The 57,671-nt window shown below is 38.7% G+C and carries 58 protein-coding genes and 2 pseudogenes (2 of these 60 cut by a window edge); 9 read left to right on the top strand and 51 right to left on the bottom strand.

Translation table 11 applies throughout. The features are described 5' to 3' along the window. Window positions 1-593: the 5' portion of a 5-methyltetrahydropteroyltriglutamate--homocysteine S-methyltransferase gene (locus tag GZ996_RS01220; RefSeq protein ID WP_162011143.1), read on the bottom strand. Its footprint begins 541 nt before the window's first position; the window shows 593 of its 1,134 coding nt (coding positions 1-593); the start codon lies at window positions 591-593; its stop codon lies off the left edge, out of view. A 30-nt stretch (window positions 594-623) separates the two neighbouring features. Then, entirely contained in the window at window positions 624-1,739 is a 1,116-nt protein-coding gene (locus tag GZ996_RS01215; protein ID WP_162011142.1) for a 5-methyltetrahydropteroyltriglutamate--homocysteine S-methyltransferase, read from the bottom strand. 154 nt (window positions 1,740-1,893) lie between these two features. Here GZ996_RS01215 and GZ996_RS01210 point away from each other — a divergent pair, with 154 nt between their 5' ends. Beyond that, on the top strand, window positions 1,894-2,172 hold the full coding sequence (locus tag GZ996_RS01210; RefSeq protein ID WP_156805964.1) for an acylphosphatase: 279 nt from the start codon (window positions 1,894-1,896) through the stop codon (window positions 2,170-2,172). A gap of 131 nt (window positions 2,173-2,303) precedes the next feature. Next, complete coding sequence (gene yidC, locus GZ996_RS01205; RefSeq protein WP_202913581.1) at window positions 2,304-3,218, top strand: membrane protein insertase YidC; 915 nt, start codon at window positions 2,304-2,306, stop codon at window positions 3,216-3,218. Window positions 3,219-3,637: 419 nt separating this feature from the next. Here the strand turns inward: yidC and tuf are convergent, their stop codons facing one another. The 5 genes from tuf to ppc form a co-directional block, all read right to left on the bottom strand. Beyond that, complete coding sequence (tuf, locus tag GZ996_RS01200; protein WP_156805962.1) at window positions 3,638-4,834, bottom strand: elongation factor Tu; 1,197 nt, start codon at window positions 4,832-4,834, stop codon at window positions 3,638-3,640. Window positions 4,835-4,972: 138 nt separating this feature from the next. Then, entirely contained in the window at window positions 4,973-6,052 is a 1,080-nt protein-coding gene (locus tag GZ996_RS01195; RefSeq protein ID WP_156805961.1) for an anti sigma factor C-terminal domain-containing protein, read from the bottom strand. Beyond that, window positions 6,036-6,536, bottom strand: a complete 501-nt coding sequence (locus tag GZ996_RS01190) for an RNA polymerase sigma factor (RefSeq protein WP_156805960.1) — start codon at window positions 6,534-6,536, stop codon at window positions 6,036-6,038. Before GZ996_RS01190 ends, GZ996_RS01195 begins: the two co-directional genes overlap by 17 nt. Window positions 6,537-6,652: 116 nt before the next feature. After that, the gene (gene ftsW, locus GZ996_RS01185; protein ID WP_162011141.1) at window positions 6,653-7,885 is read right to left on the bottom strand and encodes a cell division peptidoglycan polymerase FtsW; all 1,233 of its coding nucleotides are present in this window, start codon (window positions 7,883-7,885) and stop codon (window positions 6,653-6,655) included. Window positions 7,886-8,110: 225 nt separating this feature from the next. Continuing rightward, a complete protein-coding gene (gene ppc / locus GZ996_RS01180; RefSeq protein ID WP_162011140.1) occupies window positions 8,111-10,801 on the bottom strand; it encodes a phosphoenolpyruvate carboxylase in 2,691 nt (896 codons plus the stop codon). A gap of 186 nt (window positions 10,802-10,987) precedes the next feature. Between ppc and pepF the strand changes: the two genes are divergently transcribed. Next, window positions 10,988-12,793, top strand: coding sequence for an oligoendopeptidase F (pepF, locus tag GZ996_RS01175; RefSeq protein WP_156805957.1), 1,806 nt, complete (start codon window positions 10,988-10,990; stop codon window positions 12,791-12,793). Window positions 12,794-12,913: 120 nt separating this feature from the next. Here pepF and GZ996_RS01170 read toward each other — a convergent pair whose 3' ends face one another. The 5 genes from GZ996_RS01170 to GZ996_RS01150 all read right to left on the bottom strand — a co-directional run bounded on the left by GZ996_RS01170 (window position 12,914) and on the right by GZ996_RS01150 (window position 19,198). Beyond that, window positions 12,914-14,269, bottom strand: a complete 1,356-nt coding sequence (locus tag GZ996_RS01170; RefSeq protein ID WP_238386373.1) for a family 43 glycosylhydrolase — start codon at window positions 14,267-14,269, stop codon at window positions 12,914-12,916. A gap of 36 nt (window positions 14,270-14,305) precedes the next feature. Continuing rightward, complete coding sequence (locus tag GZ996_RS01165; RefSeq protein ID WP_162011138.1) at window positions 14,306-16,105, bottom strand: glycoside hydrolase family 2 protein; 1,800 nt, start codon at window positions 16,103-16,105, stop codon at window positions 14,306-14,308. 11 nt (window positions 16,106-16,116) lie between these two features. Then, window positions 16,117-16,950 carry a carbohydrate ABC transporter permease gene (locus GZ996_RS01160; RefSeq protein ID WP_156805954.1) on the bottom strand — a complete coding sequence of 278 codons (834 nt, stop codon included), beginning with the start codon at window positions 16,948-16,950 and terminating at the stop codon, window positions 16,117-16,119. Between the two features lie 10 nt (window positions 16,951-16,960). Further along, window positions 16,961-17,848, bottom strand: a complete 888-nt coding sequence (locus GZ996_RS01155; RefSeq protein WP_156805953.1) for a carbohydrate ABC transporter permease — start codon at window positions 17,846-17,848, stop codon at window positions 16,961-16,963. 93 nt (window positions 17,849-17,941) lie between these two features. Further along, complete coding sequence (locus GZ996_RS01150; protein ID WP_162011137.1) at window positions 17,942-19,198, bottom strand: ABC transporter substrate-binding protein; 1,257 nt, start codon at window positions 19,196-19,198, stop codon at window positions 17,942-17,944. A 198-nt stretch (window positions 19,199-19,396) separates the two neighbouring features. Here GZ996_RS01150 and GZ996_RS12045 point away from each other — a divergent pair. The 4 genes and pseudogenes from GZ996_RS12045 to GZ996_RS01135 form a co-directional block, all read left to right on the top strand. Further along, window positions 19,397-19,579: pseudogene (locus GZ996_RS12045) on the top strand (ArsR/SmtB family transcription factor); the annotation flags it as partial. A gap of 120 nt (window positions 19,580-19,699) precedes the next feature. Next, window positions 19,700-20,311 (top strand): hypothetical protein, encoded by a 612-nt coding sequence (locus GZ996_RS01145; protein ID WP_238385941.1) that lies wholly within the window; start codon window positions 19,700-19,702, stop codon window positions 20,309-20,311. A 12-nt stretch (window positions 20,312-20,323) separates the two neighbouring features. Continuing rightward, the gene (locus GZ996_RS01140; RefSeq protein ID WP_202922596.1) at window positions 20,324-21,373 is read left to right on the top strand and encodes an aldose epimerase family protein; all 1,050 of its coding nucleotides are present in this window, start codon (window positions 20,324-20,326) and stop codon (window positions 21,371-21,373) included. A gap of 438 nt (window positions 21,374-21,811) precedes the next feature. Continuing rightward, window positions 21,812-22,288, top strand: a complete 477-nt coding sequence (locus tag GZ996_RS01135; protein WP_162011136.1) for a glutathione peroxidase — start codon at window positions 21,812-21,814, stop codon at window positions 22,286-22,288. 43 nt (window positions 22,289-22,331) lie between these two features. Here GZ996_RS01135 and GZ996_RS01130 read toward each other — a convergent pair whose 3' ends face one another. The 25 genes from GZ996_RS01130 to GZ996_RS01010 form a co-directional block, all read right to left on the bottom strand. Next, window positions 22,332-23,024: a methionine ABC transporter permease gene (locus GZ996_RS01130; RefSeq protein ID WP_156805948.1), complete on the bottom strand. Its 693-nt coding sequence runs from the start codon at window positions 23,022-23,024 to the stop codon at window positions 22,332-22,334. After that, window positions 23,024-24,091: a methionine ABC transporter ATP-binding protein gene (locus GZ996_RS01125; RefSeq protein ID WP_161980401.1), complete on the bottom strand. Its 1,068-nt coding sequence runs from the start codon at window positions 24,089-24,091 to the stop codon at window positions 23,024-23,026. Before GZ996_RS01125 ends, GZ996_RS01130 begins: the two co-directional genes overlap by 1 nt. After that, window positions 24,084-25,457 (bottom strand): M20/M25/M40 family metallo-hydrolase, encoded by a 1,374-nt coding sequence (locus GZ996_RS01120; protein ID WP_161980402.1) that lies wholly within the window; start codon window positions 25,455-25,457, stop codon window positions 24,084-24,086. Before GZ996_RS01120 ends, GZ996_RS01125 begins: the two co-directional genes overlap by 8 nt. 630 nt (window positions 25,458-26,087) lie before the next feature. Continuing rightward, window positions 26,088-26,972 (bottom strand): MetQ/NlpA family ABC transporter substrate-binding protein, encoded by an 885-nt coding sequence (locus GZ996_RS01115; RefSeq protein WP_156805945.1) that lies wholly within the window; start codon window positions 26,970-26,972, stop codon window positions 26,088-26,090. Window positions 26,973-27,079: 107 nt separating this feature from the next. Continuing rightward, a complete protein-coding gene (gene alr, locus GZ996_RS01110) occupies window positions 27,080-28,177 on the bottom strand; it encodes an alanine racemase (protein WP_156805944.1) in 1,098 nt (365 codons plus the stop codon). Window positions 28,178-28,285: 108 nt separating this feature from the next. After that, window positions 28,286-28,657, bottom strand: coding sequence for a holo-ACP synthase (gene acpS, locus GZ996_RS01105; protein ID WP_161980405.1), 372 nt, complete (start codon window positions 28,655-28,657; stop codon window positions 28,286-28,288). Window positions 28,658-28,716: 59 nt separating this feature from the next. Beyond that, window positions 28,717-29,748, bottom strand: a complete 1,032-nt coding sequence (locus tag GZ996_RS01100) for a 3-deoxy-7-phosphoheptulonate synthase (protein ID WP_161979560.1) — start codon at window positions 29,746-29,748, stop codon at window positions 28,717-28,719. A 25-nt stretch (window positions 29,749-29,773) separates the two neighbouring features. After that, the gene (locus GZ996_RS01095) at window positions 29,774-30,832 is read right to left on the bottom strand and encodes a 3-deoxy-7-phosphoheptulonate synthase (protein WP_161980406.1); all 1,059 of its coding nucleotides are present in this window, start codon (window positions 30,830-30,832) and stop codon (window positions 29,774-29,776) included. 108 nt (window positions 30,833-30,940) lie between these two features. After that, window positions 30,941-31,786 (bottom strand): patatin-like phospholipase family protein, encoded by an 846-nt coding sequence (locus tag GZ996_RS01090; protein WP_162011135.1) that lies wholly within the window; start codon window positions 31,784-31,786, stop codon window positions 30,941-30,943. 304 nt (window positions 31,787-32,090) lie between these two features. Next, the gene (gene aguB / locus GZ996_RS01085) at window positions 32,091-32,969 is read right to left on the bottom strand and encodes an N-carbamoylputrescine amidase (protein ID WP_162011160.1); all 879 of its coding nucleotides are present in this window, start codon (window positions 32,967-32,969) and stop codon (window positions 32,091-32,093) included. Between the two features lie 13 nt (window positions 32,970-32,982). Beyond that, window positions 32,983-34,065 (bottom strand): agmatine deiminase, encoded by a 1,083-nt coding sequence (gene aguA, locus GZ996_RS01080; RefSeq protein ID WP_162011134.1) that lies wholly within the window; start codon window positions 34,063-34,065, stop codon window positions 32,983-32,985. Further along, the gene (gene nspC / locus GZ996_RS01075; RefSeq protein WP_162011133.1) at window positions 34,065-35,192 is read right to left on the bottom strand and encodes a carboxynorspermidine decarboxylase; all 1,128 of its coding nucleotides are present in this window, start codon (window positions 35,190-35,192) and stop codon (window positions 34,065-34,067) included. Before nspC ends, aguA begins: the two co-directional genes overlap by 1 nt. Then, window positions 35,192-36,451, bottom strand: a complete 1,260-nt coding sequence (locus GZ996_RS01070; protein WP_162011132.1) for a saccharopine dehydrogenase family protein — start codon at window positions 36,449-36,451, stop codon at window positions 35,192-35,194. Before GZ996_RS01070 ends, nspC begins: the two co-directional genes overlap by 1 nt. Continuing rightward, on the bottom strand, window positions 36,448-37,308 hold the full coding sequence (gene speE / locus GZ996_RS01065) for a polyamine aminopropyltransferase (protein WP_162011131.1): 861 nt from the start codon (window positions 37,306-37,308) through the stop codon (window positions 36,448-36,450). The genes GZ996_RS01070 and speE overlap by 4 nt, the downstream gene beginning before the upstream one ends. Continuing rightward, on the bottom strand, window positions 37,309-38,766 hold the full coding sequence (locus tag GZ996_RS01060; RefSeq protein ID WP_156805935.1) for an aminotransferase class I/II-fold pyridoxal phosphate-dependent enzyme: 1,458 nt from the start codon (window positions 38,764-38,766) through the stop codon (window positions 37,309-37,311). 559 nt (window positions 38,767-39,325) lie between these two features. After that, complete coding sequence (nusG, locus tag GZ996_RS01055; RefSeq protein WP_121835513.1) at window positions 39,326-39,865, bottom strand: transcription termination/antitermination protein NusG; 540 nt, start codon at window positions 39,863-39,865, stop codon at window positions 39,326-39,328. Window positions 39,866-40,033: 168 nt separating this feature from the next. Next, complete coding sequence (gene secE, locus GZ996_RS01050) at window positions 40,034-40,207, bottom strand: preprotein translocase subunit SecE (protein WP_202913572.1); 174 nt, start codon at window positions 40,205-40,207, stop codon at window positions 40,034-40,036. A gap of 135 nt (window positions 40,208-40,342) precedes the next feature. After that, window positions 40,343-40,495 carry a 50S ribosomal protein L33 gene (rpmG, locus tag GZ996_RS01045; RefSeq protein WP_156805933.1) on the bottom strand — a complete coding sequence of 51 codons (153 nt, stop codon included), beginning with the start codon at window positions 40,493-40,495 and terminating at the stop codon, window positions 40,343-40,345. A 48-nt stretch (window positions 40,496-40,543) separates the two neighbouring features. Further along, on the bottom strand, window positions 40,544-42,850 hold the full coding sequence (gene pbp2a / locus GZ996_RS01040) for a penicillin-binding protein PBP2A (protein WP_162011130.1): 2,307 nt from the start codon (window positions 42,848-42,850) through the stop codon (window positions 40,544-40,546). Between the two features lie 115 nt (window positions 42,851-42,965). Next, window positions 42,966-43,985 carry an RNA-binding cell elongation regulator Jag/EloR gene (jag, locus tag GZ996_RS01035; protein WP_156805931.1) on the bottom strand — a complete coding sequence of 340 codons (1,020 nt, stop codon included), beginning with the start codon at window positions 43,983-43,985 and terminating at the stop codon, window positions 42,966-42,968. A gap of 9 nt (window positions 43,986-43,994) precedes the next feature. Further along, a complete protein-coding gene (locus GZ996_RS01030) occupies window positions 43,995-44,834 on the bottom strand; it encodes a membrane protein insertase YidC (RefSeq protein WP_269747723.1) in 840 nt (279 codons plus the stop codon). Window positions 44,835-44,855: 21 nt separating this feature from the next. Next, on the bottom strand, window positions 44,856-45,233 hold the full coding sequence (rnpA, locus tag GZ996_RS01025) for a ribonuclease P protein component (protein WP_162011129.1): 378 nt from the start codon (window positions 45,231-45,233) through the stop codon (window positions 44,856-44,858). A gap of 97 nt (window positions 45,234-45,330) precedes the next feature. Further along, window positions 45,331-45,957 (bottom strand): YtpR family tRNA-binding protein, encoded by a 627-nt coding sequence (gene ytpR, locus GZ996_RS01020; protein WP_162011128.1) that lies wholly within the window; start codon window positions 45,955-45,957, stop codon window positions 45,331-45,333. A gap of 386 nt (window positions 45,958-46,343) precedes the next feature. Next, complete coding sequence (locus GZ996_RS01015) at window positions 46,344-46,658, bottom strand: thioredoxin family protein (RefSeq protein ID WP_156805927.1); 315 nt, start codon at window positions 46,656-46,658, stop codon at window positions 46,344-46,346. Continuing rightward, on the bottom strand, window positions 46,655-46,948 hold the full coding sequence (locus GZ996_RS01010) for a DUF4651 domain-containing protein (protein ID WP_156805926.1): 294 nt from the start codon (window positions 46,946-46,948) through the stop codon (window positions 46,655-46,657). The genes GZ996_RS01015 and GZ996_RS01010 overlap by 4 nt, the downstream gene beginning before the upstream one ends. 138 nt (window positions 46,949-47,086) lie before the next feature. On the opposite strand from GZ996_RS01010, the gene pepA reads away from it, so the two are divergent. After that, the gene (gene pepA, locus GZ996_RS01005) at window positions 47,087-48,157 is read left to right on the top strand and encodes a glutamyl aminopeptidase (protein ID WP_162011127.1); all 1,071 of its coding nucleotides are present in this window, start codon (window positions 47,087-47,089) and stop codon (window positions 48,155-48,157) included. Continuing rightward, complete coding sequence (gene proC / locus GZ996_RS01000; protein ID WP_162011126.1) at window positions 48,154-48,924, top strand: pyrroline-5-carboxylate reductase; 771 nt, start codon at window positions 48,154-48,156, stop codon at window positions 48,922-48,924. Before pepA ends, proC begins: the two co-directional genes overlap by 4 nt. Before the next feature lie 75 nt (window positions 48,925-48,999). Here proC and GZ996_RS00995 read toward each other — a convergent pair whose 3' ends face one another. The 14 genes and pseudogenes from GZ996_RS00995 to GZ996_RS00930 all read right to left on the bottom strand — a co-directional run. Further along, on the bottom strand, window positions 49,000-49,677 hold the full coding sequence (locus tag GZ996_RS00995) for a CPBP family intramembrane glutamic endopeptidase (protein WP_162011125.1): 678 nt from the start codon (window positions 49,675-49,677) through the stop codon (window positions 49,000-49,002). 60 nt (window positions 49,678-49,737) lie between these two features. After that, window positions 49,738-50,433 carry an ABC transporter permease gene (locus GZ996_RS00990; protein WP_162011124.1) on the bottom strand — a complete coding sequence of 232 codons (696 nt, stop codon included), beginning with the start codon at window positions 50,431-50,433 and terminating at the stop codon, window positions 49,738-49,740. Further along, window positions 50,426-51,253, bottom strand: coding sequence for an ABC transporter ATP-binding protein (locus tag GZ996_RS00985; RefSeq protein ID WP_156805921.1), 828 nt, complete (start codon window positions 51,251-51,253; stop codon window positions 50,426-50,428). Before GZ996_RS00985 ends, GZ996_RS00990 begins: the two co-directional genes overlap by 8 nt. Window positions 51,254-51,375: 122 nt before the next feature. After that, window positions 51,376-51,837 carry a hypothetical protein gene (locus tag GZ996_RS00980; RefSeq protein ID WP_161979250.1) on the bottom strand — a complete coding sequence of 154 codons (462 nt, stop codon included), beginning with the start codon at window positions 51,835-51,837 and terminating at the stop codon, window positions 51,376-51,378. Between the two features lie 13 nt (window positions 51,838-51,850). After that, window positions 51,851-52,018, bottom strand: a complete 168-nt coding sequence (locus GZ996_RS00975; RefSeq protein WP_162011123.1) for a hypothetical protein — start codon at window positions 52,016-52,018, stop codon at window positions 51,851-51,853. Continuing rightward, complete coding sequence (locus GZ996_RS00970; protein WP_161979248.1) at window positions 52,002-52,184, bottom strand: hypothetical protein; 183 nt, start codon at window positions 52,182-52,184, stop codon at window positions 52,002-52,004. Before GZ996_RS00970 ends, GZ996_RS00975 begins: the two co-directional genes overlap by 17 nt. A 12-nt stretch (window positions 52,185-52,196) precedes the next feature. Then, window positions 52,197-52,391 (bottom strand): helix-turn-helix transcriptional regulator, encoded by a 195-nt coding sequence (locus tag GZ996_RS00965; RefSeq protein ID WP_156805917.1) that lies wholly within the window; start codon window positions 52,389-52,391, stop codon window positions 52,197-52,199. A gap of 326 nt (window positions 52,392-52,717) precedes the next feature. Continuing rightward, on the bottom strand, window positions 52,718-52,897 hold the full coding sequence (locus GZ996_RS00960; protein ID WP_162011122.1) for a hypothetical protein: 180 nt from the start codon (window positions 52,895-52,897) through the stop codon (window positions 52,718-52,720). A gap of 161 nt (window positions 52,898-53,058) precedes the next feature. Continuing rightward, window positions 53,059-53,871, bottom strand: a complete 813-nt coding sequence (locus GZ996_RS00955) for a metal ABC transporter permease (protein ID WP_161980423.1) — start codon at window positions 53,869-53,871, stop codon at window positions 53,059-53,061. After that, window positions 53,861-54,571, bottom strand: coding sequence for a metal ABC transporter ATP-binding protein (locus GZ996_RS00950; protein ID WP_156805914.1), 711 nt, complete (start codon window positions 54,569-54,571; stop codon window positions 53,861-53,863). The genes GZ996_RS00955 and GZ996_RS00950 overlap by 11 nt, the downstream gene beginning before the upstream one ends. Further along, window positions 54,572-55,015 carry a zinc-dependent MarR family transcriptional regulator gene (locus GZ996_RS00945; RefSeq protein ID WP_162011121.1) on the bottom strand — a complete coding sequence of 148 codons (444 nt, stop codon included), beginning with the start codon at window positions 55,013-55,015 and terminating at the stop codon, window positions 54,572-54,574. A gap of 108 nt (window positions 55,016-55,123) precedes the next feature. Further along, window positions 55,124-55,978 (bottom strand): 4-(cytidine 5'-diphospho)-2-C-methyl-D-erythritol kinase, encoded by an 855-nt coding sequence (ispE, locus tag GZ996_RS00940; protein WP_156805912.1) that lies wholly within the window; start codon window positions 55,976-55,978, stop codon window positions 55,124-55,126. 138 nt (window positions 55,979-56,116) lie between these two features. Then, window positions 56,117-56,959: an endonuclease/exonuclease/phosphatase family protein gene (locus GZ996_RS00935; protein WP_162011120.1), complete on the bottom strand. Its 843-nt coding sequence runs from the start codon at window positions 56,957-56,959 to the stop codon at window positions 56,117-56,119. 106 nt (window positions 56,960-57,065) lie between these two features. Further along, window positions 57,066-57,671, bottom strand: a pseudogene (locus GZ996_RS00930) (PTS transporter subunit IIBC); its annotated part runs 1,056 nt beyond the window's last position; the annotation flags it as partial.

Raw genomic sequence — 57,671 nt, 5'->3', positions numbered from 1 at the left:
CCCCAAGTACAGTCATCAACTTGTAAGGTTTTCAAACCAGCTTCTACTAAATCCGTAATAACTTGCAGGTAGGCAGATTTAATATCTGCACGTAATTCAGCAAAATCTGGATAAATTTCATTTAATTTTTCCACATGCTCTGCATCACGAATCAGCTCAAAGTAAAATTGAGATGGTGCTGGAATGGTTGTTTTTGCTTCTACATTTGTCCCTTTTTCATCTACATAAGCCTTGAGAAATTTGTAAGCTTCAACAAATGGGTGATTCTCACCTGTGATTTTTCCAGAAATAATAGCAGAGTCAGCCTTAGTTTCTTCATCATGGAACTGGTAACCTTGAGCAGCTTGGATATGGTCGATACCGTTAAATCCCCAGAAGAAGTCAAGGTGCCAGTAGGCACGACGAAACTCTCCATCAGTCACCTTTTCAAGTCCAACTGCGACTTGTTTATCAACCAATTCTGTAATCAGACGGTCTTCAACAGCTGTTAATTCTTCTTGTGAAATCTTACCAGCTGCAAAAGCCTCACGAGCCTCTACCAATTCAGCCGGTCGTAAAAATGATCCGACGTGTTCAAAATACTTCTTTGTCATAAGCCATCTCCTATAGTTATTCTTGGTTGCTTATCCCCAAACTTCGTCAAGCACTTCTTTGACAAGTTTTAATTTATTCCATTGATCTTCATCAGTGATAAGATTTCCTTCTGCTGTTGAGGCAAAACCACACTGCGTCGCCAACCAAAGTTGTTCTAACGGCACATATTGACTAGCTTCTTTGATACGAGCAATCAATTGTTCCTTGTCTTCAAGCTGACCATTTTTTGTCGTAATCAGACCAAGAACAGCCACCTTATCAGGATTTTTAAATTCAGCTAAGGGTTCAAAACCACCTGCACGCTCATTATCATACTCCAAGAAATATGATTTAGCATTTTCCTTACCAAATAAGGTTTCAGCCACTTTAGTATAAGGTCCTTCAGTCAAGTGAGTTGATTGATAATTACCACGGCAAATATGCGTATTAATTGTCAAATCTTCTGGAAGATTTTCAATCGCCTTGTTATTGATATAAAGGAAGTTGTCACGAATCACCTCTTGTGGTACAGCACCTTTGGTCATTTTTTGATAGAAGTCATCATCCATAACAATTCCCCAGCTACAGTCATCCAACTGGATTGTGCGTGCCCCTTCTTCATATAGGGCAAGAATAGCTTGACGGTAAGCAACTGCCAAATCTTCCACTAACTCAGCTTGGTTCGGATACACTTCAAGGGCTTTTTGAAGGTTGCTACCGCGTTGCAATTCAATCAAGCATTGCGATGGAGAAGGAATGGTAATTTTAGCTTCCACACCACGCTCATCAGCCAATTGTTTCAAAAATTGGAAATGTTTAATAAAGGGATGATTTTCCTTAGTGAATCCGATCTTTCCTGTTACAAGAGCGGAATCATCATTTGTCTCAACACCAACAAAGTGCAAACCCTCACCATAGTTTAGCTTCTCAATACCATCAAAGCCCCAGAAGAAATCCACATGCCAGTTAGCACGACGGAACTCACCATCTGTAACCTTTTCAAGACCAACTGCGACTTGCTTATCAACCAATTCTGTAATCAGACGGTCTTCAACAGCTGTTAATTCTTCTTGTGAAATCTTACCAGCCGCAAAGGCCTCACGAGCCTCTACCAATTCAGCCGGTCGTAAAAATGATCCGATATGTTCAAAATATTTTTTAGTCATTATAGTTCCCCTTTTGTTTCAGTAAGTCTAGTTTATCAGAGTATTATATAGCTGTAAAATATATATTTATTATGATTTAATATAGTTTTTAGCTATATATAAAGCAGTGCTCTGCCATGTTATAATAAAAGAAAAAGGAAAATGCACTCTAATCATGAAAAAATTACGAATTATTGTATCAGGACGTGTTCAAGGTGTTGGTTTTCGCTACTCAACCTATGCTCTAGCTTTGGAAATTGGTGATATCTATGGCAGAGTATGGAATAACGACGATGGAACGGTTGAAATATTAGCGCAATCAGATGATTCAGCTAAAATGGCTAAATTTATTCAGGAAATCAGAAAAGGACCTTCTCGTTTGGCAAAGGTAACCTATGTGGATGTTACCATGACGTGCTTTGACGATTTCACTGATTTTCGCATGGCTAATTAAAAAAGCTCCAAAATTGAAATTACAGCCTTAGAATGATTGAGAATTATTCTAAAAAAAGGTAAAATAGTAATGTTACGTCTTAAAAACAACTAAAAAGACATGATTATAAAACAAAGGAAATGATACAAACTGTGAAAAAAATTCAAAAACGCCTCGCTCTATCAGGCATGGCTCTATCAATGCTTCTGCTTCTAACAGGCTGTGTTAGCCGTGATAAGGCAGGTAACCCAACAGGGCTTATCTGGAACCTTCTAGGTAAACCAATGGCAAGTCTTATCAGCTTTTTCGCCGATAATATGGGACTCGGTTTTGGTCTCGGCATCATCCTCGTGACCATTATCGTTCGCTTTATCATCCTGCCTCTAGGACTTTATCAAAGCCGAAAAGCGGCTTATCAGTCTGAGAAAATGGCATATCTTAAACCTATTTTTGAGCCACTTCAAAAACGTATGCAGGATCCAAACCTCTCTCAAGAAGAAAAAATGGCTGCACAGGCTGATTATTTTGCAGCACAAAAAGCAAATGGGGTTAGTATGTTTGGTGGTATCGGCTGTCTTCCACTCCTCATTCAAATGCCTTTCTTCTCAGCAATGTTCTTTGCAGCACAACATACACCAGGAATTTCTGAAAGCAAGTTCCTCTGGATGAACCTTGGAAAACCTGATTTTATCTTAATCGCCACCATTGTTGCCCTATATTTTGTTCAATCTTGGTTATCTGTTCAAGCAATGCCGGAAGAGCAACGTCAACAATCTAAAACCATGATGTATTCAATGCCAATTACGATGGCAATCTTTACATTTGGTCTCCCATCAAGTGTGGGACTCTACTGGTTTGTCGGTGGTATCTTCTCTATCTTCCAACAACTGATTACAACTTATATCATCAAACCACGATTACGCAAGCAAGTTGAACAAGAATTCGAACTCAACCCACCTAAAAATATCAACACGTCATCAACACGTCGTGATGTGACACCACAGGCTTCTCAAGCCATTATAACAAAATCAAATCGCAACGCTGGTAAACAACGTAAACGTAAATAATCAAAAAGCCGTAATCTAGCGGCTTTTTCTTATACTCTCAAAAATCCATCCATCACTGTTGCCTCAGCTCAGCACATTTAATTCTATACACGTTTATTTTATCCATTTTTATGCTCATTTAAAATCAATGAATCTAGTAAAATTTAAACACTTCTACCACTATGAGCTATTCCTTATTAGAGAAATGTTAATGTTCCGTAGAGGGCTCCAGATTAAGCTTGGAAATTAGTCAGCCTAGGAAATCTTCTTGATAAGAACAGATTGTTTAAGAAAAATTCTAAACGCAATTTTTACTTTTTGACGAGTGTCAGATTTCAATTCTCACTTTTGACAATGCAAAAAAGCCCTAGCAAAACTAGGGCTTTTACAATTAAAAGTTGTCTGACTTAATAATTGTTATTCTGGGAACTTAAGATATCTTAAGCTTCGATTTCTGAAACAATACCTGAACCAACAGTACGTCCACCCTCACGGATAGAGAATGTAGTACCTTGTTCTACGGCGATTGGGTGGATCAACTCAACGTCGATAGTCACGTTATCACCTGGCATTACCATTTCTGTACCAGCTGGAAGTTCGATTGAACCTGTAACGTCAGTTGTACGGAAGTAGAATTGTGGACGGTAGTTGTTAAAGAATGGAGTGTGACGTCCACCTTCTTCTTTAGAAAGGATGTAGACTTCACCTTTAAATTTAGTGTGTGGGTTGATTGAACCTGGTTTAGCGATAACTTGACCGCGTTCGATTTCGTCACGTTGAACACCACGAAGAAGGATACCTACGTTGTCTCCTGCAAGACCTTCATCAAGTTGTTTACGGAACATTTCAACACCAGTAACAACTGCTTTTTTAGTTTCTTCTTTGATACCAACGATTTCGATTTCGTCGTTGACTTTAACAGTACCACGGTCGATACGTCCTGAAGCAACTGTACCACGTCCAGTGATTGAGAATACGTCCTCGACTGGAAGAAGAAGTGGTTTGTCAGTGTCACGAACTGGTTCTGGAATGTACTCATCAACAGTGTTCATCAATTCCATAACGATGTCTTCGTATTTAGCGTCACCTTCAAGGGCTTTAAGAGCTGAACCTTGGATAACAGGAAGATCATCACCTGGGAAATCGTATTCTGAAAGAAGGTCACGGATTTCCATTTCAACGAGTTCAAGAAGCTCTTCATCGTCAACAAGGTCGATTTTGTTCATGAACACGATAAGGTGTTTAACACCTACTTGGCGTGAAAGAAGGATGTGCTCACGAGTTTGTGGCATTGGTCCATCTGTAGAAGCTACTACAAGGATAGCTCCGTCCATTTGAGCAGCACCAGTGATCATGTTTTTAACGTAGTCCGCGTGTCCTGGAGCGTCGATGTGAGCGTAGTGACGTTTTTCAGTTTCGTACTCAACGTGTGCAGTATTGATTGTGATACCGCGTTCGCGTTCTTCTGGAGCAGCATCGATAGACGCATAGTCTTTTGGTTGGTTTACTGCTGATGGCAAGCGACGTGCCAAAACAGTAGTGATAGCTGCAGTAAGAGTAGTTTTACCGTGGTCAACGTGTCCAATTGTACCGACGTTAACGTGTGGTTTGCTACGATCGTATTTTTCTTTTGCCATTGTGGAAAAAGCCTCCAATAAAATATATTTTATAGATAGACAGTAGGCAATACGGTCTAACTTTACCTTACTATTCTATCAAATTACCAGATAATTGCAAGCTTTTTGTGCGTTTTCACAAAATCTCACTTTTACTTCTTACTTTTCTAAGTGGTGATAAGGTTGAATTTCAACACTTTGTCCGATATTTGAGGCAAAAATCCAGTCTACATCTTTTAACTGCGCAAAATTCTCAGAACGACCAGTTAAGATAACACCTGCGAATTTAGCGCTTTTTGGATCAGGATTAGCTACTAAATAATCTTTTAGAAATTGATCTGTCGAATACTCTTTACCATCCTCTCCAGTTCTTGATGTGGAACCATAGCCTTCGGATAGAAAATCTTGTACATTAGTTTGAAAGATACTATAACTATTTTCCATACCCTCTAGTGGAGTTACTTTTTTATCATACTTTGCATATATTTCTGAAATATTTGCATCGGGATTTTTTTTCATTGCAGTATCAATTTCTTTTTCAAGGGCTCTAGACTCTTTGGCGTTTAAACTAGCATCAAAGTAAGGTGTAAATCCAAATTGATTAGCAAGATCTCCATCTGAATATATTGGAGCATATGATCCTATCCAAATCCAATTTAGTTTGAGGTTTTCAGGAATTTTCTCTGCAATCTCTGCTAAAGAGTAAGGTTTGTCAAATGTAATTGCTACTTCTACCGCTTTTCCAGTCATTTCAGGAACAACATTCAAATCTTGAGTAACCTTATACTCTGTCTGTTTCTGCTGTGCTGTATCAAAGAAAAGAGGAATCTTATAGCTAGTTTCGTAAGTATAGGCTGATTGTCCATTATCACCAGATTTCAATCTCTCTCCTTGATTAAGGCTATCACTTAAAAAAAGAAAATAATCACCTTCGTACTTTTCAAACGGTACTGTGATACCATCAATATCCTTCGTACGATGAGAGTAAAACGTACCAGAGAAAGGGGACGTGGCTTGATATCCCCAAGTCGTGTAATCAATATTTGGATAGGCAATTTCAGATTGCTTGAGATAGCGCTTTTGAACATTTACTCCCGTACGGCTGGTCATTTTTTCCAGAGTTGTAACTAAACCTAGAACAGCCAACAGAGAAATGACTGTACTGATAACAATAATCTTAACCCAACTTTTCTGCTTATTTTTCTTTGCAATTTTTTCAAAGTTAGATAAAGTCTTCATAGGTATATCCTTCTTTCTCTAATTTTTGTCTGAGCACTTTTCGTCCTCTCATGAGGTCGATTTTGACTTTACTGACACTATGATGAAGTAGCTCTGCTATTTCTCTAACTGTCAGGTCTTGAAAATAGAAAAGGTCAAGTGGTAGGCGGTACTTTTGGTCCAAGCCGAGCAAGCACTGATAAAGAGGCTCATAGGTCTTATCATCGAACTTTATCAAAGTCTCCTCCGTAAAAAAAGCCTTTTGCAAAATCTCATGATAGCGTTTATCACGTCGATACTTGTCAATATAGGTTCGAATGGCTGTGCGGTAAAGCCAGGCTCGCATCTTGTCAGCAGGTAGTACGATGTCACTTTCAAGCATTTTGACTAAAATATCTTGTGCTATATCCTTTGCATCCTCTGATTTGGCTCCTGATTTTATCAAATAAAAACAAATTTCTTCTGCAACATCGACTAAATAGGTTTCATAACCTGAAAGTTTCACTTATTCACCTCCTAACTTTTTCTTTTTTCACTAGTATAACGAATGATGAGAAATTGGGTTACATATTTTTGCAAAAAATTATAAAAAGAACCCAGTTCATTCTGAGTTCTGTTTTATTATCGTGATAAGGTGTCTCCGAGTTCACGATAGATAGCTTCACGTTTTTCATTTGCATCTATATTTAATACAAAAGCAATCGCTACAGAGAGGACAAGAAGACTGTTCCCCCCTAATGATAAAAACGGAAAAGTTACACCAGTCGATGGAATCAATCCTGATATCCCCCCAATATTGACAAAAACTTGGACTAAAATCATACCACCAACACCTAGAGCCATCATACTATTGAATGGATTTTTGGCTTTGATACCAACCAATAAAATTCGTAAAATGAGGAAAAATACTAATGCTAAAATGAGCGCCCCACCGATATAACCTAATTCTTCAATAACGATAGAAAAGACAAAGTCCGTCTGTGATTCTGGTAAATAGCCCCGCTTTTCAATAGAATTACCAAGACCTCGGCCAAACCAGCCACCATTACTCATAGCATAATAGGAGTTTGCCAATTGGTGTCCTGCGCCTTGAACATCTTCAAAAGGATTAAAGAATGCTGAAAAACGCTTGGCCACATATCCAAAAACAGGAACCTTAGCTACCGTATTAACACCAACTACAGAGATAAAGCCCAGTAACAAGGTTGATCCTGCTACAATTAGAGATAGCAAACCAGAAAACCAACGAAAACCAATGCCACTAACAGAGAACATGATAATAGCTGTTAAAATAATAATTGTTGCATTTCCAAGATCTGGCTGAAAGGCTACTAGGAAAACCATCAAAGCTGAATAAAAACGCCAATCTTGAAACTGCCTTGGAAAAAGGGTTCCTCTAGTTAAAGCTTGATAATCATAAATACCAACTTCTTCTTGTCTTTTTGAAAAAGTTAGAGCCAAATACCAAATAATCAAGATTTTCAAGTATTCAGCAGGTTGGAAAGTAAAGAGACTTCGCTCACCTACTGTAATTGCAATCCAGCCGTGCGCCCCATTAACTGTCTCAGTAAAAAAACGTGAGTAGAGCAACATTCCAATCTCAATCCAGATAGCTAAAGAAACAATACTTGTTTTTTTCAAAAAATCAAGTTTTAGACGATAAATAAATGCAATCGCTATTAAACTCAAAAACCAAAATATAGTTTGATTCAAAACTGAACTAAATGGATTTGCACCCTTCTGCACCAGGCTAGCACTGGTAGTGGAGTAGATAATAATCAACCCTAAAATCGATAGTGCTAAGTAAGGCAAAAATATTGAATAATTCAATAGATGCCGCTTGTTTATTTTCATTAGAAGATACCTCAAGTATTCAAAATGTAAAATTTGTTCGACATATAAGAATAGCTAAATGCCCTATTTTTAAAGATCCCACTATGTCTAATTAACCTTAAGTTCCACCCTGTTTAGTTTCTCATACATGTCATCAACTGTTTTATTATAGCATGTTTCGAAGTCATTTGCGAACTTGAAAGAGTTTGAGACTTCTCCCAAATTCTTCATACCTATGCTCAGTTTTTAACCTGAATTTCGCAAACCTGTTGCAATTCCATTGATGGTGATGTGAACAAGTTTTTCTTCTTTATCACTGAGTTTTCCAGCTCTTAAGCGATTGATTAGTTCAATTTGAATATAATTTAGCACATTAAAGTACGGCAAACGATAATCTAAACTCGCTTTAAGATTCGGTAAATCTTCCAACAAATCATCATGCTGTTCAATTTGCAAAATGATATTTTTGGTTAATTGCCATTCATCAAGTATCGCATTGAAAACATCTCGTACGGCTTCGTCGTCACACATTTGGGCATAACGGAAGGCAATATTCATATTTGATTTAGACAAAACCATATCTACATTTGATAGGAGAGATTTAAAGAAAGGCCAATTTTGATACATGTCTTGAAGCTTAGCAAGATTACCTTCTTCTTGTTCAATAAAGTGTTTAAAGCTTGAACCGACACCATACCAGCCAGGGAACATGATCCGATTTTGAGACCATGAAAAGACCCAAGGAATGGCACGAAGTCCAGAAATTTCAGTAATGGTTTTACGTGCAGCAGGACGAGAACCAATGTTAAGGCTTGAAATTTCTTTAATCGGACTTGCTGTCATAAAATAGTCGTAAAAATGCGGATTGCCAAAGACGAGGTCACGATAGATAAGATTGCTGTCTGAAACAATCTTATCCATATCAGAACGGTACCCATCAATTTTATTGCTATCAACAATTTGACTCGTTACCATACGACCTAAAGTTGCAGACACTAACATTTCCAAATTATAATAGGCAGCATCTTTGTTACCATACTTATTGCCAATCACTTCCCCTTGTTCTGTTAAACGAATTCTGTCTTTGATGGTACCAAATGGCTGTGAAGTAATGGCATCATAAGATGGCCCGCCACCACGACCAACCGTACCACCACGACCATGGAAGAAGGTGATTTTAACTCCTTTATCTTGACCTATCTTAGTTAGTTCATTCTGAGCTTTGTAGAGGGTCCAGCCAGATGAGAGATAGCCACCGTCTTTATTAGAATCCGAATATCCCAACATGATTTCTTGATAGCCATCTTTACTAGCCACCCATTTTTGAACCAAATCAAGAGATAGGTAGTCTGTCATGGTCTGTGCTGCACCATCCAAATCTTCAATGGTTTCAAAGAGAGGGACAATCTGAACACGCGCCGATTCTGTCGATATCAAACCAACTTCCTTTAGCATAATGGCTAATTCTAACATATCTGAAACACTCTCAGTATGCGAAATAATATGTTGCTTGATAACTTCCTCGCCTAATTTATCTTTGAGATCACGAGCAGTCTGATAAATCGCAAGCTCCTTCTCTAGAAGTTCTGATTTTTCAACATGAGTAGCTGATAAAAGACGTGGGTCTTCTCTTAATTCTGTCAATAGCAGAGCTATTTTATCTTCTTCAGATAGAGATGAATAATCCGCTTCTATGTTAGCTGATTTCAGAAGCTCTGCAACACAGGCTTCTTGGATAGACGAATCTTGACGCAGATCAATAGAAGCAAGGTAAAAACCAAAGATACGAACAGCTTCTAAAACTTCTGCCAAATCACCCTTAACAAGATTTTCCCCTTTATTAGCAATAAGAGAGTCTTTAATCGTTAACAAATCAGCTTCAAATTCACTAGCCTTATCATAACGCGGACTAAGATTTTGATTATCAGTTAAATACAATTTCGTATTCGTTAATTTTTCTGTGATGTAATGAAAAGCTTTGCGATAAAGCTCTTTTTCACGATATATCGAAGCATCAGATGATAGTTCTGCTAATCTTTTCACCTGTTCTGAAGCATCACTCAAGCTAATAGATAAAGCAAAAGAATCATACAGCTCTGCTATTTTCCCTAAATAATAAGTAAGAATCACTTCTGCCTGTGTTTCTGCTGACAATCGTAACGTTTCGGCTGTTACAAATGGATTCCCGTCACGATCGCCACCAATCCACATGCCCATGGTAATTGGTTTTGGCGCTTCTAATCGGAGACCTTGTTCAGCAGCTAATCGTTGATATTCCGATGTCAAATTTGTAATGGCAGGAATGAGCGATTTTTGGTAATACTCCGTTACATTGGTGATTTCATTTTTGACCTTGAGTTTTTTCTCACGGATAATGTCTGACTGCATCATTAAATCAATCTGACGACGAAGGTCATCCATCCATTTATCTTTATTGAGTAATCCCATGCGAACATCACGGTACCGACGAAGTAAAACATGGATTTTTTGAGTGAAACCTAACATTGTTTTACGTTGCACTTGCGTTGGGTGTGCCGTCAATACAGGAACAACATTAGCATGTTGTAAAATAGAGAAAGCGTCTGCACTTTTTGAAACTTGGTCAATTGTGGTCGAAAGTTTTCCTAAATAATCCTGTTCGGTATTATTTTGGTAGTTAACTTCGTAAGCTAAATCAACGTCCTCTGAAATATTAATTAACAGCGGTAAAATAGCGAAATAGCGCGCAATCATCTCCATCTCATCATTAGAAATTGTCGCAATTTCTTTTTCTAATTCTTGATAATTTTTCTCCTTAGATAATTGCGTCAAGCGTTCAATTTTATTAAACACTTCCTGCCCTGCTATACGAATAGTCGTTTCAGCTAAAAAATGGGTTAAAATGGTCACTTCTTCCTGAATAACCGTACCTTGGCTACGTGTCTCTAACTTAACCATACTTGTGCTCCTTTTCACTTATTGCCTTTTCATTTTACTATTTTTCATGAAAAAAGAACACTAAAAAAACATCTTTTCTGGAAGAGGTTCACTTTTTAAGAAAATAGCAGATCTGAAAGAAACCGCTGACAAATGCCATCTTTTTTGCTATACTGAGTCATATTAACAATAGAAATGGAGCCTCTTATGGAACTCAAACCACGTTCAGAATTTCCTGAAACTGAACTATGGGACTTAACAGCCCTTTACAAAGACCGTGAAGATTTTTTATTAGCTATTGAAAAAGCCTTGGCAGATGTTGACCAATTCAAGAAAAACTACGAAGGCAACTTGAAATCCGCTGATGATTTCACCGCTGCGCTTTATGAACTGGAACAAATTTATATCCAACAAAGCCACATCATTAACTATTCCTTCATGCCTCAGACTACTGATTTTAGCAATGAAGAATTCGCAGAAATCGCTGCAAGCGGTGATGATTTCATGACAAAAGCTAGTGTAGCGCTCAGCTTTTTTGATACAGCTCTGGCACAGGCTGATGATGCTGTTCTTGATGAACTAGAAGAAAACCCTCATTTCAGCTCTGCTATTCGTCAGGCCAAACGCCAAAAGGCCCACTTGCTAGCTCCTGAAGTTGAGAAAGCCATCAGTAACCTCCGTGAAGTGCTTGGGGCACCTTATGACATCTATACGAAGATGCGTGCCGGTGACTTTGCTATGGACGATTTTGAGGTTGAGGGTAAGGTTTATAAAAACAGCTTTGTGACTTACGAAAACTTCTATCAAAATCACGAGGATGCTGCGGTCCGTGAAAAAGCCTTTCGTTCGTTCTCAAAAGGTTTACGCGCTCATCAAAATGCGGCAGCGGCAGCTTATCTTGCTAAAGTAAAATCAGAAAAATTACTAGCTGATATGCGTGGTTATGACTCTGTTTTCGATTACCTCTTGGACGAACAAGAAGTTGACCGTACCATGTTCGACCGTCAAATTGACCTTATCATGAATGAATTTGGCCCTGTGGCTCAACGCTACCTCAAACATGTGGCAGCTGTTAACGGTCTTGAAAAAATGACCTTCGCTGACTGGAAACTCGATATTGACAATGAACTCAATCCAGAAGTCTCTATTGATGATGCTTATGACCTTGTCATGAAATCAGTCGCTCCGCTTGGTCAAGAGTATTCTCAAGAGGTGGCTCGCTACCAATCTGAGCGCTGGGTGGACTTTGCAGCCAATAAAAACAAGGATTCTGGTGGTTATGCTGCTGATCCTTACCGCGTGCACCCTTACGTCCTCATGAGCTGGACTGGCCGCATGTCAGATGTTTATACTTTAATTCACGAAATCGGGCACTCTGGTCAATTTATCTTCTCAGATAACAACCAAAGTTTCTACAATGCCCATATGTCAACCTATTTCGTGGAAGCTCCGTCAACCTTGAACGAATTACTCCTTAGCGATTATCTCGAAAATCAATTTGACAACCCGCGTCAAAAACGTTTCGCACTTGCTCATCGTTTGACAGATACCTACTTCCACAACTTCATCACTCATTTGCTTGAGGCAGCTTTCCAACGTGAAGTCTATACCTTGATTGAAAATGGCGGAACCTTCGGTGCTGAAAAACTTAACAGCATTATGAAAGACGTCCTTAGCAAGTTCTGGGGAGATGCTGTCGAAATTGATGACGATGCCGCATTGACTTGGATGCGTCAAGCCCACTATTACATGGGGCTTTACAGCTACACCTACTCCGCTGGTCTCGTGATTTCAACCGCTGGCTACCTCAATATTAAAAACAATCCTGACGGCGCTAACCAATGGCTTGATTTCCTCAAATCAGGCGGTAGCAAGACACCACTTGATTCAGCCCTTATCATCGGCGCTGATATTTCAACCGAAAAGCCACTCCGCGATACTATCCAATTCCTCAGCGATACCGTTGATCAAATTGTTGCGTATAGTGCAGATCTGGAGAAGGAAATATCCTAAAAAAGACTGGACTCCCAGTCTTTTTTATATTTCACGATTGACACATCATATTATCTCAAAAAGTTTTAGCTATACAATTTTTACTAATCGTCTAAAATCAAGCGATGTCACTTAACAACCTCAATCTCCGATCACTTCTAATCGATTAATCGCTATTTCATCCACTCCAACTTCTGATGAAATCGTTACGATATGTTCACCTTTTTTTAGTGATACTTTTTGATATAAAGGAGAATAATCATCAGATGGCGGCAATAATGTACTATATGGTTCCCCATCTACTGTCATTAAAACTGGCACTAAATTGTCAGGGGTGTAATTATCTACTGTTTTAGCATATACAGCAAAAATATAATCACCAGATTTCTTTACATTCACATTAAATGTTAACTCATCTTCACGATTAGCAAAACCTACAATACTTTTCAAAGATTCTCCTTTAGAATCTTCAATCATTTTAAAATCACCTGATTGTTTTGCCTCTATCGCCGAATAGATTTGCCTCTTTAAATCCCCACTAGGCAACCTTTGATACTGTTCTGAAGCCAAAGGAAGCATGGTATCTATTTTTTCTCCTTTTAGAGAAAGTGGTTGTATTCTAATGGAACGCTCCCAGCCAGAATGAGACCATCTTGCCGAATGATATACAATCCAAGGCTTACCCTCTTTATCTCTCACAAATCCATTATGACCCGGTCCAAAAACAAAATCTGTTTTCGCCATAATAGGCTTTGATTCTTTAGACCATCTTTTCTCATCTAATGGATTATCCTTGACATTAAGAGTTAGCAACCCTAAACTGTAATCATCATCCCAACTTCCGCTAGCAGAATAGACAAGATTAATCGTGTCTCCAGCAATAAAAATTTCGGGTCCCTCATTGATTAAAGGAGTCTGCTTTTTTTCCCATTCAAATTCAGGTCGAGACAGCAACTGTCGCTCGCCAGATATCTGAGCAATCCCCTCCATTGGAGCGATGTATAAATTTTGAGCAACGTTCTCATAACCTTCCCAACCAGACCAGATAAAATACCTTCCTTGATTAGTTTCTAAAACAGTCCCATCAATAGCAAAGTGCTCAGTCATACCTGCTATAGCCTGAAGTTTCCACTCCCCTTGATAAGGATCCTTTGAGGAGTTGGTCAAAGCATACATCCGATGAGTTTCGCCACCTTTATTTAGCGCTACATAAACAATCCATTGATCATCTAGATAATGCAGCTCTGGAGCCCATGCACTCTCAAACTCACTAGGTAATTTCCATATCACCTTCCTTTCTCCAGCTACTACTGTACTGAGTTCTTCAGATCTCCACAAAGTGACATCATTACCTGTGGTTTTCGTATAATAATAGTAATTATCGTTTTTGAGCAGCCAAGGGTCTGCCCCATTATTATCAATTATAGGCGTAAACTGATCAGATATTTTTTCCTTATCCTTAAAATGTGTACAGCCAACTAAAATCAATATGAACACTCCTATAATGAGAAAACTCTTTTTCATGAGCATTACCTATTCTACATTTGGAATATGATACCCATCATTGATTTTTTTTATTTTTTCTAAATCACACTTAGGGTCTCGATTATAAGTCAATAAACCATTGATTTCTTGTTCAACATCTGTTAGTTGTGTATAACAATATCCCCAGAGTCCTTTTGAAGCATATATAGCTGACATAATACGTTTATAATCCTCTAAAAATTCTTCCTCTGAGCCAACTTTTGTATAACCCCAACCTTCTTGGTTAGAAACTTCATAAGCTATCCCGCCAAATTCAGTCAATAAAATAGGTTGTCCTTGGTAACCAAAACCATCTGCAAAAATAGGCCAAGCCGTCGAAGGATTATTAATTAAAGACTCCTTGCAAAATAGGCTTTCTCTATAATAGTTATACTTATCTTTTTCACTGTTTTGACCGTGCATATAATTATGGATAGCTACAATATCTGTTTCCGTAGCTGCCCAACCATCATTAGAAATGACTAAGCGAGAATTATCTAGAGAATGGATATAGTGATACATAGCTTGAGAAAAATGTTGTTGCATCCTGTCATGAGAAATATTAGGAACTCCCCAGCTTTCATTAATTGGAACCCAAGTGATGATAGATGGATGGTTAATATCACGATTTATAATTTCAGTCCATTCTACCATCAAACGAGCCACAGAGCGCTCACTGTAAATAGGAGGCGCCGCACATTCTCCCCAAACAACAAATCCTTTGACATCTGCCCAATACAGAAACCTAGGATCTTCCATTTTTTGATGTTTACGGCAGCCATTAAAGCCCATCGCTTTAGCTAAGTCAATATCTTTAATAAAATCGTCATCACTTGGAGCTGTTAACAAACCTTTTGACCAATAGCCTTGGTCTAACACTAATTTTTGATAAAATGGTTTGTTGTTTAAAAAGACCATACCGTTTTTCGTATGAATTTTCCTAAACCCAAAATAAGAGGTTACCCTATCTATAACTGTATCGTCAAGCATTAACTTTAATTCAACATCAAATAAATTAGGATTTTCTGGTGTCCAACTTCTGCCATCGTCATGAAAATTAGTTGAAAAAATATGGCCTTGTATCACATCAACGGCAATTGTTGTTACTTCCGACGTTATTAATTGCTCCCCCTGTGAAACTATCTCATCTTGATATGATATACGATAAACTAACTTCGACTCACCCTTTACACTTCCTAATGTCCTGACTGCAAGATTTACCATTCCTTCATCATAACGAATATGATAGCGTAAATCATCTATATGGCTTTGATTAACCTCTTCTAGCCAAACTGTTTGCCAAATACCCGTTGAATTAGTATACCAAATACCTCTTGATGTTTTTTCCCAAAACTGCTTTCCTCTAGGCATCTCTTCATCATCATGTCTGTCTGTTACTCTAACTATAACTTCTTGATTTCCTGAATCCTCTAGCAAGTTAGAAACATCAAACTTAAACGGAGTGTTTCCGCCAACATGAGTTCCCGCCAATTGACCATTGACGTATACCATCGCCTCATAGTCTACCGCACCAAAATGAAGATAGACTATTGCCCTTTCATTTTTGTGATAGAAAAACTGTTTTTTATACCAGACAACATCGTGTACACTACGATCGTTAATTCCACTTGCTTCAGACTGATAAACAAAAGGAACCTGTATGTGCTTAGTAAACTCAATCTCCTTTAAACCATTCCAATTATTAACTAGCCCTTCATTTTTGTCATCAAACTCAAATTGCCATTCCCCATTTAAGTTTAACCATTTTTCTCTGACAAATTGAGGACGTGGATATTCTGTACGTTTCATTTATTTCCCCCTTATTTCATCCCACTTTGTAACGACATTGATTGCATAAAATATTTTTGAGCAACCAAATAAAGTAAAAACGTAGGCAATAATGCTAGAATTGCCCCCGCAGTTGCAAGGCCAGGGAATGTTTGATATTGCCCCTGCAATAATTGCAATCCCGGAGTTATCGGCATCTGCGAAACATCACTCATCACAATAGATGGCCATAAAAAATCATTCCACGAATTTGTAAAACTAAATAACGCTACTACAAGCAACACTGGCTTAATTAATGGCAAAATAATATACCAAAAAATTTGAAACTCATTTGCACCATCAATCATAGCTGATTCATCCAATCCCAAAGGAATTGCCTTCATAAACTGTCTTACTAAAAATAGATTATAAACCCCTGCAACCCCAGGAATAATAACTGCTAAGAAAGTATTCGACCACCCTAAACTACTAATAATTTTGAAATTTGGAATTAGATTAATCACCGTCGGAAACATCATACTTCCTAGTAGAATTGAGAAAATAAAATCTCTTCCTGGCCATTCTAATCTCGTAAACCCATAAGCCGCAAAAGCCGTGACAAATACAGTTAAAACCATGAAAGTTGTAGAGATAATCAACGAATTCGTAAACCATTGAAATACTGGAGATGCCTCACTGTTATTTAACAAGGTAGTATAGTTAGACAAAGTCCACTCTTTTGGTAATAGATGAAATCCAGAAGATGCAATTTCATTTTGTGATTTAAATGAGGTGAACACTGCCCAGATTAGTGGTAAAATCCAAACAAGACACACAACTGCTAAAATAATAAATGATATTCTTTGGGCTGTTTTTGATTGCTTCATCTCATCACTCCTATTGATTCATTTTTCTAACTGCAATAAACTGAAATACTGAAACCAGCATAATTCCCAGACCTAATAAAATCGCCATTGCAGAAGCCATTCCTGCTTGTGGAATACCTGCCCCAAAAGCAGCTTGCTGAATATACATCAATAACACACTAGTGGAACCATTCGGACCACCATTAGTAAGCATCAAAGGCTGACCATATACATTTAATTGAGCAATTGTAGTCATAACAGTCGTGAATAACAATTGATCTCTAATACTAGGTAATTGAATACTAAAAAATGTTCTCAATCGACTTGCACCATCAATTTGAGCCGCTTCTATCATTTCGGAACTAACAGCATTAAGCGCTGCCACATAAATAATTAAATTTCCTCCCATCGTCCACCAAACAGTAACCAGAGCCAAAACAATCCAAGCCCAAGGTTGTTCTCCTGTAAAGAAGATTTCCAATCCCAGCAGACTTTGCGGACCGTAGGAAATACTCAACAGAAAAGCCCAAATAATCATAACCGCCGATATAGCAAAAAGACTTGGCATATAAAGAACAGCTTGAAAAAATCCCATTAATTTTGGCTTGTTCATTAATAATGTTGCTAACAACAAAGGAACTACAATACACAAAGGTACAGTAATCACCGCAAATAAGAAAGTATGTACAAAACCTTCTGTAAATTGAATATGCCAAATAGATTCTGTATCAAACAACAACGTTTTAAAATTTTCTAGCCCCACCCATTGAGGAGTTGAGTAAATATCCCACTCTGTAAAAGACACATACAAGCCTAAAATGGCTGGTGCTAAGAAAAACAGACTGAAAATAATTAAAAAAGGAGCAATAAATACTAACGTTTTCCACGTAAATTGCTTTTTAGAAGAATGTTTGCGCATTAGTTTCTCCATTTCTTATAACAATAAAAACAAGTGGCACTTAAAGACTTCAGCCACTTGCTTACAGATTATAAATAAGATATTTAAGCAATCTTATTCATTGATTTGAGCTGCAACTGTCTGTTGAATTTGATTAAATGTTGCATCAAGTTCCGCCTTACCAGAAATCATATCCATTCCCTTAGGATCAAAGGCAGTCATAAATGGTGACATTCCTGGATCAGTGTTAATGGTAATAGCATTTTGAGCTTTTTCATCTGTCACTAAGAATGATTGTGGTAATTTGGTATAATTTTCATCTTCAAGCATTGCCAATGCTGTTGGATTGGCACCTGATTTCACAATGTCTCCTTGATTAGTTTGTAACCAAGCTAAGAAATCAACCATACCCTTTTCAAGATTTTTAGACCTGCTCTCTTTGGTTTTAAAAATAGCAAATTGTCCTGCTCCAGATGCTTGAATAAGATTTTTCTCATCCCATTGAAGAGTTAACATCTCTCCCCATTTAAAGTCTTTAATCCCTTGGTATTGACTCAACATCCATGTTCCCTCAGGATTAAAAATCACTTTACCATTCATGAAGGCTTTGACGGCATCCTCACCATTTGGAACAACATAACCTTTGGAATAAAGTTTTTCCCACTCTCCCCAAGCCTTCTTAGCAATATCATTATCAATATTAAATTTTCCGGAAGAATCACGCCATTCTCCACCCATTTGAAGATAAATATTCATGAAATTCTGAGACGACCAGTCATTACTTGTTGCATAAATACCATCAGCTTTAGCTGCTTCTCCCGCTTTCTCAACTTCTGCATAAGTAACAATGCCATCATCAAGAGAACCTGGCGCATACTTATCTACTAAGTCTTGATTATAGTACATCACCCATGTGTCCATTTTATCTGGAACCCCATATTGTTTACCATCAAGCGTCCCAATTTCCCATGTCGCAGGAACATAATGTTCAGCGCTAACATCGGAGCCTTTTATCAGCGAATCCCAACTATCTAGCAATCCTAAATCTTTATAGTATGGCAATTGTTCTGAAGCTAATTCTGCAATATCAGGAAGTCCCGTTCCTGATTTACCAGCTGTTGTCAATTTTTGTTTAAGTGTATCTGCTTTCATCGGAACCATCTTAACTTTGTAAGCTGGATTAGTAGCATTATAAGCATCTATTGTTTTTTGATAATTTTCAAGATCCGGTCCAGAAAATGCCGACCACACCGTAATTGTGCCACTCTTGTCACCTTCTTTAGATTTAGTATCAGATGCTTTTGGTCCACATGCCACTAATAACGCAGCTCCACATAACGTTACCGCCAACAATTTCCATGATTTTTTCATAATAGCCTCACTTTATCATTTTCCTTAACAAGAAAACGATGTTTTATTTTTTAGTAAAGAAACAATTGTTTTATTTACAAGTTTATTTTAATAACAAAAGAAAGCGTTGTCAATATTTTTTGACTTTCTTTTTTTGTAAATTGACAATTTTAGTTTTTAGTATTAAAATTAAGAAAAGAATATAAGGAGGCGAGCACTATAGATATAGAGCTTAATAGTTCAGATGAGCATTCTTTAGCAATTTTTCATGCACTTTCTAACATCGACAGAGTAAAACTTCTAGAACTTTTAGAAATCCAAAATAGGCCTATCACAGAACTCCGTGAAAAATTACAATTAAGCCCTTCTAGCATCAGTAAACATCTTAAGATTTTAGAAACCGCTCAACTAATCAGCATTGAACAAGGAAAAGACAATAGATGGAAAGAAAAATTTGTCAGCTTAAAAACAGATACCTTAACCGTTCATCTTCCCAATAAAATTTTCCCTGATCTATCAAAAATGCGTGAAAAGGTTAAAATAGGTCATTTTGTAAATTTCTATTCTTCACCATCTTGCGGTTTAGCAACCCAAGAGCAGATTATCGGAAAAATTGACGACCCTAAATCTTTTCTCAACCATAACAGGGTAAATGCTGATATTATTTGGCTAAGTCAAGGTTTTTTAGAATACAAGATTCCTAAGCCATTAAAAAATGGCAGAGATATTACGATGTTAGATATCAGCTTGGAAGTCTCTTCTGAATTCCCTATTTCAAACAACACATGGCCAACATCTTTGAAGTTTATTTTAAACGGCATCACCCTTGGAAACATCACCATCCCTGGAAATTTTTCTGATGTTCGCGGCAAACTAACACCAAATTGGTGGCCAGATGAATTTAGCCAATACGGTCTTCTAAAGCATATCAGAATCAATCAAAGCGATACCTCTATTGATGGTATTAAAATTTCCGATCACAATCTACACGATACCAAAATTATTGAGAAAGATTTTTTAACCTTTAGAATTGAAGTTGACGAAATCGAAAACCAATATGGCGGCCTAACTATCTTTGGGAAGAATTGGGGAAATCATTCTCAAGATATTAATTTTGATTTTTATATCCCCTAGAAAGAATTTATCATGATTTCACAAGAAACTTTATTAGCAAACGAACAACCAGTCACCATTTTTTCTATGACTAACTCTTTAGGAAGTAAGCTCCAAGTGACTAATCTTGGTGCAACTATTCTATCTTTCGAAGTTGCCGATCAATTTAATCAAAAACGAGATATTGTTCTAGGTTATGAACCAGTTGATCGTTATTTTTCTAATAATGCTACTTACTTCGGCGCTACAGTTGGTCGTAGCGCCAACCGAATTAATCAGGCGAGCTTCACATTAAACGATAAAGTCTATAACCTCCCTAAAAATGAAGGCGAAAACAACCTTCACAGCGGGCCAAATGGCTACCATTTACGCCTGTGGGACATTATCGAGGTCAACCAAGAACAAAATAGTGTGACTTTAGAAATAAAAAGCCCAGATTCAGACCAAGGCTATCCTGGCAATTTGACCTTGGTTGTTATCTACCAATTGACCGACCAAAACGAACTTATTATCACCTATAATGGCTTATCTGATGCTGACACGATTTTTAACCCTACAAATCATAGCTATTTTAACCTCAACGGTCACAATAGTGGAACTATAGAAGAACATCTTCTACAGTTAAACTGCCACGCCTACACTCCTATTTCTGATTCAAAATCAATTCCAACTGGAGAAATGATTTCAGTCGAGAACACACCGTTTGATTTTACAACTCAAAAAAGGATAGGACAAGATATTGATGCCGCTTTTGATCAAATTCAATATGCCGGTGGTTACGATCATAATCTCATCATTACAGAACCAAGTCTCAATAAACCATTTGCAACAGCTATCGGTAACGAATCAGGTATCAAAATGGAAGTTTACACAGACCTCCCCGGCGTTCAATTCTATTCGGGTAACTTTATTGAAAAAGAAGATGGCAAACCTGGAGCAACTTATACCAAACGCTCTGGTTTCTGCTTGGAAACACAATTTTTCCCAAACGCTATCAATACACCTCAATTTGAAGCTCCTGTTCTATTGGCCAACACCCCTTATCAAACAACAACCATTTATCAATTTGATATTAAAAAATAAGCCACAAAATTGGATAACGTCACCTCATTCTTCAGAGATACCGTTGATCAGATGATGATTTGCATTTGAGAACTAGGAAGATACATTGTAAAGGAAATTTCAAAACTCAGGTTCTTCTCAGAAATAGCACTCTAAAAAGGCATCGAATCGACGTTTTTAAGAGCGTCATTGATGCCTTTTACTGAACTCTAATATTTTTCCAACTCCTATCTATCAGACTCATTCGTGAACTATTTTCTTTGTTTCCCTTATATCAAAGTAATTTTTGATGAGCACATTTTCTAACATCGTAGAACGTTCAACATCTTACTCAACTAACTAAAGATTTCGATTTTCTAATAAATATATGATATATCATAATAAAATCCCACGACCTTCTCATTAGACCTCTCAATTCTAAAATGTTAAGATATCATTGAATCCAAAGGAGGAACATTTATGACAACACTGTACGATTTCACAGTTAAATCCCAAGATGAGACTGACTTTTCGCTCCGCCACTTCACCGACAAGGTCCTTCTCGTTGTTAATACAGCAACCGGTTGTGGTTTAACGCCTCAATACGAAGGGTTACAGGCGCTCTATGATCAGTTTCAGAACAAAGGTTTTGAAGTACTCGATTTTCCGTGTAACCAGTTCAAACAGCAAAGCCCAGGGACCGCAGAGGAAATTAACACTTTCTGTAGCTTAAATTATAATACAACCTTTCCACGTTTTGCTAAGATTGAGGTTAATGGCACAGCTGCTCCCCCTCTTTATCAATGGTTAAAAACTGAGAAAAAAGGAACCTTGGGTAAAGTTATTGAATGGAACTTCACCAAATTTCTCATTGACCGCGAAGGTCATGTGGTTAAACGCTTTGCCCCAACCACTACACCTGAAAAATTGATTGCTGAAATTGAAAAACTACTATAACTGAAAAACGCTAGGAAAATACAGCTTCCTAGCGTTTTTATGATTAACGATGACTAATTTTGCGTGTCAGCAAATCTCCTGTTAACTGAATGGTAACAATAATCAAAAGAATGAGTAAAGTCGCTACCCATATCACATCATGGTGAGAACGTCCGTGACCATATGCAATAGCAACATTTCCTAGACCGCCACCACCGATAGCGCCAGCCATTGCTGTTTCACCAACCAAGGAAATCAAAGTCACCGTTGACACACGAACCAAATCAGGCAAACCTTCTCCTAGATAAACACGGATAATATCAAAGGTTGTCGCGCCTGATGCTTGCGCAGCCTCAATCACCCCACGATCAACTTCAGCCAAAACAACTTGAACTTGGCGTGTAAAGAAGGCAAAAGTTGCCACTGATAGCGGGACAATAGCCGCCGTTGGACCAAGGCTTGTACCAACCAACAGCAAGGTTACTGGCACAATAACTGCCAATAAGATGACAAATGGCACCGCACGAAAGACGGAAGTGACCTTATCAAGCACATGAAAAACAACTTTATTTTCAAGAACACCACCCGGCGCTGTCAACACGAGAAAGAGACCCGTTAAAAGTCCAAGACCCCCACCAATAATAAATGCCCAAAAAGTCATATAAAACGTGGTGTAAATAGCTGCTAACCAGCCATTTTCACCTGCCAAACCAATTTTATAGACATGAGGAAGATTCGTTTCAATCCACTTTATCATTATTTCGCACCTCTTTTCAATACAGTCAAGCCAACACCAGCTTCTACAATAGCATTTTCAGCCGCAGCTAATGAATCTGGTTCTCCAGACAAGACAACAATCAGCTCACCAACTGGTGTGTCATCTAAAATTTCAATATTTCCATAAAGGATATTAGCTGTTACTTCAAAGCGTTTGTAAATCTCATTCAAGATAGGCTCATCTGTTGCATGTCCAGCATAATTAAGTTGAGCAAGCAAGCTATTTGGCGCCATATCTTGGACAATATCTTGCTTTTCAATCTTAACCATAGCTTCATCAATACCTGTAGCCGTTGTGATAAATTCTTGAGTTAAGGCTTCTTTAGGGTTTGAGAAAATGTCAAGAACAGAACCTTCCTCAATCAAGTGACCATCCTGCATGACAGCAACACGGTGACAAATGTCTTTAACAATTTGCATTTCGTGGGTAATCATAACAATGGTGAGCCCCAATTTACGATTAAGTTCCTGCAACAAGGCTAAAATTTGCTTAGTTGTCTTTGGATCCAACGCTGAAGTTGATTCGTCAGAAATTAGAATTTCCGGATCATTAGCAAGGGCACGCGCAATAGCTACACGCTGCTTTTGTCCCCCAGAAAGCTGAGCAGGATAATTGTCAGCACGGTCAGCCAAGCCCACCAAGGTTAACAGTTCTTCTACCTTTGCTGAACGTTCTTCCTTGGATAGTCCTGAATGTCGCAAGGCAAAGGCAACATTCTGACGAGCTGTTTTTTGTGCCATCAAGTTAAAATGCTGGAAAATCATCCCAATTTTTTGACGTTTAAAACGTAGTTGTGCTGGACTTAACTGCACTTTGCTATCTGCAAAAGTCACATCACCAGCCACTGTAATTTTACCAGCTGTCGGCACCTGAAGAAGGTTAATCACACGGACTAATGTTGATTTCCCCGCTCCTGAATAGCCAACGATACCATAAATCTGCCCCTTGTCAATAGTCACAGAAACATCCTTAACCGCTTCAATCACACGTTTTTTCTGGTGAAACGTGATATCAATATGTTCTAGTTGAATAATGGGTTTACTCATAAGATTTTATTAACTCCTCAATCATTTCAATATGGGTGTAATAATCTGCCAATTTTGCATTTTCATCTCCACCGTGGTCTCGGCTATTTGGATTTCCTAGACCAAAAGATACAATCGGTACTTCAAGCGCTGCAAAAACTTGGTGCATCGGACCTGTTCCAGCTGTTGTTGGCAGAACAGCGACACCCTTTGGAGAGAATTTTTTAGCAATGTCGATGGTATTTAAAATGGCTTGCGCAGTCATGTCACTACGGTAGCCTTCTTCACCCAAAGTATAGCTCAATTTGACCTGTTCAAAACCATTTTTTCGCAGTTGCTTTTCAATTTTTACCAATACATCATGCGGTTCCATACCAGGCACCAGACGCACTTCCAATTTAGCAGAGGCTTGACAAGGAATAATCGTTTTAACGCCCTGCCCTTGATAACCAGTGCTTAGTCCTTGTATGGTCAATGATGGTTCAAAGAATAAACGCTTCAGAAGCTCTGCTTTATCATCCGTCAAAAACGGTAGTTTTAAGTCATAGAGGTCACGTAAATCCTCTGACTCAATGTAGGCAAATTGATGTACTAAATCAAGCTCACGAGCAGTTGGAGGGGTCACACCATCATAGATGCCGTCCACCAAAATACGTCCATCAGCCGTACGAAGACTTGATAGGGCATTGATTAAATACCAACTACTACTATCAATCACACCGCCAAATTTTGAATGGATATCAACCTCTGCACTTTCAACAACTGCATCAAAGGTGACAATCCCCTTTGTCCCACCAGAAAGTTCCATCTGACCTTGAGCATTAAAAATCCCTTGCTCCCAAACCAAAAGCTCTGCCTTTGATAATTCAGGTTGGTATTTTTCTAAATACTTCTCCAAATCAACCGATGCGGATTCTTCGGCACCTTCAATGATGAAAATAATATTTACTGGCAATTCAGTCACTACTTTACGATATTTTTGAACGCCTGTCAAACGTGCAAGAATATGTCCCTTGTCATCATCAACTCCACGCCCATACATATAACCATCACGAACATCCAAAGTAAAAGGCGCAGCAGTCCAAATTTGGTCACTATCTGCTGGCTGAACATCATAGTGATTGTAGAAAACAAGTGTCTTTGCATCCGCTTTTTGGCTAGCAAATGTCGCCATCACGAAAGGAGCCTCAAAACTATCATCTAAAACCACATCTGCACCTGCTTCTTCAAATAGTGTAACTAAATATTGAGCAGCATCATCTAAACCAACATTTTGCGCAAAAACACTTTTAATGGCAACTAATTCTTTTAATTTATCAAAATAGTACTGTGCCGTCGCATCATTGTAAAATTTTTCCAACTGCAATTGGTCATTACTAACTATCATCTTTTCGTTCCTTTCCTGTTGTGTGGCTAGATGTTGATGTCTATAGTATAATCTTTTTTATCAGCACTTATCCTAATGTAGTGTGACCTCATGAGAAGTTTCACTGCTATTTGGAAAGCCAAAGTATCCCGCGCTTTCTAATTTCTAAGCTCAGGCTGAAACTGTCCACTGGATATTTTCACTCCATTATAGTGGAAGCACTAGGAATTACAGATAATTTAATCATAATCAACTACTAAGTATCCATACATTGGTAGCTTCGTTATTTTTATTATTAAATGATTAATTATTTTAAATCTGATATTCACCCAAAATCAAAATTAGCATTTTAGAACCTCTAATATCATTGATAGACAACCGAACGAAGTGAGGCTAAAACGTTTCTTTCGCTATAGCGGTATTCTTATCAAGAGTTTACTCTTGACAAGAACGGATTTTTTGAGATCTAAGCTCAAAAAATAGCAATGAAACTCCATAGGAGGTTACTTGCGTCCGCACTTCTAAGAAAGAAGCAAAAAGTAATTTTTTCTGTTTTTAAATATAAATCACTATAAATTTGATTAAGCATAAGCCTACTACACATATAAAACAAATATAGCGTGCTTTCACACGCTGATATTTATTGACAATTTAGTTAAATGTTGGAGCACCTTCCCAGGCTGGAATATCAATACCTTTTGATGTTTCATTAAGCACTTTGGCAATCTCATCTGTTTGGTAAACTGAGATCAATTTTTTAATAGCATCAGCCTTGTCTGATTTTTCCCAATCTTTTTGAGCCGCGATAATGTTAACCCATTGTTTAGAACCTTCGTTTACTTCTTCTTTGTAAAGAGAAGTCTCATAGTTAATACCTGCAGACTGAGCAAAAGCATTATTGATAATAGCTGCATCTACAGATACTAAGTTGGCTGCAAGTTGATCAGCTGCAACTTCTTTAATCTTGACATTCTTACTGTTTTTAACAATACTATCAAGCGTTGCTATCTCGCCTTTAGGCACTTCAAGATCAATGATACCAGCACTTTCAAGAACATAGAGAGCACGGCTTTCATTTGTCGCATCATTTGGTACTGCAATCACAGCACCTTCTGGTAATTCAGAGACATCTTTATACTTGGCCTTACTACCCTCAGTTCCTGAGAAGAGATGGATTGGACTAAGAAGGGTATCCGCTGCTGCGACTAAATCACCATCATTTTCCTTATTCCAGTTATTTAAGAAATCATAGTGTTGAAAAGCATTGACATCTACTTCACCATTATTAAGAGCAGTATTGGGTTGTGTGTAATCAGTAAACTGTACAAAGTTTAAAGTCACTCCTTCTTTTTTAACCAAAGCTGAAATTTCATCCCAAAGTGGCTCTGTCGTATCATCAAAGGCCATAACTCCAACAGTCAATTTTTCACCCTTATCGCTTGCCTTATCTTCTTTGCCTGACGATGGAGCACAGGCTGCCAAAAGCACTGCGGCTGCCAAAGTTGTTGTTAATCCTAGAATTTTTTTAAATGTCATATCTCATTACCTCTTCTAAATTTTTAAGATATGCCCATTATGCCACAGGAAGCTATAGATTTCAAATTGTTAAAAATAAGGTTTTTATATAGTTAAAAACTATAACATTACAAATATTGGCGTGGCACACGTTGGCTCAAAAGGCAAAGAACTTCATAATTGATGGTATCACGATGCTGAGCAATGTCAGTTGCCGAGATAGCCTCATCACCATTTTTACCAATCAGAGTAACTTCTGTTCCAAGAGGATAGGATTTTGGTAATTTTATGGTCATTTGGTCCATGGAAATACGGCCAACAATTTGACAATAGTTTCCGTCAACTAGAACATAGAAATTTTGAGTATCACGCGTCCAACCATCCGCATAACCAATCGGAACAGTAGCGATATACTCATCGCTCTTAGTTTGATAAGTGGCACCATAACCAATCGTTTTCAGAGATGGAAGTTTTTTGACATGGATAATTTGCGAAGAAAGTGTCAGAGCTGGTTTAATTGGATAAGGTAATTCTAAAACTTGTCCACTAGGGTTAAGTCCATAAATAGCAATCCCTAGTCGCACAGCATTAAAAATCCCTTCGTGATGCCAGAGACTGGTCGCAGAGTTACCGGCATGAACAAGGGCTGGAACTTGCTCCAGTTCAGACAAATGCGTTTTGAAGCTCTGTAATTGCTCCAAAAAATAACTGTCATCAGCTTCATCAGCTGTCGCAAAGTGGGTGAAAACCCCTTCAACATTAGCACCTAGTTCTCTTAAACGATGCAGAGCTTGCTTAGTATCAGAACTGTTTCGAAAACCGATACGCCCCATACCTGTATCCAATTTGAGGTGGACTTTTAGTCCTGTCAAATCATAGGAACATGCAAAATCCAACCACTCCAAACTAGCTACCGTGACCGTGATCTTTTGTGAAATCGTTACTGGTAATTCCTCTGGCATAATAACACCCAAAATCAAAATCGGTTTGATAATCCCTGCTTGACGCAATTCAAGTCCTTCATCAAGGTTTGAAACACAAAAATAATCAACTTGGTGCTTAATATGTTTGGCAACTTCAGCTGCTCCATGTCCATAAGCATCTGCTTTAACAACCGCAAAATGCTGAGTATTTTCTGGTAGATGGCTTTTTATAGTCTCAATATTGCTAGTAATAGCTGATAAATCAACAGTCGCCTTAGTTGGACGATGAATACTTGTAACCATAATATAAGATACCAAGAACGCCGAGAAAGCGATTAGAATTTTAGGAAATCAACGTAGTGTGCTTGCACACAAGGCGATTTATCTAAATTCCGAGCTTTCCGTTCGGGTTCAATTCCTTTCATTTTCCTCAATACTTTCTAAAATGACACTAGCCTGAACAAAAGAACCACTGTGAGAGATAGATAAATGGACTTTCCCCTCAAAAGGCGAGACTGTCACAATCGGTGCTCCCTTACTGTCTTTCATTATTTCAATATCTTGAAAAGATAAGCCAACCAACCCAGTTCCCAAGGCTTTTGAAAAAGCCTCTTTTGCCGCCCAACGTCCCGCTAAAAATTCATAGGTACGAGGAGCTTTAAGCGTCTGAAATAGCTCTAATTCTTTTTCTGTAAGAATTTTATGGGCAAAGCTCTGCCTTTTATCATAAGCCCGTTGAATAGCAGAAATATCCTGCAAATCAATCCCATGTCCGTAAATCATAGGTTCTCCTTTTCCAAAAAGAAAAACCAGCCTAAGCTAGCTTTCTTTCTATTATACCACTACTTTGACAAAGTCGCATAGATTTCCTGGATAAGTTCCTCTGTTTTATCCCAACCAAGGCATGGGTCTGTGATAGATTTACCGTAAATTTCTGGGCTGTCTTGGCGTCCATCTTCGAGGTAAGACTCAATCATGAAACCACGAACATACTGACGAATCTTCTCATTCCAATCACGGTTGATAAGGGTTTGACGAACAATACGGATTTGTTCTAAATATTGTTTGCCTGAATTATCATGATTTGTATCAATCACGATAAACGGATTTGCCAAGCCCATTTTCTCATATTGTGCAATGGTTTTGAGCAAAATATCATAGTAGTAGTTAGGCACATTTTCCCCGTGCTCATTCACCGCACCACGCAAGATAACATGAGCCAATGGATTACCGTCTGTGTCCACTTCGGCATTGTGATAAATGAAGTTTTGAGCATTTTGAGCAGCATAGATACCGTTAAACATGACATTAAGATTTCCTGAAGTTGGATTTTTCATCCCTACAGGGGCATCAATACCAGATGCTACAAAACGGTGTTCTTGGTCCTCTACGGAACGTGCTCCAATCGCATGGTAAGACACCAAATCATCAACCAAGGTGAAGTTAGATGGGTATAGCATCTCATCTGCTGTTGTCAAACCTGTCTCAGTAATGACACGGTAGTGCAAATTACGAACAGCAGCAATACCATTGATTAAATCTGGCAATTTTGACGTATCTGGCTGGTGCATCAAGCCTTTATAGCCATCACCATTGGTGCGTGGTTTAGCCGTGTAAACACGCATCACCATAAAGATTTTGTCTTTGACTTTCTCTTGAAGGGCTGACAAACGTTTCGCATAATCAAGCACAGCTTCTTCGTTATCAGATGAGCAAGGACCAATAACCAGCAGTAAACGATCATCTTTTCCCGCAATAATATTTGCTAATTCTCGATCACGACTTTCTTTTTTGCGAAGAAAGTCACCCGTTAATTTTGATAATTCTTTAACTTGAGCGATGTCAATGGTTTCTGATTTTTGATGAATCCCCATAGCTTTTTCTCCTATTTCTTTTTAACTATTCATTTTCATAACCGTTAAATGACTGACTTTTTGATGTTTGATAAATCTCACGGACTAAGGCTTCTGTTTTATCCCAACCCAGGCATGGATCGGTAATGGATTTTCCATAGACCTCCGACTTATCTTGACGACCATCTTCTAAGTAAGATTCAATCATAAACCCTCTAACATACCGACGAATTGTTTCATTCCAATCTCGATTAATGAGAGTTTGGCGGACAATACGAACCTGTTCAAGATATTGTTTTCCAGAATTATCATGGTTGGTATCAACGATAATAAATGGATTTTCTAACTGCATCTTTTTATACTGCTCAATAGTATCTAAGATATTATCATAGTAGTAGTTTGGAATGTTTTTACCATATTCATTAGTCGCACCGCGCAAAATAACATGGGCAAGTGGATTTCCAGATGTCTTAACTTCTTCTCCGTTAAAAAAGAAATTCTGCTTAGCTTGAGCTGCATAAATCCCATTAAACATAATGTTTAAATTACCCGATGTAGGATTTTTCATCCCTGTTGGAACATCAATACCGGAAGCAACAAAGCGATGTTGCTGATCCTCTACAGAGCGTGCTCCAATTGCAATGTAAGAAACAAGGTCATCAACCAAGGGAAGATTTTCAGGATATAGCATCTCATCAGCTGTTGTCATCCCTGTTTCCGTAATCACTCGATAGTGAAGATTACGAACCGCCTTGATACCGTTAATAAGATTCGGCTCTCCTTCTGCATCTGGTTGATGAATAAGACCTTTGTAACCATCACCATTGGTGCGTGGTTTCGCTGTGTAAACTCGCATCACCATAAAAATATGGTCTTTAACTTCTTCTTGAAGTTTAGCTAATCGATGTGCATACTCAAGTACCGCTTCTTCATTATCAGACGAACATGGACCAATCACTAACAAGATACGGTCATCTTCCCCACGCATAATCGCTGCAAGCTCTTCATCGCGTGCCTTTTTTCGACTTAAAGCTACACCTGTCAATTTTGATAATTGACGAACTTCATCAATATTAATTTTTTCACTCGTTGGTATAAATGACATACTACTTCCTTTAACTCAATATAAAAATTGTTTCTATTATACCACTTGAAAGCTTCATTTCCAAGGTGTTTTTTCAGAAAATTTAGTCAATAGAGATAATAATCATATTTATATCATCCCTAAATAAGTTTGCAATGCCACTATGTGACCTTGACCATCAGTAAAACCTTTCCCATAGATCTCATCAAATTTATTAGGATTTTTCTCTAAACGCCCAATTTTGAGAGTGTTTTTCGGTCGAACAACAAAAGCTTGTCCTTCTTGTTCAAGTTTGATAACCTGCTCAACCTGAGCATTGTAATACTGATAGCGTTTCGAAGCCACAGCTATAAATTTAGGATATTTTTTATAAAAAAGTCTGTAAAGTCTCCCACTAGAAGGCTTTTTTCGATAATCAAGTGGCTGCGTTAAAATCACAATTAATTTGTCAAAACCTAGACTTCTCGCAAAATCTATGGGAATCGAATCAGAAAGACCACCATCTAAATACTGTTTCCCTTTATAAGTGACAATTTCATTAGCTAGGGGCAAGGCAGAGCTAGCACGAAGGGCTTCCATCTGTTCAAAGACATTCTCAATTTTAATATAATCTGGTTTACCTGTTTCAATATCAGTAGCAACCACATAAAAAGGAGTCCCTGATTGAGCAAATCTTTTCTGGTCAAATTTATCTAGTTCCATAGGAATTTTATAATAAGCCATATCCTTATTAACAACATTGCCTGTTTTCACCCAAGAACGAAATCCCATATAGTTTTTATTTTTGATGAAGCGTTTGTTATAACGAAGAGCCCTGCCTTTTTGCTGAGAAAGAAAATTTACCCCAAAAAGTGCACCAGCAGAAACAGCTACAACCCCATCTACCTTAATTCCCGCATCTAAAAACGCATCCAAAACACCAGCCGTATAAAGCCCACGCATACCGCCACCTTCTAGCACCAATCCAACTGTCATCTTCGTTCCCTCCGTCATGGTTTTGGTGATTATTATAACAAAATTTCCAAAAAAATGGGCAAAAGAGAGTGGGACAAAAATCGTTAAATCGTCAAAAAAGACGATTTCGATTTTGTTGTCCCCCTCCGCACAGTTGATTAGGATGGCCGCTAACGATTGCTTAGTACTAAAATAGTCCAGTGGACTATTTTAGGTGGACACTTGAAAATGAAAGAAGGGTCCAGTTACAGACCTCCAATCAACCACTGCGCCAATCTGTTATTACTATCAAAAAAGAGAAGGTTGAGATATTTTTGTCTCAACCTCATTTATTGCTGATATTGCCATACATTTCTGGACGACGGTCACGGAAAAGCCCCCAGTTAAGACGCTCATTAGCACTTTTGTCCAAGTCGTAGGTTGCTAGTAGCACCGCTTCTCCTTCACGATCAGCAACGGTCACCATTACTCCCGTCTCATCTGTCATAAAGGATGAACCATAGAAATTCAAGCTTGATTCCTGTCCGCCATTTTCCACAGATGGCGTCACATGCTCGATACCAAAGCGGTTTGCTGAAATAACAGGTGTAATATTGGCTGCGGCATGACCTTGCATGGTGCGTTGCCAGTGCCCCTTACTGTCTGTATCCAAAATTGGTTCAGAGCCAATAGCCGTTGGGTAAAAGAGCAATTCTGCACCGTTTAAGGCAAGGCAACGCGCTGTTTCTGGGAACCATTGGTCCCAACAAATGCCAATCCCAATCTTAGCATATCGTGTATCCCAGACCTTAAAACCAGTATTTCCTGGAGTGAAGTAAAACTTCTCTTGGTAATAATGATCATCTGGAATATGAGTTTTACGGTAAACTCCTAACACCTCACCAGTCGCATCAATAATAGCGATCGAATTATACAGAACATTGCCATCTTTCTCATAAAAACTAATCGGTAAAACCACCTGCAACTCTTTTGCGATAGGTCTGAAGTGGAGAATAGCCGCATTTTCCTCTACAGATTGCGCGTATTGATAATACTCATACTGGCGTTCTTGACAGAAATAAGGACGTTCAAAAAGCTCTGGTAGGAGAATAATCTGCGCCCCTTGTTCAGCCGCTTGGCGTACCAAACGCTCTGCTGTTTTAATATTTTCAACCACTTCTAGCTGACACTGCATCTGAATGGCAGCAACGGTTACATGTCTCATCATTTTCCTTTCTCTACAATGGAATTTGCTGGGTGATACAGTGAATATTTCCCCCACCTAGCAAGATATCTCGTGCTGGAATTCCAACAATTCGGCGATAAGGGAACAACTCTTGTAAAAGTTCACAGGCCATCTTGTCTTTAGGATCATTAAATTGTGGAACTAGGACAGCGTCATTGGTAATGTAAAAATTCACATAGCTAGCTGCAAGACGCTCTCCCAATTCCCGTTCATCTTCCCCTTCAGCAAATTGATAACCTAACAAATCATGTTCATCAATGACTTGAGTTTTATCAGGAATGTGCATTTTATAAACCGTTAACGGACGTCCCTTAGCATCTGTTTCTGACTCCAAGACTTTAAGATTAGCTAATGACATGTCATATTGAGGATCATGTTCATCATCTGTCCAAGCAAGGACAACTTTGGCTGAGCCAACAAAGGCTGCGACATTATCCACATGCTCATTGGTCTCATCTTGGTAAATGCCATATGGTAACCAGATAACCTTTTCAATTCCTAAAAGTTCTTTTAAGCGCTCTTCAATCTCTTCCTTAGATAATTCAGGATTGCGCCCTGGGCTGAGAAGGCAAGATTCTGTTACCAGTAAGGTTCCTTGCCCATCTGTGTGAATAGCTCCGCCTTCAAGCACAAAAGGTTTGGCATTATGAATAGGCATATTCAGATGATGAGCCACAGCAGACGCTAACAAATTGTCTTCCTCATAGTCCCGATAGAGTCCATCAAAATCACCGCCCCAGGCATTAAATTCCCAATCAAGCGCTAGTTTTTCACCTTGAGCATTAGCAACAATTGTAGGTCCCGTATCACGCGCCCAAGCATCATTACTTGGAATATCAAGGTAGGTAATCTCATCTCCTAGATAGGATTTTGTTTCCTCACGATGAGCGTCATCCACAACTAAGTACACCTTTTCACTCTTGGCAATTTCCTTCATGATACGCGTAAAGGCTTCTTTAGCCCCTTTGCCATCATAGGCCCACGAACCAGGTCTTGTTGGCCAAATCATTAGAGTCCCCTGATGGGGATAATACTCAGCAGGCATGCGATATCCTAATTGTTTCGGTGACGTCATTAAGATAACCTCCCCTTGAAATCTTCGTAGCCAAAGGCTTTGACCAAACGGCAATCTCCATTCTTATCCATGAGATAAAGACTTGGTAACCCAATACCATTGAAGGTATTATTTTTCACAAAGGAATAGATAGCCATATCCTCAAAGTAAAGGCGGTCGCCGATTTCGACCGGCTTTTCAAAGCTATAATCACCGATAATATCGCCTGTCAAGCAAGTATTTGAAGACAAGCGATAAGTAAATGACTTTTCATTAGCTTCAAAACTATCACGAAGTGGCGGGCGATAAGGCATTTCTAGGACATCTGGCATGTGACAGGTCGCAGAAGTATCTAAAACTAAGGTATTGATTCCATTTTCAACGATATCCAAGACTTCTGTCGCCAGATAACCAGCATTGAGAGCAATAGCTTCTCCTGGTTCAATATAAACGTCCACATCATACTTTTCTTGAATTCGTTTGATTTCAGAAATCAATAAATCGACATTATAATCCTCACGTGTGACATGGTGACCACCACCAAAATTCAGCCACTTAATCTGATGCAAATACTGACCAAATTCTTCTTCAACAGCTGCCAAGGTCGTCGCCAAATCATCCGAATTTTGCTCACAAAGGGTATGGAAATGCAGACCATCCACCAAATCCATCACCTCTGGGTTAAAGTTTGCAATGGTCACCCCAAAGCGTGATCCGTAGGCACAAGGATCGTAAATGGCATGGTCACCCTGTGTCGAACATTCTGGATTGATACGCAGACCGACGCTAACGTTAGCTGCTCTGCATTTATCACTATGCTTACGCAACTGGCGCTCTGAGTTAAAAACGATGTGGTCTGAGATTTCTAAAACCTCATCAATCTCACTGTCCTTAAAAGCTGGCGCAAAAACGTGAACTTCTCCAGGAAATTCTTCACGTCCTAAACGTGCTTCGTAGAGCCCACTGGCTGTTGTCCCAGAAAGGTAACGGCTAATCAAGGGGTAAGTCGCATAAAGGGAGTAAGCCTTCTGAGCCAATAAAACTTTACAGCCTGCTTCCTCCTGAACACGCGCTAAAATCTGTAAATTCTTTTCCAACTGCCCTTCATCAATGACATATGAAGGCGTTGGGACTTGTTCCAATCTCATTAGTCCACCAATTGAGGATTTTCAACCACTACCCATGGAAGGCCATATTTATTCAAGGCTTCCATGAATGGGTCTGGATCCAATTCTTCCAAGTTATAAACACCAGGCTGTTTCCAAATTCCGTCCATAACTAGTTTTGTTCCAATCATGGCAGGAACACCAGTTGTGTAAGAAATGGCTTGAGAACCAACTTCCGCATAACATTCCTGGTGATCACAAACATTGTAAATATAGATAGTTTTTTCAACACCATCTTTAACACCAGTAAAGATACAGCCGATATTTGTCTTACCAACCGTACGTGGGCCAAGACTTGCAGGATCTGGCAAAAGTGCTTTCAAGAATTGAATTGGCACGATTTCTTGCCCTTGGAAATTGATGGTATCGGTACGAAGCAAACCAACATTTTCCAAACATTTCATGTGAGTAAGGTAGCTTTGACCAAAGGTCATGAAGAAACGAATGCGTTTCACACCTGGAATGTTTTTAGCCAAAGATTCGATTTCTTCGTGGTGAAGAAGGTACATGTCTTTTTGACCAACTTCTGGGAAGTCGTATTCACGTTTAATTGACATAGCTTCAACTTCTACCCACTTACCGTCTTCCCAGTAAGAACCTGGTGCTGATACTTCACGAAGGTTAATTTCAGGGTTAAAGTTTGTCGCAAATGGATAGCCGTGATCACCACCGTTACAATCTAAGATGTCGATATAGTGAATTTCATCAAAGTAGTGCTTCAAAGCATAGGCTGAGAAGACACTCGTCACACCTGGGTCAAATCCAGAACCAAGTAGAGCTGTTAAACCTGCTTCTTTGAATTTTTCTTGGTAAGCCCATTGCCATGAGTAGTCAAAGTAAGCTGTGAAACCAAGTTCCTCACAACGTTTCTCATAAATGGCACGCCATTCTGGGTCTTCCGTATTTTCAGCTTCATAGTTAGCTGTGTCAATGTAATGCACTCCAGTTGCCAAGCAAGCATCCATGATGGTCAAATCTTGGTAAGGTAAAGCAACGTTCAAGACTGCTTCTGGTTTGTAGCTGTTGATAAGGGCAATCACTTCTTCAACATTATCAGCGTCAAGAGCAGCTGTTTCAATTTTAGTAGTGGTTTTACCTTCTAACTTAGCTTTCAAATCATCACATTTTGACTTGGTACGGCTAGCAATCATAATTTCTGTAAAGGTCTCGCTATCTTGACAGATTTTTGAGATAGCAACCTGGGCAACGCCCCCACATCCAATAACTAATAAACGACTCATTTTCTTCCTTCTTCCTCTTCTAAAATTTCCTCAACATACTTTGGCAACATAAAGGCCCCGATATGTAAGTTAGCGGTGTAATATTCGGTAAAAAGCTGGCGCTCTTTCCACTTGTCTTTTTTGAAATCCTCAATAGGATGGTATTTTTTAGACGCAAAGCCAAACAACCAGTAACCAGCTGGACTGGTTGGAATATGAGCTTGGTAAACACGGCTAATTGGGAAAGACTGGGTAGCCTTGCGGTGCATGCTACGACAAGCCGATTCATCCTCATCAAAGAAGGGACTTCCATGCTGATAAATCATAATCCCATCTTCTTTCAGAGCGCGGTAGCTATTGCCATAAAATTCTTTTGTAAACAGTCCTTCTGTGTGCCCAAATGGATCTGTGGCATCGTTGATGATAATATCGTATTCTGCTTCGCAATTTCTCAAAAAACGCAGACCATCTTGGTGGTAAATATTCACCCGAGGATCATCCAAGCCCTGTGCAAAATCAGGGAAATACTGGCGACAGACCTCAACCAACATCTCATCTGGTTCTACAATATCAATCTGCTCCAACTCTGGGTACATGGTCAAAACCTGCGCCACACCACCGTCCCCACCGCCTAAGACAAGGACTTTCTTAGGTTTAGGATGCACTGCCATAGGTACATGAACAACCATCTCATTGTAAACAAAGTCATCTGCATCCGAGAAAAGGACATGACCATTCAAAACTAAAATCTTCCCAAAAGCAGGTGTTTCTAATACCGCAATATCTTGCCACTCACTTTTTCCTGAGTATAACTGCTGCGCAGTACGAAGCGACAATTTCACATCAGGTGTGTGAACCTCTGAAAACCACATATCCATCTAGTAGTCCTCCTTGATAATATTGATGACATTAACATCTGGATCTTCTGTTCCCTGAAGCGAGCAGCCTCTGTCCTTAGCAAATTGAATGTAATCAACCAAGTCCTGTGTCACTCGCTCACCCGGAGCTAAAATAGGAATCCCTGGTGGGTAGCACATGACAAATTCGCCACAGACAGAACCAATAGCCTCTTTGAGGCTAACACTCTCTCGGCTAGCATAGAAAGCTTTTTGAGGTGACATAACCACCTCTGGCTGAATATACTCTCCAGTAATCAAGTCCTTGCCATCTCGTGAATAGAGGCGTTTAATATCTGCTAAAGCACCGACCAAACGTTCAATATCCTGAATACGGTCTCCAATCGAAATGTAGGCTAGGATATTCCCAATATCTCCAAACTCAATCTGAATATCATACTCATCACGCAAGAGGTCATAAACCTCAATACCAGTCAAGCCAATTCCTTGTGTGTAAATGGACAACTTAGTCACATCAAAGTCATAGACTGATACCCCGTCAATCAACTCTTTCGAGTAAGCATAGTAACCACCAATGGCATTAATTTCACGACGAGCATACTCCGACATTTCAATAACTTTTTCAAAGGACTCTTTGCCACGAAGGGCCAGATTTCGACGTGAGATATCAAGACTAGACATGAGCAAGTAAGATGCTGATGTGGATTGCGTTAAGTTAATAATCTGACGGACATATTCTGCATTCATGTCCGGTCCAAGCAGAAGAATCGAGCTCTGTGTTAGGCTACCGCCTGATTTGTGCATAGATACTGCTGCCATATCAGCGCCAGCATCCATTCCAGAAATCGGCAACTTCTCTGTAAAATGCAAATGTGCTCCATGCGCCTCATCAACCAACACTTTCATTCCTGCTGCATGGGCCATCTCTGTCAGACCTTTCAAGTCTGAACAAATGCCATAGTAGGTTGGATTATTGATTAATACCGCCTTAGCATCTGGGTGTTCCTTGATAGCCTGTGCCACTCGGTCATTTTCCAAGCCAAGAGCAATTCCAATTTGAGGGTTAACGCTCATCTCAATGTAAATCGGAATCGCACCACAAAGAACCAAGGCATTGATCGCAGACTTGTGCACATTTCGTGGTAGGATAATCTTATCTCCAGCCTTACATGTCGCTAAAATCATCGCCTGGACCGATGAGGTTGTCCCACCAATCATCAAGAAGGCATGCGCTGCGCCAAAAGCATCCGCCGTCAACTCTTCAGCCTCTCGGATAATTGACACTGGGTGCCCTAAATTATCCAAGGGTTTCATGGAATTGACATCAATCCCAACACATTTTTCGCCTAAGAGCTCCACTAATTCTGGATTACCTCGACCACGTTTGTGCCCAGGCACATCAAAGGGAACTATGCGTTTCTTGCGTAAATTCACCAGCCCATCATAAATGGGGGCATGGTGCTGATTTTTTCTTGTCACTGTCTCTCCATTCCTACCATCTTCTCACGGTTGAAAATACCTTTCCAACCTATTCTTCTGTCTCTTGTCAAACAAAAAGAGCAGGGTATACTCCTGCTCTACAATCGTTTTTTGTTCACGTTTTGATTTCTTCTTTATGAGTGTCTGGGGCTAGATGTTTCCTACTCTCAAGTGCAAATATGACGTACTTTATTGACCGTTTCACAAGATGACGTGTGCTTTCACCACACTAAAATAAATATGAATTAGGAAATATTTCCTAACATCAACTGTAAAATTTGGGTTTCTAACCCAATCAATAATGGGAGCAGAACACTACTGTACTATTCCCGCTTCGGCATTCCCCTGCCTGTCCGTAGGCATTTTTTACTCGGGGTATATTTGCTAGAAACATCTTTTGGATACTTATTCTAGACAAAAAGTATTCTAACAGAATCTTAAGAAACCGTCAATAAGTTTTTATCATTTTTATCTTTTTTTAAATTTGTTCGTCATTTACGAATAAAAAAAAGAGATTGAGACTATTCTCAACCACTTTCGCTATAATAGACAAATATCCTTACAATTCAGCAATTTGGTAAAGTTCCACTTCTGCCTGTGTCTCTGTACCAAACATGCTGAGCATCAATTTCACTTTATTGCCATCAATTTCAACCACACGACCTTCTTGTCCCATGAAGGCACCATCAATGATTTGAACCACATCACCGGCTTTAATATTAGTATCAATAATATCCACTTTTTGTCCCATTGAAATGAGAATAGCACGAATTTCTTCTTCCAACAGTGGTGTCGGTTTTGAACGGTTACCGTGCGATCCCACGAAACCAGTAACGTTTGGTGTGTTACGAACAACAAACCAAGCTTCATCTGTCATTACCATTTCAACCAAGACGTAACCTGGGAAGCGGTTTTCTTCAACCTCTTTTGTCGTTCCATTTTTCTCAAAACTAACGGTTTGTGTCGGAATAATAACCTGTAGGATATTATCCAACATATCGTAAGTTTGAGCGCGTTGCAAAAGGTTCTCTTTTACCTTGTTTTCGTAACCTGAATAAGTTTGAAGGACAAACCAGCCCTTATCAAATGAATCTAACATTTTATGCTCCTTTTTACTTGTTAGTTTAGCTTTTTAAATTGAAAATAGCTAACCAAATAAACGAAAAGACGATATAAAAAAGCCGATGGTGCGGCTTTTGGTCTTAGTAAGATTATACCATACTTTTGACCAAATGAGCCCTAACATCTGCTTATTTAAAAGACTTTTTTAAAATTTATCAAATAAACTTAAGAGACCACCTGAAATCAAACGGTCAAATAAGAAAATAATCAAAGTGAAAAATGCGGTATATTCAAGAACTGAGATAAAATCATACCAACGTTGCTTGCGAGTTGGCCAAGTTGTATCTTTTAAAACTTGAAAAATTCCTTTGACAAACATAATTTATATCTATACTCCTCATTTAAAATACACGAATCTTCAATCCATGCTGAATGTAACACTTAATGAAAATCAACAATAGACAGTCTCAGTAGGTATAGAACAGTCCAACATTACTTTTATTTTCACCAAGTTTTAGCGGGTTTCTTTGTGCAGCGAATACCCTTTGCAATGTTTACAAAACTTCTTAACTTCTAAGCGTGTCGGCTTGGGATTACTACTAACTGAGATTGAGTAGTTGCGACTGCCACAATCTACACACGCTAAACTTGCTTTTTTCTGTGCCATACTGCCTCCGTAATTGTCATTATACCACGTTAACAAGGTCTTTGCAACTTATCTAAAATAGTCAACGATGCTATTCCAAATATTTTCAGCATTCTCTTGAAGTGACGTATCCTGTAAGGCTTTTTCTAAGTCTTCTTTAGCCTTAGCAGCAGAATCCCTTAGGTCGTCAATGATACTACGTGATTCATCTTGGTTTTCCTGCGCCGCGACATCATACACAGCCTCAATCCCATTAGCAACGTAAGCATTTTTTGCCGTAAAATCAGTCCCAGGAGTGTAGGGCAAAACTGTGCTAGCAACGGTACTAAAAAGAGCTGACGCATTGCTATAAGGATCAACAATATAGTGCCCTTCATCCGTCTGATCGTAACCAATCCACTGAGAAATCACCACATCAGGTGTGTAGCCAATAACCCATTGATCGCTGATAACATCTGGATTGAAGCTTGCTTCATTTGTTCCAGTTTTTCCAGCCATCGTATAACCATAAACATTAGCTGCAGTTGCTGTACCATTAGTAAATGTTCCCAGCATCATACTTGTCATTTTATCAGCAACAGTTTTACTAAATACGCGTTTAGCAGAAGGGGTGTAAGCCTTGACTTTGTCACCGCTAGCCGTCTCAATCCGAGTAATAAGATGTGCCTTATTCATCACACCTTCATTGGCAAAAGTAGCGTAAGCCTGAGCCATTTCTAGCGGACTTACTGTCACACTAGATCCTAGAGCTATTCCTAATTCTTCTGGAACTCCCTCCATTTTCAACCCTAATTTTTTGCCATAAGAGAGAGACTTTGACACACCAATCTGATCTAAGGTGTACACAGCTGGAATATTGTATGAATTGGCCAAAGCTTGATACATAGGTAAATCTTCTGTTTCAATTCCACCATAATTAGATGGGGCATAGCCATTAAAATCACGCTTAGTATTTGGTAAAGGTTCATCAATACTCCAACCAGAAGCTATTGCCGGAGCATACACTAGTAAGGGTTTAATTGCCGAAGCTGGACTACGACGTCCCTGAGTCGCATAGTTAAAACTTCTAAAATGAGTATTTTCAGTACTATTAGAACGCCCAACTAACCCTCTAACTCCTCCCGTTTTGGGATCAAGTGCCACACTAGCAGCCTGTGAGGGTTCACCATCAGCAGCAACATAAATAAAGTTATCATCATCCAGGGTATTTTGCATTCCAGTTTGATAATTTTGATCCAGTTCTGTATAAATCTTATATCCGTTATTTAAAATATCTTTTTCACTCAATCCATACGTATCGATGGCTTCGCTGATAACAGCATCAAAATACGAAGGGTATTTATAGTCGTTCATCTTTCCTGAATAAGTATCTGCCAGACGATTTCCCATACCAATAGTCGTCGCTTCATTGGCACTTTCTTGGCTAATATACCCAGCCTCTACCATTCCTTGCAAGACTGTGTCCCGACGATTAGTCGCATTCTCAATAGAGTAATAGGGATTATAAATCTCTGGACCTTTTAGCATACCTGCAAGTGTAGCCGCTTCATCTAATGCTAGATTTGCCGCACTTGTACCAAAATATTTTTGGCTTGCATCCTCAACACCCCATATCCCGTTACCGAAATAGGCATTATTAAGATACATGGTTAAGATATCTTCTTTTTTATATTTCTTAGTCAATTCCAAAGCAAGAAAAAACTCGCGTGCCTTACGTTTAATGGTCTGATCCTGTGTTAGGTAAGCATTTTTAGCCAGTTGTTGTGTGATTGTGGAACCTCCGCCTGATTTCCCAAGCGTCAGCACTGCTAAAATCGTACGTTTAAAATTTATGCCTTTATTTTCATAAAAGGTCCTATCCTCAGTTGCTAGCACCGCATGTTCCAAATCATCGGAAATCGCATCTAGTTCAACGTAAGTTCCTTTTTGTCCAGTCAAAGATCCTGCATACTCATCATTACGGTCATAAATAACAGTTGTTGCCTTCAAGGCTTCTTGCAAATCAGAAACCTTTGCAGTCTTAGCTAAATAAAAGAGATAGCCACTGACTAGCAAAACGCATCCTGTCGTAACAATCAAGACAAGCTTACCTAAATGGTAACGACGCCAAAACTGACGGAGAGGATTTTTAGGATTTAGCTTTAATTTATCAGCTTTTTTTAAAATTTCAGGTCTCTTTTCTTCTTTCTGATGATGATTGCGGCTACGCTGATACCGTGAAATGTATTCTTCTTGTCTAGAGACATCCACTCGTTTTTCTTCTACCGTAACGCAAAGGTCACTCTCATCAGAACTTATATTATCAACAAACTCTTGCTGTTCTTTTCGATACTGGGTTGGAAAGAATTTTTTCTTCAATAATTCTAAAAATGTCATACTGGTATTATACCACAGCTATTTTATTCCTGTCTTAACGGATTAATTTAGGGTTGAAAAATCATTCTTCAGACGTAGCAAAAAAGCCAGAATCAACTGGCTTAACACTATATATTTAACGAAGTTTACTAATCACAACATAGCGATTAGGGTCATCACCTTCAGAATAGCTTTCAACCCCTTCAATCTTTCCAACAGTTTTATGCACAATTTTGCGTTCGCTATTACTCATTGGATCCATCACATAATCATGTCCAGTTTCCAAGACACGCTTCGCCATTTTTTTGGTAAAGTCAATCACAATTTCTGTACGATGTTCAACATAATCATGAACATTGAGAACTACTGAAAAATAGCGTGAATAACGATCGTGCAAGAAATTTTGAGCTAATAATTGCAGTGATTTAAGAACTTTTCCGTGGTAGCCAATCACACGACCAGCTTCAGGTGTTTCAATCTGAATGGTGATTTGACGGCGGTTAGTACTAACATCAAGCGTTGCTTCTACGTCCATTTCATAAATGATTTTTTCAATGTAAGTTGCCACTTCCTTTGCGGCAACCTCAATATCTTCTGAAGGAAATTCTTCTGATTCATTTTGACTAAATTCACTTGACACAAAGACTTGGAAGTCATCTTCTTTCGCTGACTCTTGTTTTTCTTCTGAGTCGAATTTAGATTTAGGTTCAATCTCTTCATTTGGCTCGTTATTTTGTAATTCTTTGAGAACTTCAAAATGTCCGGTTTCTTCCAAAATAGTTTGCGGAGATTTTTTGTTATTCAAAAATTGCTCTTTGACCTCTTGATCAACCTCAAGTTCACCACGGGCCTCCATTTCCTTGATAAGAGTTGTTACCTTACTCAGTTCAATGGTGTCTTCAAGACTAGTTGTCACAGGAGCATTTTGTTGGTTAATATTGTCTGGAACTCCCTTAACAGCCTTTTGATCTGCCTTATGTGCAGTTTTTTCATCAATATTTTCAATTTCAACCTGCGCAGGCTTTTTCCAAAAACCAAGAAAGCCTTTTTTCTCTCGTGAAACGACACGGATATGTGCCTTCATACGTGGTAAGCCAAGTTCACGTAACCCAGCTTCAATAGCATCCTCTACCGTTTTTCCTGTAAAAATAGCCATAATTTCTCCTTATTTGCGTCGCTGTGCTTTCTTTTTAGCGCGACGTATCCTTGCTTCTTTTTCTTTTTCGGCTTGCGCCAATTGCTCCCGCTCTGCAATAAGTTTGAACGGGTTGTTAAAAATTAAAGTCTGAACCACTTGATAAGCATTTGACACTGTCCAATACAAGGACACCCCACTTGCAATGTTAAAAGAAACCATTAAAATCATTAACGGAGCTACAACAGACATAAGCGTTAATGCAATATTTTTTTCACGTGCCCCCTTGTTAGTCAACCAAGTCGATAGGAAAGTAAATCCAGCTGCTAATATCGGAAGAATAAAGAATGGATCTGGTTGTGCCAGTTTAAACCAAAGGAATGATCCTTCTTTAAGAAAATCAACACGTAGCAAGGCTTGGTAAAGAGCGATCATGACAGGTAGCTGAATTAGAATCGGCCACATGCTTGTATAAGGATTGACACCTTCTTTTTTATACAGAGCATTGGTAGCTTCTGTCAAAGCTAAACGGCTCTCAGTATCTTTATTAGGATATTGTTTTTGTAATTCTCGTAGCTTAGGTTGCAAATCCTGCATCTTACGACTTGATTTGATTTGCATATTATAAAGAGGAAGTAATATCGTTCGAATCAAGAGTGTGAAGAGAACAATCCCAATACCAACATTTCCAAACGACAATCCATCAATAGCTTGTGCAAAAAGATACACTAATTTAGCCCAAAAACCTGTGCTTTCTGCCGTAATTGGCGTCATTGCTTGTGCACGACCACAGGCTGACAGCACCAAACCACCAAATAAAAAAAGTCCACTTACTTTTAGTTTTTTGTTCACCCTTAATTCCTTCCTGATAACCGCATAAAACGTAGAAAATCACACTTTATCTACAAATATTTTGGAAGAAGTGAACCCCTCTTCCTCACTATAAAGTTTCCCCAACTTTAAGACATGAATTAAATTACTTTTCATTTCTTGATAAGTAAGGCTTTCTACTCCCTTACGAGCAATAATAACAAAGTCTGTCGTCACAAGGTGAGGCGATAGATCTTTGACCAAATGGCGGAGCCGACGTTTCACACGATTTCTGACTACCGCATTGCCCAATTTCTTACTGACTGAGAGACCTACTCTAAAGTGAGGTTGGTCCTTTGGAAGACTATAAACTACAAATTTTCGATTAGCTACGCTTGTACCCTTTTGAAAAACTAGCTTAAAGTCTTTCTCACGCTTGACGCGATAGCTTTTTTTCACGATAAGACTCCAAGTTCTACATTTTTTCCATTATATCATATTTCAGAAAAAGCTAAAACCCCTAGAATAGAGGTTTTTCGCGGATTTTTAACTGTTTTTAGGCTTTCCAATGCTTTTTGACGTCTAGCGGTTCACCAATTACCGCTGAATCGTCTAATTCAATGATTCCACGCACTTGTGGGGCGTTGGGCAAAGCAAGCTCACCAGGACTACACATCATGCCATAACTATCTTCACCACGAAGTTTCCCTGGGAAAATAAGGCTGCCGCTAGGCATCATAGCACCAGGCAAGGCAACTATAGTTTTTAATCCGATAGCCGCATTAGGGGCACCTGCCACGATTTGGACCGTCTTATCAGAAGCTACCTCAACGTGGCAAATGTTTAGATGATCACTATCTGGATGTGCCACCATCTCAACAATTTGACCAACTACAAAAAATGGGCCTTTATCATTAACAAGTTCTTCTGTAAAGCCTTCTTTAGCAAGTTCTTGATTTAAAATAGCAACATCATCATCTGATAAGATAACCTGACCATTTCCTTCAATAGCAATCAAACTTGATACTTCAAAAATATTCCAAGCAAGCGTTTTGCCACTTGCTAAATCATAAACACGGGCTACCTTACCTCTACGTTCCACATCACGTTTTATATCTTTGGTATCCTGTAAAATAACAAGGAGAGTATCTCCCACTTGGTCTTTGTTATATGCAAAAATCATTATATTTCCTTAACTATAATTTTTATTCTTTTAATCTTTTTTATTTATCTCTTCCAGTGACTTATACTAAACAACTCGCAAACTCATTCAAAACCTCAAGATTGCCAAAAAGCTCTCACCAAATTTGTCTACATCGTTTTTTCAAATCAACCATTCAGAGTGATCAAACAATACTTATTGAGCAATATCAAACACAAGCAAATTCCCTAAAAATATTTTACCAAGCAATCACAACCCAAAACATCCTTATAGAATATTTCGACACGGTGAAAACAACTTTGAACTATTTGTCACCATTCTAATAATCAAAAGTTTAGATTTAAATTGAGAAATTTCCATACCTAGTCTATTAGCTAAATGAAAGTATCTGCCGTCCGAACACATTTTTAGAGTTTTTCTAAAAAACTGATAATTTCTTCTTTACTTTTTCTCAGTTTATTAACCAAACGACCTAGCTCTTCACCATTCTGTGTCACAACAAAGCTTGGAATGCCAAAAATATTCCAAGTCTGAGCGAGTTCCAAATGCTCATCCCTATCCACTCGAACAAAGGTCATCTCAGGGAATTTTGACTCAATTTCTGTCATAGCTGGGTAAATAAATTGACAATCTGGACACCAGTCTGCCGTGAAAAAGAAAACTGTTTTATCAGCTCCCTCAACAAAAGTTGCCAATTCTTCAATCGTTTTAGGAATAATCATTTATCTAACTCCTCCTCTAGGCGATAATTGATATCACCATGGTCATAACTAAAATAAAAGGTTACACCATCTTCAAATACCACACCACCAGTCACCAAACGTCTGATGGATTCAAAATCATTGACATAAACAACCGAAATCGTTCCAAAAGGCACAAAAAATTCTCGCACTTCCGTAAGGATTTGCTGGCGCTCTTTCTCTAACTGCTTTTGGCGAGCAACTACCCCAGCAGCTGCAAGACCACCTAGCCCTAAGATACCTGCTAGGAAGGCAAATCGATTTTTCTTCATAACCTTTATTTTAACACAAAAGAAGTATTTTTGTCTTAAAAGAAGAAAGAAAAGTCATCCATTTCCTTGATAAAAAACTGACAAAGTTAACATAGAGTGATAAAATAAAACATAGCTATTCAGTTTAAGGAGACCGAAATGAATCATTTATTTTCAAAAATCAAAGAAGTTACTGAGTTGCATGGTGTTGCTGGCTTTGAACACGATGTCCGCAACTTTATGCGCCAAAAAATCACCCCACTTGTTGATGAAGTCGAAACAGATGGCCTAGGGGGTATCTTCGGCATCAAACATAACCAAGCTGAAAACGCCCCTCGTATTATGGTAGCTGCTCACATGGATGAAGTTGGCTTTATGATTAGTGATATCAAGGCTGATGGGACTTTCCGCGTGGTCGAAATCGGTGGGTGGAATCCACTCGTTGTTAGCTCACAGCGCTTTGTTCTCCACACACAAAAGGGTGACCGACTTCCTGTCATTTCTGGATCTGTTCCACCACACTTGATGCGTGGCAATGGCGGCGCCCCTAGCATGCCTCGCGTTAGTGATATTATCTTTGATGCTGGTTTTGCTGATAAAACTGAGGCAGAAAGCTTTGGCGTACGCCCAGGAGACATTATTATCCCAGAGTCTGAGACCATCTTAACCGCTAACAAGAAAAATATCATTTCTAAAGCCTGGGATAACCGCTACGGTGTCCTTATGGTAACAGAGTTGTTAGAACACTTAAAAGGTCAAGAGTTACCAAATACCCTTATCGCTGGCGCTAACGTGCAAGAAGAAGTTGGTCTTCGTGGGGCTCATGTTTCAACGACTAAATTTGATCCAGAGCTCTTCTTTGCAGTTGACTGCTCACCTGCTGGGGACATCTATGGGGACCAAGGGAAAATCGGTGACGGCACTCTTCTTCGTTTCTATGACCCAGGTCACATTATGCTCAAGGACATGAAAGACTTCTTGCTCACAACTGCTGAAGAAGCTGGTGTTAAATTCCAATATTACTGCGGTAAAGGAGGAACTGATGCTGGTGCTGCTCACCTTAAAAACGGTGGTGTCCCATCAACAACCATCGGTGTCTGCGCCCGTTACATTCATAGCCACCAAACCCTCTATGCTATGGATGATTTCTTAGAAGCACAAGCTTTCTTACAAGCCATCGTAAAACGCCTTGACCGTTCAACTGTTGATACTATCCGAGGTTACAAATGAGAATAGGATTCATTGGCGTTGGCAAAATGGCTAGCGCGATTATCACAGGCTTAAAGACCACTGAGCATGACCTGATTATTTCGGGTGCTTCTTTAGCACGTTCTCAAGAAATCGCAGAGCAGCTCAATGTTTCTTTTGCCCAGTCACACCAAGATTTGATTGATCAATCAGACTTAATCATTTTAGGAATTAAACCTCAGCTCTTTGAGGCTGTCTTGTCACCACTAACCTTTAAACAACCTGTCATCTCAATGGCAGCTGGTATCACACTAGATCGTTTGGGACAATTAACAAATCCAGAGCTTCCCCTCATTCGTATCATGCCTAATATCAATGCTCAGTTACTTGCAAGTACCACAGCCATCTCTACTAATGACAAAGTAACCCCAGATTTACTTGATTTAACTAAGGAAATCTGCAATAGTTTTGGAACTACCTTTGAGATTGCAGAGAAAGATTTTGATACCTTTACAGCCTTGGCAGGGTCTAGCCCTGCCTACATCGCCTTATTTATTGAAGCTTTGGCGAAAGCAGGAGTTAAAAACGGTTTCCCAAAATCGTTAGCTCTGAACATCGTTGCTCAAACAGTTCAATCAACAGCTCAGACTATCTGGTCTGGCCCAGACAGTCCTCATGAGTTGATTGACAAGATTTGTAGCCCAGGCGGAACAACAATCGCTGGGCTGATGGAATTAGAACGTTTGGGTCTGACCCATGCTACCAGCTCTGCTATTGACAAAACCATCGAAAAAGCAAAAAACTTGTAGAACATTGACGTCTACAAGTTTTTTTATTACTAGAAACGAGACGGATTCACCATACCGTTAGCGATTATAGTTAAACTATTTAATCTGCAACAACAGAATCAAAAATCCTATGCTATTGTGTAAAAAATGTAACAGCATACTATATTCTAGCCGTTTGCTGAAATAAGCAACTGCTGATAGTACAAGCCCCATCCCAATATATTGAACCGCTGTGCCGACAGTATTAGGTACGTGAGCAAGTCCAAACAAAATCGCTCCAACGATATAACCTAACCAACGCCAGTTTGTTGAAAACATGCGAGGAATAAGTCCTCGACAAATCGTTTCTTCCATGATTGGAGCACCCAGTACAATCATTGCGAACATCAAAATAGCAGGAAGTTGAGTTATCAACTCTTCAATTGCTGCTTGGTTAGTCGCTAGAATCTCATCCCCCATTGCTAAGGAAATGATAACTCCAATCATACTAACAGCATATATCGCTACTTCCCCTCCAAAGAGAAATAGAGCAAGTTTTTTCCAGTTTAATTTTTCTTTAGGCTTAATTAAATTTAATTTAAGTGCCAAGAAAAATACGCCAACAATAGCAAGAAAATAAATTACTAAACTCATTGTCAACTGTAGCCCTGTTAAAGGAGCATTTCCATTATCTTTCAAAAAAAGTAGAGCTGGTAGCTGAACTAACTGACTGGTACCATAAGTCATAATCGCTAGCAGACCATATACAAGTCCCCTGAGTACATGTTTTTTCATTATCATTTTCCTTTTTCTTGAATTGTTGATATAGTACAACTTTATCGTTGTTTTGTCAATTTATTTTTTGAGATGCTTCTTCTTGGCAAAATAGAAAACAAGCACAACTGACACCACTAACCATAATATTAAGAACCAAAAACTTTTATCTGATAGAGAGTACTCTGCTCCTTGTAAATTCCATTTCGTATAAGCACCCATGTGTGTATAGGTAATCCATTTTCCCATATCTTCATTCATCATAGCCATCATCGGTAAAAGCATCGTTGCCATCATTACAGGCATTGCTGAAATAGTAGCTCTTGCCTGTGTATCACAGACTAAAGCTACTGCTAGATAGAGCAAAATAGTTACCAGAGAGGTTAAAATAGAAACCGCTAGATAGTTTACCCAATTTGACAAGTCAATGTTTAATGCAAAAGGCAGAGCTACTAGATAAACGACAACAGTCGCAAACGGAATAACGAGACTAGCTATCACATATTCCCAAACTTTAACACCTGATAACATCAGGGTACGCTGATTATTTTTTTCAGCTTCCTCTGCTATTAAAGTTGGTAAAACATATCCAATCATCGCTGAAATCATAGGTAATACCATCCCAAAAATCATATCATGACTGTTTGGCATATCCTTAAACATAAAAGAATAAAGAGCGATAAAGCCTGCAGGCATTAGTAGCATGACTGCTGTTTGTTTATTAGCAAGGAGAATTTCTTTGCGGCTCCAAATAAGAGCTGATAGGCATTTAAACATTTAAGGCACCTCCTGTCAATGTGATGAAGACATCTTCTAAAGTTGGTTCACATGAGTGAATTGTTTCAATCGTTGATGTTTCTAAAGTAGATAAAGTATCATAAGTAACTTCCTTTGTACTGCCATCTTGATAAGCAACGACAACTTTTTTGTCAGTATAATATTTCTTAATAAGGTTTGATGGGGTACCTGTTTCTACTAGTTTTCCTTGGTGAAGGAGTGCTAAATGGTCACAAAGTAGCGTTGCTTCATGCATGTCATGAGTTGTTAAAAAGATAGTTGTTCCTTTCGCTTTTAAATCCAACAACAACTCGTGAATAACACGTGAGGTTGAGGGATCAAGTCCGCTAGTTGGTTCGTCTAGGAAAAGGACCTTAGGTTGATTGATGAGCGCACGCGCTAATAGCATGCGTTGCTTCATCCCTGTTGACAATTTCTCAGCTGGCTTATCCTTGGCTTCATAAATTCCTACTGCTTTAAGCAAACCGTCGACACCTTTATTGCTCACGCCGAAAAGTTTAGCGTAAACCTGCATATTTTTATAAAGCGTCAGCTTTTCATAGAAGCCACTGGTGTCACTGACAATGCCAATTGTTGCCAAGTCTTCTGATGTCAAATCCTGCGCAGCTTTTCCAAAAACCTCTGCCGAACCTTCTGTCGCTAGTAATTGTCCAGTTAAGATGTTGATGGTCGTGGTCTTTCCTGACCCTGATGGCCCAAGAAAACCAAAAATCTGACCTTCTCCAATCTCAAACGAAATCTTATCCAGGGCCACCTGCGATCCAAAATGTTTTGTTAAGTTTGATACTTTAATCACCATGTTTATTTCCCCTTCATCTCTCTTATTGATGTATCCAGTATACGGTAGATAACTCCTTTTTGATTATCTTTATCCTGAAATGTCATTTTTTCACCCTGAATGACCAGATTAGGTCATCACTATTATAGTAATTTGTCTAAAATAGCCTTAATCACTGTTTGTCCTAACAAAGTGGTAAATAATAGAACAACTAGCAATACGTAATAGTCTAATGTTATCTGCCAAAAAGCAAACAACACCAGAAGAACCATGACAAATAACACTAACAAGGCATAGGTTAGTTGCGCTGCTAAATTTCTAATATGACGACTTCTCTCATCATAATAGAAAATGTAATAGCGATTAAAGGATTTCTCGTTTCTGGCTAAAAAAAATACTCGTAAACTGACTGTTAAGACTCCAATAGCTAAACCTATCAAAAATCCTAGTGTGTAAGAGCTTAATGATAAGTAAAAAAGTGATAGGAATATAAGTAAGCTAAGTACCATTCCAATTTTTGCTTTTATAGTCAATTCTTTTTTAAAATGCTCTTTGGACTGTTGTTTTCCAAAGTTTTGTAAGATATCATTTAATAGTTTTAACATGATTAACTCTTTCCTAATTTGTTTGACGTAACTGTTTCATGGCTACTTGTCCCATAAAATAAACAAGACCCGCTACTATCATCATCCCAATACGCTGAATCAGTCTATAGTCACTAATAGCATAGCTTGCCCCAAAAACAATTCCCATCATTATAATAGTTTCTTTAAATAATTTTTTCATGATTATGCCTTCTCTTTTTATCTATTTGTTTTCCAAGACCAATAATAGTCATTGCTACTGTAGTTCCCAGTAATAACACTTTTCCAATCCCTAGAGTACTCTCACCTGAAGAATACAAACTCAAAATTATTATTCCAACAGGTAACCACTCTTCACTCTTTTTCATCATCGCTTCCTCCTAATCTTCAAATATAAAAACGTCTTCGATTGTTTTACCAAAAAATTTAGCGATTTTATAAGCCAGCTCTAGTGAAGCATTGTAGCGCCCTTTTTCTAGGGAGATGATTGTTTGTCTGGTGACTTCTAATTCATCTGCCAACTCTGCCTGACTGAGCTTTTGAGCTTTTCTTAGCTCTTGAATTTTAGTTTCCATAATAATCACACCTTAAGGTTCTAAGCATATCAATCCCTCGTTTACACCTAAACGTTCCTTTCTTTTTTATCAAAGTTGACGCGAATAATAATATTTAATCGCATGAAATAATCCAGACATAACTAAGCCAAATCCAAGTATAGCTAGTGCAATAATCCTCTTTGTCCTGCAGTTAGTTCATCATATACATAACCAAAAACAGTTCGAGAAAGAAAGATTCCTCCCACCATTAGGATTTGCATCATTTTTCGATAAGCTAAATGCTCAACCTGAGTATTACGTTCATCATTCTTTTTAATAAGGTATCTCTTACGATAGGCTTTATCTCATAGTAAACGAGTATTTTTATAACCATCTACCAGCACTAATAAAACTGTCATTACCATAAATAAAATCCAGTCATTGCTTTGAATAGCTTGCCACAGAAAAATCCCTAAAGAAACTGGTATTGCAAATAGCATTAGCTTAGCATCTAATAGGATCTTTTTTTCTGTTAGTTTTTTCATCTTGATTATCTCCTTTTTGTCAAGTTCGCTTTACAAAAAAAAGTATAGCTTGCTTTACATAAAATGTCAAGCGTGTTTTACAAAAAATGTAAAAAGTTTTGATATTTTATACTCTGCTATTTTTCCACACAAGAAAAAAAACCACCGAAGTAGTTTTTAAGTTAGTCTTTTATTAGAGCATTAACCAAGCTAGTTACAAGGAATAGAATAATAAAAATCATGGTAATAGTCGCACTGGCTGGTGTCTCCCAATAATACGATAGAAAGATCCCTGACACCATTCCGATAAAACCGACTACAATTCCTAAGCCAATCACAGAACGGAAATTATTGCCAAGGCGCATGGCAATGGATGCTGGAAGGACCATAATTGTTGAAACTAAAAGAGCCCCCGCTGCTGGAATGGTAAGAGAAATGGCAATCCCTGTAACAACATTAAAAAGAGTTGACATGAGACGCACAGGTAAACCATCCACAAAAGCTGTATCTTCATCGAAAGTCAACACATACATGGGACGGATAAAGAGAGCCGTCAGCAAGAGTACGATTCCAGCAATCACAAAGAGGGCAATCACTTGCTCTTGACTAATCGTGATAATAGAACCAAAAAGATATTGCTCAAGGCTAACTCCTGAGGAAGAGTCTGATTTACTCATTAAAATCAAGGACAAAGCCAAGCCCATTGACATCAAAATGGCAGTTGAAATCTCCATATAATGGCGGTAGACTGTTCGTAAATACTCTAAAATAACTGCTGCTATCGAGACCACAAGAATGGTGGTCCAAGTCGGGTTAACACCGCTAATCACTCCTAGTGCTACACCTGTCAAAGAAACGTGACTGAGGGTGTCAGACATCAAACTTTGCCGACGCAAAATTAAAAAGGTTCCTAAAATCGGTGCAAAAATAGAAATAGCAACCACTGCCCATAGAGCTCGTTGCATAAAGTCATAGGCTAAAATATCAGTGAGCATGTATTCCTCCTTCCTCATCTGCTTCATGTACATTAAAACAACGCCAAGGGAGATCATGATTTCTCACCAAATGGATATTTCGGTCAGTATAATCTTTAACTTCTTCTGGATCATGAGTAATCATAAGGACCGATTTTCCATGCTTATGAGCTGAGTGGTGCATCAGTTCATAAAAAGTCTGGGCCGTTCCAGAATCCATACCTGTTGTTGGCTCATCAAGTACGAAAATATCTGGATCGCTGGCGAACATGCGCGCAATGACAACACGTTGTTTCTGACCACCAGACAGGGCACCCAACCGTTTATGACGATTTTCCCACATGCCAACAGCCTCAAGACTGGCCTTAATGTGCTCTTCATCATGTTTGGTCAGATGGCGAAACCAACCTTGTCTTGGATAGCGCCCTGAACGTACAAATTCATAAACCGTACTTGGAAAGCCTGCATTAAAACTAGCAATCTGTTGTGGTAAATAGGCAATCCGAAGTTTTTTCCCATCTTTATTGACCTTAGAAATCGTCACTTGCCCCTTCTTAGGTTTTAAAACGCCTAACGTAGCCTTGATTAAGGTCGACTTTGCAGCCCCATTTTCACCTGTTAGAGTCACAAATTCACCACTATCTAAATAATAGCCGACTTCATTTAGAACAGGCTCTCCATCGTATTGAAACGACAGATTTTCAACGGTAATATAGCGCATCTAGTCCTCCAATCTCTTAGAAAATATCGTAATAAAACGACTAATAATCAATTGCTCTTCCTCAGAAAAATCCTCTAAAAGACCATTATAAACTGAAATTGTCTTGTCATGGTGGTGCCTATGCTCTTCCGCAATCGGAGTGGCATCAGCGGTCAATGTCAAATGTAGACTACGCCCATCTTCTTCTTTTTTAGTTGTTTCCAGCATTCCTTTTCCGACTAGACTTTTAACGGCCTTAGTCACCGCTGCTTGGCTAACATTGAGCCTCTTAGCCAGATCAGAACTTGTCAAATTTTCTTGAGATAACAGCATAAGGATATGTTCTTGCGTATTGGTCAATTTTACATGACTTTCACAAGAACCAATGAGTAATTCATGTTGATTTTCTGCTTTTAAGAGAATGCGATTGATTAGGGCATCTAATTGGTGTGCTAATTCTGTCATCTTAAACCTCCAAGGTGAAATCATATTTTTAGATTCTTTTTCATTGGCGAAGCCTTATCGCTTCATTAACTGGTTAATTATACCACAATAAAAAGACAGGAGCAAGATTTACCCCTGCAAAATGCGAACTTTATAGACTTCTTTACAAAATCCTTTCATGCTATTAACAATGCGGTCAGCACGCTTTTCTGTTGGACAAAGGGCAAAAACGGTGGGCCCAGAACCTGTCATCAGTGTGACATCAGCGCCACATTTAAGCATGCGATCCTTGATTTTTTGGATAAAAGGCTTACGCGCTATGGTCACATCTTCCAAAGAATTCCCCATATAGCTTATCATACCTTCATAGTCTTTAGCCAGCAGCGCTTTTTTCAATGACGAAATATCAACCCTCGAAATGGTTTCTAAATCAACTTTAGGAAAGACTGTTCGTGTTGAAATGCCGAAATGAGGCTTGACAAGAACAACCCAAGAAGAAAGTGAAGTTTCAAGGCGTTCCACAATCTCTCCCTTACCTGTCACCAAAGAGCAACCCGCTTCAAGACAATAAGGAACATCACTTCCAATTTGAAAACCTATCTCAATCATCTCTTCCTTACTCATCTCAAGATGCCATAGTTTATTTAGACCTCGAATAGTTGCTGCAGCATCGCTAGACCCCCCTCCAAGACCGGCACAGATTGGAATTGATTTTTGAAGCGTAATGTCAACTCCTTTTGTAATGCTATATTTTTCTTTTAAAAGCAGAGCTGCTTTATAAACATCATTTTTTTCATCAAGGGGCATTTTATGATTATCAGAGCTCATCTTAATCTCATCACTCTCAAGCAATTTTAAAGTGATGTAATCATTTAGGTCAACGCTCACCATAATCATGGATAGTTCATGATAACCATCTGGATGTTTCCCAGCAATGTCCAATCCAAGATTAATCTTGGCTGGTGCTTTTTCAATAACTTCCATCTTCGTCCCCTTTCAAATGATTTTTAATCATTATACCATAAAATAAAAGACAAAAAGAGGGATTTGCTCCCTCATCATTTAGAACTTATCTTCACATTTTTTTGACTATCGGCCTTATGTGTAGAGATACTAAAAATGTCAACTTGTGAATACAGTTTCTGAGACTTCATTCCATTCTATATCAATGTCTAATCCAAAATGATCGGAAAGAATCGGGGTCGCTTTACCGTCAAAAATAACTTTTGAGGAAACAACATTTAACGTTTTACTGACAAAGGCATGGTCAACTTTTAGAGCTTGCTGATTACCTTCCCAACCATCAATATTTGCTAAAATCGTATAATTGCCTAAAACATGGCTTGCTACCTGATGACTATCAACTACATTTAAGGAACTATTGACAATCATGCTATACCCTTCTTGGTCTGTAGGGTTGTTAAAGTCCCCCATAAGAATGATTGGGTAAGAATGTGATTGTAAATGGTCTTCAATAATTTGCCATTCTCCTTCAAAACCTTTACCAAACCACGATAAATGAAGGCTTGCTACCGTAAGTGCTCTACCAGTGACCTCTGTCGTCGCCAAAAGAATTCTCCTTGTATGGTAATCCGTCTCATCATCAACATCCGAAACCAAAAGTTCCTGAACTTCAATTGGCGTTTTACTAAGTAAGGCAACCCCCTCATGATAACGGTCATAACCAATATGATTATAAGCCCAAGACCAGTAGTAACGTTTCCCTTTTTGTGCCAATTTTCCCGTCAAAAGGTAAGCATAATGATCCTCATGTAAAATTGGCGCAGAAGGCAAGGCTTGATAATCCGCTGGCGCTACTACACGTGAAGTCGTCATCAACTGGTTAATTTCTTGAAGACAGACAATGTCATAATCTTCCTGTAAAATATGCTCCACCAATTGTTCCAATTTCTTTTCTGGATGATCTTCCATCCAAGAATGGGTGTTTAAGGTTAATAATTTCATGAGTTCTCCTTTAGTCGTTATCAACTCTACTGTATTTGTTAATAATGGAAAAAGCTGAGCAGGTAATCACTCAGCTATTTCATAATCACGTTTATTTTTCAGTTGTCGGAATGGTCACACCTGAATCTAGAATATCTTGAATATCAGATTTTAAAATATCAGCTTTTGGTCCGTAAACCGCTTGAACACCATTATCCTTCAAGAAGAGACCTAGGGCACCAACTTTTTTCCAAGCTTCTTCATCCGCAACCTGAGACGCATCTTGAACAGTAACACGAAGACGTGTCATACATGCATCAACGTCGACAATGTTGCCACGACCACCAAGAAGATTGATGATTTGCACACTTTGTGAATTTTTATTAACTGTAGCTGATTCTTCATCTTGTGAAGCCTCTTCGTTTTCATAGTTACCAAGACGACCTGCAGTTGCAAGTTTCATTTTACGAATCATGATATCGGAAATGAAATACATTACCACTGCAAAAAGAAGTGATACCCAAACAAAGTTAATCAAGTCACCACCCAAACCCGCTTTAATCGCCATTGGTGTACGTGTTAAAAGTTCAATGTTACCAAATGAGTGAACACGAAGGTTCACAAGGTCGGCAAATGCAAACGCGGCACCTTGAACAAAGGCATAAACAACGTAAAGTGGCATAGCAACGAACATGAACATGAATTCAAGTGGTTCAGTAACACCAGTCAAGAA

The sequence above is a fragment of the Streptococcus sp. S784/96/1 genome, assembly GCF_902729355.1.
In the GTDB taxonomy this organism is placed as follows: domain Bacteria; phylum Bacillota; class Bacilli; order Lactobacillales; family Streptococcaceae; genus Streptococcus; species Streptococcus caledonicus.
This window is presented reverse-complemented; position numbering and strand designations above follow the sequence as displayed.

What these genes read in the sequence shown, in the direction of transcription:
- speE (WP_162011131.1), bottom strand. Translation starts at nt 37,308, where the DNA reads ATGGATATGTGGTTTTCAGAGGTTCACACACCTGATGTGAAATTGTCG.
- GZ996_RS01155 (WP_156805953.1), bottom strand. Translation starts at nt 17,848, where the DNA reads ATGCGCAAACATTCTTCTAAAAAGCAATTTACGTGGAAAACGTTAGTA.
- aguB (WP_162011160.1), bottom strand. Translation starts at nt 32,969, where the DNA reads ATGAGACATGTAACCGTTGCTGCCATTCAGATGCAGTGTCAGCTAGAA.
- GZ996_RS01195 (WP_156805961.1), bottom strand. Translation starts at nt 6,052, where the DNA reads ATGAAGACTTTATCTAACTTTGAAAAAATTGCAAAGAAAAATAAGCAG.
- GZ996_RS01010 (WP_156805926.1), bottom strand. Translation starts at nt 46,948, where the DNA reads ATGAAGAAAAATCGATTTGCCTTCCTAGCAGGTATCTTAGGGCTAGGT.
- GZ996_RS00935 (WP_162011120.1), bottom strand. Translation starts at nt 56,959, where the DNA reads ATGAAATTATTAACCTTAAACACCCATTCTTGGATGGAAGATCATCCA.
- nusG (WP_121835513.1), bottom strand. Translation starts at nt 39,865, where the DNA reads ATGTTAGATTCATTTGATAAGGGCTGGTTTGTCCTTCAAACTTATTCA.
- GZ996_RS00970 (WP_161979248.1), bottom strand. Translation starts at nt 52,184, where the DNA reads ATGAAAAAGAGTGAAGAGTGGTTACCTGTTGGAATAATAATTTTGAGT.
- GZ996_RS01125 (WP_161980401.1), bottom strand. Translation starts at nt 24,091, where the DNA reads ATGAGTAAACCCATTATTCAACTAGAACATATTGATATCACGTTTCAC.
- rpmG (WP_156805933.1), bottom strand. Translation starts at nt 40,495, where the DNA reads ATGGCACAGAAAAAAGCAAGTTTAGCGTGTGTAGATTGTGGCAGTCGC.
- nspC (WP_162011133.1), bottom strand. Translation starts at nt 35,192, where the DNA reads ATGAGATTGGAACAAGTCCCAACGCCTTCATATGTCATTGATGAAGGG.
- GZ996_RS01095 (WP_161980406.1), bottom strand. Translation starts at nt 30,832, where the DNA reads ATGTCATTTATACCAACGAGTGAAAAAATTAATATTGATGAAGTTCGT.
- GZ996_RS01215 (WP_162011142.1), bottom strand. Translation starts at nt 1,739, where the DNA reads ATGACTAAAAAATATTTTGAACATATCGGATCATTTTTACGACCGGCT.
- GZ996_RS00965 (WP_156805917.1), bottom strand. Translation starts at nt 52,391, where the DNA reads ATGGAAACTAAAATTCAAGAGCTAAGAAAAGCTCAAAAGCTCAGTCAG.
- GZ996_RS00995 (WP_162011125.1), bottom strand. Translation starts at nt 49,677, where the DNA reads ATGAAAAAACATGTACTCAGGGGACTTGTATATGGTCTGCTAGCGATT.
- GZ996_RS01160 (WP_156805954.1), bottom strand. Translation starts at nt 16,950, where the DNA reads ATGAAGCAATCAAAAACAGCCCAAAGAATATCATTTATTATTTTAGCA.
- pbp2a (WP_162011130.1), bottom strand. Translation starts at nt 42,850, where the DNA reads ATGACATTTTTAGAATTATTGAAGAAAAAATTCTTTCCAACCCAGTAT.
- GZ996_RS01140 (WP_202922596.1), top strand. Translation starts at nt 20,324, where the DNA reads ATGATTTCACAAGAAACTTTATTAGCAAACGAACAACCAGTCACCATT.
- GZ996_RS01165 (WP_162011138.1), bottom strand. Translation starts at nt 16,105, where the DNA reads ATGAAACGTACAGAATATCCACGTCCTCAATTTGTCAGAGAAAAATGG.
- tuf (WP_156805962.1), bottom strand. Translation starts at nt 4,834, where the DNA reads ATGGCAAAAGAAAAATACGATCGTAGCAAACCACACGTTAACGTCGGT.
- GZ996_RS00945 (WP_162011121.1), bottom strand. Translation starts at nt 55,015, where the DNA reads ATGACAGAATTAGCACACCAATTAGATGCCCTAATCAATCGCATTCTC.
- ppc (WP_162011140.1), bottom strand. Translation starts at nt 10,801, where the DNA reads ATGGTTAAGTTAGAGACACGTAGCCAAGGTACGGTTATTCAGGAAGAA.
- aguA (WP_162011134.1), bottom strand. Translation starts at nt 34,065, where the DNA reads ATGACGTCACCGAAACAATTAGGATATCGCATGCCTGCTGAGTATTAT.
- GZ996_RS01115 (WP_156805945.1), bottom strand. Translation starts at nt 26,972, where the DNA reads ATGACATTTAAAAAAATTCTAGGATTAACAACAACTTTGGCAGCCGCA.
- ftsW (WP_162011141.1), bottom strand. Translation starts at nt 7,885, where the DNA reads ATGAAAATAAACAAGCGGCATCTATTGAATTATTCAATATTTTTGCCT.
- GZ996_RS00955 (WP_161980423.1), bottom strand. Translation starts at nt 53,871, where the DNA reads ATGCTCACTGATATTTTAGCCTATGACTTTATGCAACGAGCTCTATGG.
- GZ996_RS01130 (WP_156805948.1), bottom strand. Translation starts at nt 23,024, where the DNA reads ATGATAAAGTGGATTGAAACGAATCTTCCTCATGTCTATAAAATTGGT.
- pepA (WP_162011127.1), top strand. Translation starts at nt 47,087, where the DNA reads ATGAATCATTTATTTTCAAAAATCAAAGAAGTTACTGAGTTGCATGGT.
- GZ996_RS00975 (WP_162011123.1), bottom strand. Translation starts at nt 52,018, where the DNA reads ATGAAAAAATTATTTAAAGAAACTATTATAATGATGGGAATTGTTTTT.
- GZ996_RS01210 (WP_156805964.1), top strand. Translation starts at nt 1,894, where the DNA reads ATGAAAAAATTACGAATTATTGTATCAGGACGTGTTCAAGGTGTTGGT.
- GZ996_RS01100 (WP_161979560.1), bottom strand. Translation starts at nt 29,748, where the DNA reads ATGGGGATTCATCAAAAATCAGAAACCATTGACATCGCTCAAGTTAAA.
- GZ996_RS01015 (WP_156805927.1), bottom strand. Translation starts at nt 46,658, where the DNA reads ATGATTATTCCTAAAACGATTGAAGAATTGGCAACTTTTGTTGAGGGA.
- GZ996_RS00990 (WP_162011124.1), bottom strand. Translation starts at nt 50,433, where the DNA reads ATGTTTAAATGCCTATCAGCTCTTATTTGGAGCCGCAAAGAAATTCTC.
- pepF (WP_156805957.1), top strand. Translation starts at nt 10,988, where the DNA reads ATGGAACTCAAACCACGTTCAGAATTTCCTGAAACTGAACTATGGGAC.
- GZ996_RS00960 (WP_162011122.1), bottom strand. Translation starts at nt 52,897, where the DNA reads ATGAAAAAACTAACAGAAAAAAAGATCCTATTAGATGCTAAGCTAATG.
- GZ996_RS00950 (WP_156805914.1), bottom strand. Translation starts at nt 54,571, where the DNA reads ATGCGCTATATTACCGTTGAAAATCTGTCGTTTCAATACGATGGAGAG.
- jag (WP_156805931.1), bottom strand. Translation starts at nt 43,985, where the DNA reads ATGGCTATTTTTACAGGAAAAACGGTAGAGGATGCTATTGAAGCTGGG.
- ytpR (WP_162011128.1), bottom strand. Translation starts at nt 45,957, where the DNA reads ATGATTTTTGCATATAACAAAGACCAAGTGGGAGATACTCTCCTTGTT.
- ispE (WP_156805912.1), bottom strand. Translation starts at nt 55,978, where the DNA reads ATGGAAGTTATTGAAAAAGCACCAGCCAAGATTAATCTTGGATTGGAC.
- GZ996_RS00980 (WP_161979250.1), bottom strand. Translation starts at nt 51,837, where the DNA reads ATGTTAAAACTATTAAATGATATCTTACAAAACTTTGGAAAACAACAG.
- GZ996_RS01090 (WP_162011135.1), bottom strand. Translation starts at nt 31,786, where the DNA reads ATGACAGTTGGATTGGTGCTAGAAGGTGGCGGTATGCGTGGGCTTTAT.
- GZ996_RS01135 (WP_162011136.1), top strand. Translation starts at nt 21,812, where the DNA reads ATGACAACACTGTACGATTTCACAGTTAAATCCCAAGATGAGACTGAC.
- GZ996_RS01145 (WP_238385941.1), top strand. Translation starts at nt 19,700, where the DNA reads ATGCGTGAAAAGGTTAAAATAGGTCATTTTGTAAATTTCTATTCTTCA.
- alr (WP_156805944.1), bottom strand. Translation starts at nt 28,177, where the DNA reads ATGGTTACAAGTATTCATCGTCCAACTAAGGCGACTGTTGATTTATCA.
- GZ996_RS01150 (WP_162011137.1), bottom strand. Translation starts at nt 19,198, where the DNA reads ATGAAAAAATCATGGAAATTGTTGGCGGTAACGTTATGTGGAGCTGCG.
- acpS (WP_161980405.1), bottom strand. Translation starts at nt 28,657, where the DNA reads ATGATTTACGGACATGGGATTGATTTGCAGGATATTTCTGCTATTCAA.
- GZ996_RS01120 (WP_161980402.1), bottom strand. Translation starts at nt 25,457, where the DNA reads ATGATAGTTAGTAATGACCAATTGCAGTTGGAAAAATTTTACAATGAT.
- GZ996_RS00985 (WP_156805921.1), bottom strand. Translation starts at nt 51,253, where the DNA reads ATGGTGATTAAAGTATCAAACTTAACAAAACATTTTGGATCGCAGGTG.
- GZ996_RS01070 (WP_162011132.1), bottom strand. Translation starts at nt 36,451, where the DNA reads ATGAGTCGTTTATTAGTTATTGGATGTGGGGGCGTTGCCCAGGTTGCT.
- secE (WP_202913572.1), bottom strand. Translation starts at nt 40,207, where the DNA reads ATGTTTGTCAAAGGAATTTTTCAAGTTTTAAAAGATACAACTTGGCCA.
- proC (WP_162011126.1), top strand. Translation starts at nt 48,154, where the DNA reads ATGAGAATAGGATTCATTGGCGTTGGCAAAATGGCTAGCGCGATTATC.